The following is a 57,103-nucleotide window of genomic DNA, read 5'->3' on the forward strand; positions in this document are numbered from 1 at the left end:
TAACCGTAGATTTATTATTCCAGCCATTTCTAAAAGTATAAAAACCTCCATTTGATAAGGCGTTCGATAAATAGCTTGATCTGCCTTCAGCACCATCGGTCGCAAAATATTTAATAAGTTCGTTGTCAGGGAATATTTTTGACCAACTTGCAAAAAGCTTTATTCTTGCATTTTTATCGCTTGTCCATGAATCTCCAAACATTGGATTGCTGTAATCCGGAAATGAAATATTGGCTGTAGCAATTATCATTTTCTCGATTGTATTGATGTAAGTATCCGGAAACTCTTTTTCCAGACCCGCCATTTTTGCGGAGTTATATGCTTTTAGAAAAATCTCGATACACGCTATGTGATACGTAGGAGAAAGTTCCCATTGTACACCATCGGCCAGGACTTGAAGTTTTATTTCGCGGTTTAAAATTTCGATACCGCTTTTGCGCCATCCTTCGGCAAGTTTAAGCTCAGGAAAAGATGCACCGGCACCTAAAACGCGTTGTGCTTCAAACAATAAATGATTTCCTTCTTTACTGTAATGTTCAGGAATGTAAGCGGTTTGTTTGCTAAAGCTGTTTAAGAATTCTAACAAAAATGCTGGGGTAAAATTTGGAGAAGCTACAAATAAATTAAATGTTCCAGGAAGACTTTGTATGCGCTCTGATACTTCGAGCGGACGCCATGCAATTTGATCATTTTCTTTAGAACGTCCTAAATAATTCTTTTTTTCCCAATCGCGAAACTGAAAAATCCATTCTTTAGCATATTTTTCATCACCAGAACTGCGATACGCCATTCCCATTGGTTGCCACCACGTAACGCGGTGAAGTTGCCAACGAACTTCATTGTCTTTTACAGGCCAATAATCCCAGTTTATGTCTTTTCCGTAATCAAAAAAACCGTATCCTTTTTGTGGTTTAAATTGATGCAATAATGCGTTATCTGCTTTTTCCTGATTTGCCTTTCCAATATCTTTTCCTCTAAAACGAGCTTCGTCACCAATATTAAAATCAGGATTTTTGATGTTCTTACGATTGCGATAATAGGTTAAAAGTTCACGCGCTGCCTCGTCGAATTTACCTGAATTATAAAGAGATTTTACGTTCTCCAAACCTGAGTAATTGAGGTTGATTGTATTAAAACTTTCTTTGTTAATAGCAATTTCTTGTGCATTGCCAAAACAAATCGTCAGTAGCATAAAAAGTAATGCTGTTGTTTTTTTTAAATGTATCATCGGATTCTAGTTAAAATAACTTTAAATGTCTGTATCTATTTAGACAGTCAAAGTTCATTATTGTTTTATTAATTTGACTGTTTTTTTATTGTTTCCTTGACTAATTTCTGCAAGGTATATTCCGGAACTCCAATTACTGCCTATTGCAATAGTTTGTCCGTAGTTTGATTTTACTGTATTTAGGCGTCTTCCTAAAGTATCAAAAACATTTATAAAAATAGGTTCTTGTGAGTTGCTGTTTACATTAATTTTAAATTCTGTTTGCGTTGGGTTTGGAGCAACGACTACTTTTAATTCGTTTGTATCCAAATCAAAATCGTTTACGCCCAAAGTGGTTTTTACTAATTCAGTCTGGATGGTTAATCCGTTTATGGTGCTAAACGTAACATCTGTATTTGTGCCATTTGCCGTTGTGGTTACATTGTTGGCTGGCGTTGATAATACCCAACTTCCGGAAAGAGTTAGTGTTACCATATCTGTTTGTGCTGCTCTGTTCAAAATAGAATTTTGACTACTAATCTGACTCCAGGTATAGGTTTCGTTTGAAGTCAATAAACCTAAATTTGGATTGGTAAGACTTACTTTTAATTTATTGCCATTATCTGTTTTTTGAGTCATTACAACAGCTGGTTTGTTTACACTTACCACAACATCGTAGGTAAAAACTGTTGCGGGAGTAAAAATAACATAACCAAATATCGCATCAGGAATATACTGTACAATATGCGCCTGACTATTTTGATGATAAATTTTAAAGTATGATGCAAAATTATCTGCAACTTGTTTTGTTGTGGTCTGACCGCCTTGCATGACAACTGCATATTGAAATTTAGCCGAGAGTGGTGCAATACCATGATTCATATAAGCCGTAGTAAAATTACCAGTTGTATTACCTGTATTGCTATTGTTAATAGAGTTTTGCTCGATGCGATTAATCGTAATTGGGTCTGTATTAGTTGCAGGAACAACATATCCGTTTCCAATAGCATCTGTTGCCCATAAAGCTCCTGTTTGAGTTTGAGTAAAATTATTTCCCGTGGCAACGGTTCCGTTTACATAAGTTGCAGTAATGGTATTTGCTAATGCAGTTTGAAATAAAGTGGTATGAACAGGATATGTTCCGTTGGTGTCCCTGATGTTAGAACCTAGACAAAGTATGATATTTTTAAAAAAGAAGTTAGATTTTAAAGCCGTCATAACCGTTGCAGAATTAACGTCTTTGTAATCCATACCAAAAGCGCCATTATTATCTAAGGCAGCATGAGCAAGGAAACTCTTTCCGTTCATTTCTCGCATAATGCCAGTTCCAAGAACGTTTAATGGGAGATAGGCAACAGTTGTTCCGGGAATATGCGACCAATCCCAACCATTTTCTGAAAAACCATTTGAAACGCGTGTTACAGGATTTCCTATAGCTAATAGTTCCAAAGCACCCGCCGAAGTATATCTGCCAAAAACATTTTCGGTACTCGAATTTTCAAAATGCCAAACGTGTTTGCTTGTTCCTTTTACGCTTGCCTGAAATCCGTTGTATTTATGTACACTTAAACCCGCAAAAGGGAAACTAAATTGTCCTTCGGCTATTTCAGGAAGTGGAGAAAGTCCGGAATTTAGAGTTTGCAAAATATCCATTACGCCACTTGGCGTATAAACCAAAGTAATTGATAGTGCATTTTGACGAAGTAAAGCGGTATTGGCAGTCGTAGAAAGCGCCCAAAGTCTTACAAACTCTCTTCCTGCGTCGAGATTTGCAACAGGATCTGTCACGTATAAAAAAGCCAAAGCAGGTCGTAAATCGTTAAGAGCATCTGTATTGGTTGGAAATCTTCCGGCGAGTCCCAGAGGAATTTCAAAACCTTTACTGAATTTGCTGTAACTTAAAATGGCATTTTTTAAATTACTTTGGGCTTCCGGATTTAATTCGTAAGCGGTGTTTTTTAGCATCATATTCATGATCGAAGATTGCTGTAAAGCATCTACGCCGTAAGAATTAGAATATGCTCCTCGATGATGATAAGTAATAAAATCGGGTTTGATACAATCGTTCCAGCCATTGCTTATTTTTAGAGCATTGTCGATAAATCTTTTTAAGAAATCCATATCCGAAACTTTTGTGCTCGAGGTATCGTCTTGAGCCAAAACATAACAAAGTCGCTGCTGAATTGATGAGCGAATGATATCGGTATTAAAACCGGGATTGGTAAAATTAAAATTGGGATAGTCTGGCGAAATAAAAGCGGTTAACGTTTTAAGTGCTCCCAAATGGTGGGTAAATTCACCCGCCGCAATTAGTTCATCTTTCATTAAAAAAATGGCCGTTGCATATCCTGATGAGCGCAAGCATACGCCATGCCCGCTACTAATAACTTCTTCGGTTGCGGGAATTGCCAGATAAGCAAAATCTGTTGTACTGTTTATACCTTTTGCTTTCATATAATTAAAAAGCTTTAAAATAAGATCTTTAACTGCTGAACTGTGATAATCCGGATTTGGACTTGTGACTGATCCTTTTAATTGATATAAAAACACCAACCGAATTAGTTTTTGTTCCACCAATACCTGATACGCATTTTGATCTGTACTTACGTTAAAATTCCAAACTGCGCCGGGATTTGCAAAATCGTAAGCCGTGAGGTTTTTTGCTGCTATTCCGTTACTCAAAAAACGACTGTATCTTTCGTTGACTTGTGCTTTCGAATAATCGAGATTTTCGCCTGTAAGCCAGTTGCTGTATTTTGTTTTTATAGCATTTATATCACTCAATTGAGCATGCGAAAAGTTAAATACTAAGGCAATTAGCCATGCTGATAAAAGTAATTTTTTGCGCATAAGATTATTTTTAGAATGACTAATTGTTAAGGTAATTCGTTAGTTTAAACACATAGAATCATAGACTTTGTAAGTTTATAAAAGGCGTTTAACTTGTATTAAAAAACATAGCTATGTGTGGGAAACTAGTTTCTTATTTTATTCTTTTACGTGTCTAAAATCTATGATTCTATGTGTTGAATTGTTTTTTATCAATAAGTTAAAGCTATAAAGTCTGTTTTATATAAGTTATTTTTCCGTTGATAGATACGGTAATATCAATGATCCCATTTGATAGATTATGTCCAGAGTTTTCTGTGATTTTAACTTCTGGAGCCGTATTTCCGTTAAACGGATATATTATTGAAATAAAACCTTCTGTTGTATCGCTATTTTTTAGTTTTTCGAAAGCAAAAGCCGGACGAGGTGATTCCTTTTGATATTGGTACGATACAAAACTACTTTCCTCTTTTAGCGTTACTTTATCTTTGTTTAATAACTGTATTAAAAGATTATTACCATCTGTATAATTGGTTACAATACTATTGTTTCCGGCATTCATCGTTGCTTTACTGTCTTCTTTTAAATTGTATCGAATGGCTAAGTTGCCTTTGGCATTTCCTATGGCTCTGTCGATTATTATAAAATAAGTTTGATCTACAAAAAGAAATGTTCTTTGATGATTTAGATCTTTATAACTAGGATTAGTGCTCGAAAGTACCTGAAGATCTCCATCTGGTTGCCACTGGGTTACTTTTGCATTATTCTCGATATTCTGATTGTCCAGCGTTAAGGTTTGATGCGCTTTGGTCGAACGATACCAATCTCTTTTTGAGTTTTCCTGATTGCCTACATTAGCATAAATAAAACTACCCGAGTCAGGCGTAAAATCGCGTCCTTTTACCCATAAAACAAAATTACCGTTGTCTGGGTGTGAATGAAACTCTGCCGGAGGTCCTACTTTTATTTGCATCACAGTCGATTTGATATCCCAGCCATTTCTAAAAGCATAAAATCCTGCATTTGGCAAACTGCTAGACAAATAATCAGGTTGTTTGCCAGATGCTCCATCTGTGGCATAATATTCAATTACTTTCTCTTTAGGGAAAACACTTGCCCATAATTGATAATTTTTGAGCATTAGAGTTTTATTGGTCATAAATGAATTTCCATAAAGCGGAAATGTATAATCCGGAAACGAGTATTTGCCTACTGCCAAAATCATTTTTTTGACCAAATCACGGTAACTTTCCGGAAACTCATTTTCGGCACCGTTTAATTGCGCAATTTGCAGTGCATCCAAAAATATTTTAATGGTTCCAATATGATAAGAGGGAGACAACTCAAACTGAATTCCATCTGGTAATACTTGCTTTTTAATTTCTTCGTTTAAAATCACAATTCCACTTTTACGCCAAGTTTCGGCCTGTTTCATTTCGGGAAACGAACTTCCGGCACACATCATATGTACAGCTTCGTACAATCTATGGTTGCCAATATCAGTATAATTGTTCTTTACATAATTTGCCTGCTCATTATAGGAGTTTAAATATTCGATTAAGAAAGCGGGAGTAAAGTTGGGCGAATTCACAAACAAGTTAAAATAACCAGACCAATGGTTCAATCTAAAAGAAACCACAAAAGCTTTCCAAGCATATTCTTTATCATCAGAATAAGCGCCTTGTTTGTTTTTCTTTATCCAATCGCGCACCTCAAAAATCCATTCTTTTGCGTATTGTTCGTCACCCGTACTGCGGTATACAATACCCAAAGATTCCCAAAAAGCAGTTCTGTGCAAAAAGGTAGTAAGCAATTGATCTTGTACAGGACGATATTGCCAATTAATGTCTTTGCCATAATCAAATGTTGGATAACCTTTGTGAGGTTTAAATTTATGAACCAAAATATCATTGGCAAGTTGCAGTGTATTTTCGTTTACTTTTTTGCCTTCAAATTTTACGTTATCTTCAAGATTAAAATCTAAAAGTTTAACATTGGTACGATTGCGGTAATATTTTAAAAGTTCTTTTGCTGCATCATCATATTTACGCGAATTGACCAAGTTTTTTACTTTTTCAAGTCCTTTGTATTCGAGGTTTATATTGTCGAAACTTGATGCACTGATTTTAGCTTCCTGCGCAAGAATACTTTGCGCAAAAAGCCAAAAAAAACAAGAAACAAATATTTTTTTTAAGTTCATCATCGTTAGTTGATTGAAGTGCGATTTTTCGACAAATCAATTTTTTTAATTGCCGCGTATCTTTTTAGAGCCTCAAGATAATAGTAATCTGCGTAATCTAGCGGTGTATCAATTTCTGAATTGTATAAAAATGCTCCAACACTATGTTTCAATAAAAAATAACTATTTTCTCCCGGTTTTGCTAAATAAGCATCAGACGATAAAGATTTTAAAATATCCTCGGCATAATCGGCATACTTTTTTCCGTCTTTAACCTGAGTGCTTAAATCTAATAATGCCGATGCAATTACTGCTGCTGCCGATGCATCTCTTGGTGCAAGCTCGGCTGTATCTAAGGCGTTGTGAACATCAAAATCCCAAACCGGAACTTTGTCTTTTGGCATTTTAGGGTGATTCATAATAAAAGAAGCAATACGTTCTGCCTGATCTAAAAACTTCGGATTTTTAGTATTCTCATAACACATCGTATATCCGTACAATCCCCAAGCTTGTCCACGTGCCCAAGCCGAATCATCTGTAACACCTTGATGGGTTCCTTTTTTTAATACTTTACCCGTTTTTGGATCATAATCTACTAAATGATACGAACTGTAATCTTTTCTAAAATGGTTTTTAATTGTGGTTAAAGCATGTGTACTTGCTGCTTTTGCATATTCAGGTTTGTTAAATTGGTTGGCGCTCCAATATAAATATTCCAAATTCATCATATTATCGATAATTACCGGATAATGCAACCAAGCAAAATCCCATGAACGAATTGTTCCAACAGTTGGGCTGAAACGAGCGTAAAGATTCGCAGCTCCATCTGCAAGAACAGGAAGATACGTTTTGTCGCCAGTAATTCGGTATGCATTTCCGTAAGAACAGAATAGCATAAAACCAACATCGTGTGTGTTTTTTATGTTTCGAATAGAATCTAAAGCGATTGTAAATTTTTTTGCTTGTTCTGCCAATGCTTTATCTCCTGTAAGTTCGTAGCCGTACCAAAGACTTCCCGGAAAAAAACCAGTTGTCCAATCTGTCAATCCGGCAATTCTAACTGTTCCATTAGGATTAATAGAACGCGGATTTTTGCCCGGTTTATAAGTTTGTGCTGCTTTGTTTAACTGAAAATTGATTACTTCGGATGTTTTTTTAAACCATTCCAACGACGGATCTTCTTGTTTAAGTTGGGCAAACGTATTTATTGAAAAGGCAGTGATAGCTAAAAATAAGGCTAAGGTTTTTTTCATTGGTTAATCTTTTAGATTTATGATCTGTTTGTTCTAATGCTTCGATTAAGCGAAGTTAGACCTGAGTTCTAAAAAGGTCTTTCAGTTTTTATCATAAAACTTTCAAATTTGTGTAAACTTCCTGTTTTTACCGTTTCAGCATGGTTTTTTTAGCATTTTAAAACAGGTTTTGTAATTGCTTTAGAGTATTTGGCGCAAAAAATAAGCTATGATTTACAAGTGATTTGGTTTTTGTAAATTGAAATTTTTGTACCGATTTGTTCCAATTTAAAAAAAGATGACTTGTTTCAAAATGAACCGTCGTGTTTCAATTTATAAAATGAAACCTGTTTCTAAAAAACGATTTCCTTTTTATTTGTAATTTAATTCTCAATTAAAAAAGTAAAAATGTCTGTCCCAAAAGAATTGTACAATGTCAAATTTGTTGAGTACAACGAATCACTCAAGATTTTGTATTTAGTAGATGACAATTTTAAGTCAATTTGCGATGAATACTGCAAGAGTAAATTAAAAGCGGAGAAGTTTAAGCGGAAATTTGAAAAGAATTTCAAGCATAAATTAGAGTACGAAAATTTGTCAAAAGAACTAGAAGAGGAAATTCTAATTTATTTGATTCGAAAAGGATGAAGATGCTGCGAAAGAATGGGAGAGAACTTTTTCCAAAACTTTCTGCATTATTAAAATAGGGTAACAATAAAATTTATAAAGCCTGATTTTAAGAATTGCTCTCTATAATTTTTTGTACGCTGTCGATAAAAAGCTCTGTGTTTTTAACTTCTTGGTTAATGTAGATATCATAATTTGCTAGTTTAAACTGATCGATGATGTCTTTTTTTAAATACTTTATAATAGATTCGATACTTCGGTTTTGACTTTCAGAATTTCTTTTTAATTCTCTTTGTTTGCTTTCCAGATATTGTAAACTACTTTTTAATCTTTGAATGTTTAATTTTTCCAATCCTTTATTCTAATTTAAAATTTATCAAAAAACACTAATTATTAGTAGTATAGTATTTTAAGATATTCTAAAAAAACATTAAAGACTACTGTGCTTGCCTACTTACGTACAATTAGAGAATTTAGATTTAGAAATGTTTATTTAATTTTTAGAATAGTTTTTAAAATTCCCATGTACTTGATAGTTTGTTTGTTATCCAAAACTTAGCAGGTAAGCTTGAATTGATTTTTTTCTAATATTGTTCTTTTTTTTAATAATCGAAAAATCTATAAACAAGAAAAGAGACGATCGCTCGTCTCTTTCTATAATCTAAAAAATCTAATTTGTATTGTTTTTCTAACTTAAACAAAAACAACTCAATATCATTATACCTTAAATATTAATTTCTTTTTATAGAAAACCCATAATATAAGGGACCAAAAAATGGCATACAAAATTGCATAAGCTAATGAGGAATTTAACGGGTTTTCGAACCAAGTTTCAATTCCAAATTTATAAATCAAAGTTTGAAGATTGATTTGTTCTGTCGCGATTTCCGGACTTTGAACTTTGATTGAACTTAATACTCTAGGAATTACACCCGAAAAGAAAAACACAATCATAGGATTTACGCCCCAAATCAAGAACAGTTTTGTCCATTTTTTATAATTGGCAATGTCAATAATATAATACAATAGAGTAAGGCATATTGTTGCGATACCGGCAGTGTATAATACATAAGAACTTGTCCAAAGAGATTTATTGATTGGGAATATAATATTCCAGAGTAAACCTGAGATTATAAGAACAATTCCTGCAAGGGCCAATTTTTTAGCGATTTCAGTTTTAGCAATTTGCAAGTTTAATAATTGGCCAATAAACATTCCAATAATACCAGTTCCAATAGCAGGTAAAGTACTCAAAATACCTTCTGGATCCCAAGTTTTAGAAGATGCCCATAAATGTCCTTCTAAAAGTAAATTGTCTAACCATGCCGCAAGATTGGTTCCTTTATCAAAATTAGCTTCGCCAAATCCGGGAACGGGAACAAAAGCCATTAAAAGCCAATACCCTATTAATAGTGAAGCCGCGACTATAAGTTGTGTTTTTAAGTTTGTTTTTAAATATAAAATAGAAGCAAAGAAGTACACAATTCCTATTCGTTGTAAAACTCCGGGAATTCTAGTGTCTTGAAAAGATTCTAAATTACTGTATGTTAAACCCAATAATATGGCAAAGATTCCAACGGCGAGATAGGTTTTAACTTTTAAACTAAAGTTTCCTAAAAGGGCATATGCGACGGCAAAAGTTATAAGTAATCTGATTGCTAACAATGGAATTCCTTCCAAATCGAATAAATGAATTCGACTAAAACAACTTAGGAAAAAACCTAAACAAAATATTCTAAGTGAACGAACTAAAATTTTATTAAAGACTGCCCAGTCAAAATGTTTTGTTGGCATTGCAAATGGTATTGCAGTTCCCATTATAAAAACAAAGAATGGAAAAACCAAGTCAGTAGGCGTACAGCCATGCCACTCTGCATGTTCTAACGGCGGATATATTGATGACCAACTGCCCGGGTTGTTGACTATGGTCATTAATAAAATAGTAAATCCTCTAAATACGTCGAGAGATGTTAAACGTTCTTTTGTCATAGGTTTGGTTGTTTAGGGTTCAATTAAAATATAAGTGCCAGGCTGAGTCCATTCGGCTTTGCTCAGGATAAACTTAGTCGAAGCCCTTTTAAGGTCATAAGCCTTCGACTCCGCTCAGGATGACATTGAATTTATAAGTTCTTATTTTATAATGGCTTCCTGAATTATTTTCTGGATGTCTTCTCGAATTTTTCCTTTAGCAAGTTTATTTCCATCATCGCCAACATTAGGAAAAGTTCTGTTGGATAAAAACACATAAACAATTTCAGTTTCCGGATCTACCCAAGCTATATCTCCTGTAAATCCTGTATGTCCAAAACTAGATTCAGAAACGCAGGCACAAGTTGGGCCATCTTTGCCAATTCTTTTATCAAAACCTAAACCTCTCTGAACGCCTTGATCTTTGTAATAGCAAGTATTAAAAGCATCAAATGTTTGCTCAGAAAAATATTGTTTATTACCGTAATTTCCTTTTTGTAAATACAATTGCATCATTTTGGCAACATCCATTGCATTCGAAAAAATTCCTGCATGACCTGCAACTCCGCCTTCCATAGCGGCCGCCATATCGTGCACATAACCCTGAATAAGCTGATGTCTAAAATAAGTATCAATCTCTGTAGGAGCAATGTTGTTTTTGTCGAATTTGTTTAGCGGATTGTACAAGGTATTATTCATACCAAGTGTGCTGAAAAAATTCTGCTGACTCAAATCTTCTAGTTTTGTATGCGTTTTTCTTTCCAAATATTCTTTTAAGATGATAAAAGTAAAATCACTGTATTTGTATTCTTTTTTTAGTGATAACGGACTATCTGCAATGATTTTCATGATCGTATCGTGATAATCATCTCTAATAAATAAACTATCTGCGACTTTCGTCGAAAACTTAGATTCGGCTATTTTACGATAATATTTAGCCGAAGGTTTTCCGTCACTGTCCAAAGTTGCTTTGTAAAACGGAATCCAAGCCTGAAGCCCTGCATAATGTGTTAGTAAATCTTTAAAGCTGATGTTTTCTTTGTTTGTTTTGGCAAAAAAAGGCACCATATCTTTTAGTTTAGTATCTAGTGTCACTTTATTTTTATCGTACAATTGCATTACATTTGGCAATGTCGAGATCATTTTTGAAATCGAAGCGACATCATATAAATCTGAATTTGTAACTTTTCTAACATTATCATAGGTTTGATAACCGTATGATTTCTGAAAAATAACGCTTCCTTTTCTAGCTACAAGAACTTGCATTCCGGGAGTCATTTTGCCATCAATTGCTTTTTGTGCAACAGCATCAATTTTAGATAAAATAGCCGGATTCATATCTACATTTTCAGGCATTGTAAAAGCCAAGCGGTTTAATTTTTCGGTAGATAAACCATCGTTTACACTAAAACTGGTATTAATTGATACCGGTAATTTTCCTTTTGCTCCAATTGCTCCAAATAACAATTCTGCCGAAACTACCTGACTGATACTTGAATTTTGGTAAGAAACGACTAAACCTTCGATATCATCAAAATTTGTGATTGGCAATAACGAATAAGGTTTTGTAAAAATATCTAAAATCACTTTGTTGTGCTTTGCAATTTCTTGCAGCCAAAGCAATTCTGTATCTGTAAAGTTTTGTTTCTCCCACGTTTTATTCAGTTTATGAAAACCAATAATTACGGTGTCATAATTTTTTAATTCGTTGTTGAGACTTTCAAGATTGGTGTTCGATACTTCTGTAACTTCAGTATACTTTTTTAAAGCGGTTACAAAAGTGCTGTTTACATCGTCACCCAATTTTACATAGGCAATTTTTTGATCTAAGTTTTTGATAGGAAGTATTTCCTTTTCATTTTTTAAAACTGTAATCGCGTTTTCATACAACTTATAATGCAATGCATCATTTTTTGACGGATTAAGATCGTTGTAAATATTTACCATATTAATAGGCTTGTACTTGTTTAATCCCGCTTTGAATTTGTAATGCAATATTTTTTTTACGGAGTGCGCCAAACGTTCTTCGGTAATGGTACCATCGGTATAGGCTGCTTCGAGTTTTTCGACTGCTACAGGAACATTTTCCGGACAAAGTAAAATATCGTTTCCGGCAAGAATTACAGCTATTTCCAGTTCTCCCGGCGGTTTAAAATTGCTTGCGCCTTTCATAGCTAAACCATCGGTAAAAATTAAACCTTCAAAGCCTAATTCTTTTTGAAGTAAGTTGGTTACGATTTCATAAGATGCTGAAGAAGGATAATTGGGTCTTGGATCTAAACTTGGAATACTAAGATGTGCCACCATTACAGAAACCAATCCTTCATCAAACATTCGTTTGTATGGATATAGCTCAACCAACTCTAAACGCTCTTTAGAAAAATCGACAAGAGGCAATGCTTTATGCGAATCTGTCGAAGTGTCTCCGTGTCCGGGAAAGTGTTTTCCGGTACTAAAAACGCCTTGACTTTCTACACCTTTCATCAAGGCAATGGCTTTGTTGCTTACATTAACTTTGTCTTCGCCAAAAGAACGATTACCAATAATAGGATTTTTAGGATTGGTATTAATATCTAAAACAGGAGCGAAGTTAAAGTGAAGTCCAATTCGCTTGTTTTCGCTAGCGATATTTTCTCCCACTTTCTCAATTAAACTCAAATCCTGAATGGCACCCAAAGTCATATTCCACGGATACGTGTAAGTTGAGTCTAATCGCATTCCTAATCCCCATTCGCCGTCAATTGCAACAAACAAAGGAACTTTTGCTTTTGATTGATACAGGTTTGTCAATTTTGCCTGACGAACCGGACCTCCTTGAAAAAAGATTACGCCTCCTACTTTGTAGTTTTGAACTAAATCATTGACTTGTTTGGTATGAAGTGAATCTTTGTTAGAATAGGCCGAAATCATGAACAATTGACCAATTTTTTCACGAATGGTCATTTTGTTGTAAATGCTGTCAACCCAAGCCGTTTCGCGATCTGTATCTTTGAAAAAAGTTTTTTTCTCTGCTTTATCTTTAGCGCTGTAAACAACGGTATCTTTTAAAGGAATGTCTTTTTTTGAATCTGTAACTGCATTGTTTTTTTTAACAGCACAATTGGTGATTAAAATTATAAGTGAGGCGTATAGGCTAATTTTTATGAAGTAATTTTTCATAGTATTTTTTTTTGGCGATAGAGATTTTATTTTGCTATAATCCATTAGGTATAATTATTTTTAACACATAGAATCATAGATTTTGTAAACTTATAAAAGGCGTTTCACTTGTATCAACAATCCCGAAGCCTCGGGACTCTATATGTAAGAAACTGGTTTCTTTTTGTTTTCTTCTACACATCTAAAAGCTATGATCCTATGTGTTTAATTATTTTTTTTGCTAATTATTCCCAATGGTTTTTATGCTTTTATTTCTAATGATTTAGGAATACTTTAAAAACTTATTTTATTGCTGCTTTTTGAACTTGTCAGGAATAATCCCAAATACGTTATTAATCCGTTTAAGAGTATTAATTCGTTGTCGAACACGTAACCTGAAAATAGTACTTTCGAATTTTCGTTGATTAAATAGGTGAAGAAAGGAGATAACAAACAAATTAGTGGAACTAATTTGTCGCTCACATTTCTTGATTTTTGGAACAATCCAAAAGCATACAATCCTAATAATGGACCATAAGTATAAGATGCAACTTTAAAGATCATTCCAACAACAGAACTGTCGTTGATGGTATTAAAAATAATAATCACGAAGAATATCAATGCCGAAAAACTAATGTGTACAATATGTCTTGTTCGAACAGTATTTTTCTTGCTGTTTTCGGCTTTATCCATGCCTAAAAAGTCTACACAAAAAGAAGTCGTTAAGGCTGTTAAAGCCGAATCTGTTGTGGCAAAAGTTGCGGCAATAATTCCCAGTAAAAATACAATTGCCGGAATTGTCGCTAAATGATTTAAGGCGATTTCAGGAAAAAGTAAATCGGTTCTTGGTTTGCCTGTAATTAAATCAGTTGGAATCGCGATTCCGTTTTTATTTGCATAAATGTACAATAGCGCACCAACACTTAAAAAGAAGATGTTAATAATTACAAAGATTCCTGTAAAGGTAAACATGTTCTTTTGTGCTTCACCAATGTTTTTGCAGCTTAGGTTTTTTTGCATTAAATCTTGATCTAAGCCTGTCATAGCAATAGTTACAAACATTCCGCCTAAAATCTGTTTTGCAAAGTGAAATTTACTTCCGAAAAAATCATCAAAGAAAAATATTTTAGAATAGTTGCTGTTTTTTACTTCTTCGAATGCGCCAATTGCACTTAAATCCATTCGGTCGCAAATAAAATAGATCGTAAGAAAAACCGATGTTACTAGAAAAAACGTTTGTAAAGTATCTGTAATAATAATGGTTTTTAATCCGCCTCTATAGGTATAAGAGAATATTAGAATTAAGGAAATCAACACGGTAAAAGCAAACGGAATATGATAAAAATCAAATACAAAACGCTGTAAAACTATTACAACCAAATAAAGCCTGAACGCAGAACTTACGGTTCTACTAATTAAGAAAATAGATGCCGCAGTTTTGTAACTGTAAAAACCCATTCTTTGCTCAATATATCCGTAAATAGAGGTCAAGTTCATTCTGTAATACAACGGCAAAAGCAATTTTGTAATTACTATAAATCCAAGTGCATTCCCCAATACAAATTGAAAATATTTGAATTGTTCACCGCTTGGAGCGCCTACTTCTCCGGGAACAGATATAAAAGTTACTCCGGAAAGAGCTGTTCCTATCATTCCAAAAGCAACTAAATACCATTTTGAGTTTTTGTTAGCCGTAAAAAAAGCGTCATTTCCGCTATCTTTTCGGCTCACTCGATGTGAGATATAGAATAAAGTCCCGAAATAAATGATGATTAGGATTAGAATTGTACTTGGTGTCATTTTATAGCTTTATTGGTTTGGTTAGTGAATTATACAAATCAGGTCGAAATAGTTTTTTTTCTTTATCAAATCGAACCGGTTTTTATCCCGAGGCTTCGGGACTGTTAGGTTTCTGTTGAAGTTTAAAGAGATAAAACTTGATTGGTATAAATCTATAAAAGATTTTAAAGAGTTTGTGGGTTAGACTTCCAGATTTTTATTTTCGGCAAGTAAAACTGCTCTTACACTTTTGTGTTTTTTGAGTAATTCAGAAGCTTTTTTCTCGTCGATTTTAAGTTCTTCAACAATCATTTCGACACCTCTTTGGACCAGTTTTTTATTAGACAATTGCATGTCGATCATTTTATTACCATATATTCTGCCAAGTTTAATCATAACTGAAGTTGAGATCATGTTTAAAGCCAATTTTTGAGATGTTCCGGCTTTCATTCTTGTACTTCCTGTAAGGAATTCTGGCCCTACAATTAATTCGATAGGATGATCTGCTTGTTTAGAAATAAGGCTTGCGCTGTTGCACGAAATACTACCTGTTGCAATATTGTTTTCTCGTGCTTTTTTTAATCCGCCAATAACATATGGAGTGTTTCCAGAAGCAGCAATACCAATTACTACATCTAAACTCGAAATGTCGTAAGCAGATAAATCTCTCCAGGCTTGATCAATATCGTCTTCGGCATTTTCTACCGCTTTTCTAATAGCTGAGTCGCCACCAGCAATAATCCCAATAATCCAGTTGTCGGGAACTCCAAAAGTAGGCGGACATTCTGAGGCATCAAGAATACCAATTCTTCCCGATGTACCTGCTCCAATATAAAATAATCTTCCGCCAAGTTTCATTTTAGAAACAATAACATCGACTAATTTTTCAATATTAGGAATTTGTTTTTCAATTATATCGGCTACTTTTTTATCTTCATTATTAATACTTGTAAGTAATTCATTTGTGCTCATTTTATCTAAATTAGAATAAAGAGATTCACGTTCTGTATCTGGATTTACTTTTGACATTTCTATTTGATTTTTTTTATTTTAATTTTTTTTTGGGGACAGATTAACTGTTATTTATAAAGTAGATATTTTATGCGCATTTTTTTGAATGCTTCTAAATCCTTCGTCCAGCTTTTTCTAATCATTTCTTCAGAAGTTCCGCTTTCAATTTGTTGTTGTAATTTTTTTGTTCCGGCCAATTTTGTAAAAAAGCCATTAAAGAATTTCGTTTTATCACTTGTATTTTGATAGGCTTTGAGAAGCCATTTTAGCTCCAATTGTTTCAGTTTTGGGTAAGCTGTTAAGTCTTCTCCAAAACATTCTTTGCCATTGTATAATGGATCTTTGGCACCAAAATTTGGTTTAGGAGTAAAAGTAAAATTAGTTTTTGCTAAAAAGGGAGAACCATAAATTTGAAATTGTTTTTCAGTTCCTCGTCCCATACTTACATTAGTTCCTTCAAATAAACATAAACTCGCGTAAAGATTTATAGATTGATCGTTTGGTAAATTTGGAGATGGTTTAACAGGTAAACTGTAATCCATTTTTCTATTATAATCAAGACAAGGAATAACGGTTAGTTTGCATTGAATGCCATCTTTAAGCCATTTTTCTCCATTGACCATTTGTGCATATTCGCCAATAGTCATTCCGTGAAGTAACGGAATAGGGTGCATGCCTACGAAACTTGTAAATTCTTTTTCTAAAAGAGGTCCGTCGACAATGCCACCATTTGGATTTGGTCTGTCAAGAACTATTAGCGGAACGCCATTTTCTGCACAAGCTTCCATTACATAATGCAAAGAAGAAATGTAAGTATAAAAACGTGCACCAACATCTTGCAGATCAAAAATCATGACATCGATTCCTGCTAATTGTGCAGCCTTTGGTTTTTTATTGTCTCCGTAAAGAGATATAATCGATAAACCGGTTTTTGGATCTTTTCCGTCAACAACATGTTCACCTGCATCGGCAGTTCCTCTAAATCCATGTTCCGGAGCAAAAATGGTTTGAATGGCAATTTTTTTCTCTAATAAAAAATCTACCAAATGTGTTTTGTTCGATAAAATTCCGGTTTGATTGGTAACAACTCCAACTTTTTTATCTTTTAGTAAAGGAATATATTTTTCGAAATTATCAGCTCCTGTTTTAATTTCATTACTGATACCAATGATTTTATTTTTAATAATTTCTGTTGATGAATTTGCATTCGATGCATTCGAAACAATTAAAAATAGAATAAAAGTGATTTTTTTAAAGGATTGAAACATAATACAAAAGTTTAAATTAAGCTTAATAAAGGAAAAAAATGAAATAGAATAATTAAATCGAACCACTTTAATCAAAAAGTGGTTCGATTTTTTAGCTTATTTATTTGTTATGAAAGTAACAGATGGGGCATTGGATGTTGCAGTTGGTATTCCGCCGATAATTCCTCTGCAATAGATTGTGTAAATTCTTCCTGCTCTAGGTACAAAAGCAGTATTTGCGGGTGAATTGGCAAGGTTTGCAATTGTTGTTCCTGTAGTTGTTCCTGGAACATTTGTTGGAGAACCTGCAACACGAACCTGCAATTGATATCCTCTTGTGTCTACTGGGTCTTGTGGCTCAATAGCAATGTATTTTTCGTTACCTCCCTTAAAAGTTACATTTCTGTAAGTGTAAACTTCTTTTGTTGTAACTGGTGTTGCGCCAATGGTTGATGTTTCTTTAAGTAATCCTAAATCATAACCTGCTGGTGCCGAATTGCTGATAACATTTATAAAACGAATATAGGCTTTAGTTTTGTCTAAATCAGCAACAGTTAAATCATCGTTTAGTTGATATAGAGAATATACCGGCGGTGTAACAGACGGCGGTGTTGATACTAAGAAACTAGTATAATATTTTCCTGTTTCTGTAGTAATATTTCCATTGAAAATAGTAACTGCAGGAGTTACAGGCGTCAAAACACTCAAAGGTTGTGTTCCTGGTTTCATCAAAACATAATTAATTGGCACTGGATATTGAGCTCCATAATTCATGCCAACTGGCACTCCAGTTGTAACACTTACAGCCGAAATTTTTTCAGTTCCTGTAAAGTAATTAATTTGAAAATTAGTTCCATTTGGACCAACAGCTGCGTGAACAAATTTTACGTTAGAAGCATTTGCAATTCCGTCTTTACTCTGATATGGAGTCTGGTCGTTTTCGTCGCCGCAGGATGTAAATGCAAGTACTCCAAGTATTGGAATAATTGACTTTTTTATGGTGTTAAATATATTTTTCATCTAATAGATTTTTAGTTTTTAAGAAATTAATTTTTAGAAAACCACATTTCTTGAGTATGGTAATCTACCTTATCTGCTCCAATCGCTTTTAAAGCATCAAAATTCCAAACATATTCTGAGTTAAATCTCGGACGAACTCTGTATGGTAAATTTCCATTATTGTCAACAAATAAACCTCCGTTTGGTAAAAAACTCATCGTCTTGTAAACATCTGTATTATAATGATATTTACGCAAATCTGTCCAAGTTTCTAACATTCCGTAACCAAATAAAGCTACATATTTTTGAAGCATAATCTGGCTGATAGTCAAGTTTGCAGCTGTTGGAACAATATTTACATTGGTTAAGAATGCTGTTTTTTCAGCAGCTGTAATTGTCGATGTAATAGGGAAAATTGTACTTACAACAGTATTCGTATTTACAAAATCGATATTGGCGTCAATTGCTTTTTTGTAAGCATCTAAAGCCATGGTTTTGTCTCCTTTTATAAAAGCAGCTTCAGCTTTAATAAATTGAATTTCTGAATACGTCATTAAAGGAAAATTCGCTTTATCTCTAAAAAGATATCTTCCTGGAGTTGCAACAGTTCCCGCAGCATACGTTCCATAAATATTTGGAATTCTGCTTACGTTTGTTGCAACTGTAGAAGCTGTAGTATTTAATGGGTTTCCATTAAAAGTATATTTACTCGGATCTGGATTTGCAGCAGATGCTGGAGCTAATTCAGATTGACCTACAGAAGGTGCCAAAACTCTAGAGATTCTAGGATCTTTTACACCAAAAATAGTTCCGTCCATTGTTCGCACAGCAAAATCAGTTTGACGGTAAGTATTGAAATTATTTCTTCCAGGGCCGTAAAAATTAATGTCTGTAGAAACAGTTCCGTTGTATCTAATTAAAGCATTGTCGGCATTAGAAGCCAATGATTTATCACAGTATTCAATTACTTTATCTGCGTTGTAAGAAGCTTTATTGATTTGATTGTTTAAGTTTCTAGCCAATACTCCATAAGCAAACTTAACCCATTTAGAACGGTCTCCGCCGTACATTTTATCTCCTGGAGCAGTATAAGTCTGAGAAACATTTCCGTCTGTACGATTTAAATCTGTTAGACCTTCATTCAATAAACGAATCACTTCAGCATATACTTTTTCCTGAGGAACATAATCAAAAGAAAGACGCGAAGTAAAAACTTGATCAAAATCGATTAATTCTGAATGATAATCTGTGGCAACCTGCCAAGTCCAAGCTCTAATAACTTTTGCGATTCCAGTAATATCATGACGCTGTTCCGAAACTGCTTTTTCTTGTAATTTGGTTAAGTTTAAACCAATAGCAAAATACGCCATTTTCCAGATTTCACCACCTGTATCACTATTTGATTGATATCCAAAACGATCCCATTCACTTCCTGCAGCACCAGCTGTAGCAGTACTAAAATTTTGAGTGTATCGTCCTAAACATCTGTTGTCAAATTGTAATCCTACAGCCATTTGCTGTTCAATTGGAGGCATTAATGCTGGTGCCGAAACATCAACAGGAAAACTTGGATTTACGTTTATATCTTCTAAGTCGTTGCAAGAAATCATTGTGGCTACAAGACCTAATGCGGCTATATATGTTTTAATATTTTTCATAGTCAATTAATTAAAGTCCGATTTTTAATCCTAAGTTCAAACCTCTAGGTGTAGAAACTACTCCAAAGTCAAAACCTGTTCCTCCAGCACCTCCAGTTGAAGCATTAGTTCCATTAACCGAAGGATCAGCTCCAGTATAATTTGTAATGATAAAAACATCGGTCATTGTTACATAAAGAGAAAGTGCGTTAATGAATGTTTTTTTCAATATTTCAGAAGGCATTTGATAGCTTAAAGTAATATCTCTCATTCTTAGCCAGTTGATATCTTTTTCGACAAAATCAGCATCGATAGCACCAGTTCTGTAATATTCGTTTTGAACACTTGGTCTTACCGGAATATTATTTTGTGTCGGAGTAGCTGAGTTTTCTAAACCATCTCTTAAAACACCTTTTACAATTCTTGTTTGTTCGCGATCTAAAGTTTTGGTAGATAAACCGTTTTGGTACAAATAGAATTCAGTTCCGTTATAAATATCACCGCCTTTTCTTATATCTAGCAAGAATGATAAACTAAGGTCTTTGTACGTAAACGTGTTTTGCAACCCAAGCATGTAATCTGGATTTCTGTCTCCAATAATTTTAAAGTTTGGATCTTTTAAAGCATAACCAGTGTTTGGATCAATTAAAGGCTCACCTGCATTATTTCTCAAATAATCATTTCCTGTTAAAGTGGTTAGCGGATTTCCAACAGTTACCCCACCGCGAACATTTCCGTAAAGCCAAGTATCTGAAACATAATATTCAGAAATAACAGAAGGAAGATTTAATAATTTAGAACGTGTTTTGCTGAAATTAGCACTTACATTCCAAGAAAAATTATCTTTTTTAATAGGTGTTGCATTTAAAGTAATCTCTAGACCTTGGTTTTGTAAATCTCCAAAGTTAGCAGAAGTTACCACGAATCCTGTTCCGTAGCTTAAACGCATATTTCTTAGAATCGGATCGATTGTTTTTGTACTGTAAACCGCAACATCTAATCCAACACGGTTGTTAAAGAATTTTAATTCTGTACCCAATTCAAATGATTTACGGAATTCAGGTTTTAAATTCGGATTTGCACCTGTGACGCCATACGCATAACCTCCGTCTGTAGTCAACTGTGGAGTGAAAACAGGTTGTGCAGAATATGGAGAAGGAATATTAGCTGCTTCTGCATAAGAAGCTCTCAATTTTCCATAAGAAAGTATTTCTTTGTTTTTCAATGCGTTCAAGTTTGTGAAAACGAAACTCGTTGAAACAGAAGGGTAGAAAAACGGATCTGGTAATACAGAAGTCCAGTCTTCACGTCCAGTTAATGTCAAATAAACAATTTTGTCATAATCTAAACTTACCTCAGAAAAGAAACCAATAACTTTGCTTTGAATAATTCTCTCTTGAGATCTTTGCGTTGTAGCATCAGTATTGTTGATAGAGTAGAAGTTAGGGTCAAAAAATCTGCTTCCTGTTGTAGATAAAATTCTATAATCATTATCATTAACCGAGTTACCGACCATAATTTTGGTGTTGAATTTTCCGAATGACTTTTTAGCAGTAACTAATAAAGTAGTGTTTAAATTACTGGTATTAGAATAGTACGATTCGATATAACCTCCAGGAGTAATTCCTGCGGCAGATTCTGGATGAATGGCTCTGTAACCTTGAGCAGAATTTACATCCCAGCCCACGCGGCCTGTAAAGTTAAGCCAAGAAGTTGGGTCGTAAATTAATCCAACATTGGTAACAAAACGATTGTTGAAATCTTCAGATAAGTTTTTGTTTACATCCCAGAACGGATTATCAGTTTCAGTATCTAAAACACCAGACGTAATTTTTCTTCTCGTTCCGTCTGGATTTAAATAATTGCTGGCATCGTCATTTGCCGGCCATGTTAAAAGCGAAAGTAAATATCCTGCATCTCTTACACCTGGAGTTTGCACAGCAGATCCAGCTCCTTTTGCTGCTTTTTGATTGTCTGATTTTGTAAAACTAAAACTAGCTTCAGATCTTAATTTTGAAGATAATTTAGCAGAAGCGTTCAAATTAGCAGTCAAACGGCTGTAACCTGTATTAGGAACAACACCTTCTTGCTCTAAGTTTGAAATAGATAATCGGTAAGAAGTAGTTTCTGTACCCGCTTCAAACGAAAGATTATGAGTTGTTGAAACGGCAGTCTTGAAGAAATTTTTAACATTATTATAAAATTGAGTTCCCGGTTCGTAAGCCGTTCCAAATTGTCTTCTATAATCTGGATTGTTTACACCATCAGAACCTCTTTGATATACTTTTTGAGTTTCAGGAAAACGGTATAAATTATCAAATCTTGTATTAGTAGAATAAGTAAGTCTTCCAACACCTTTTTTACCTTTTTTAGTAGTAATTACGATTGCACCATTTCCAGCCTGCATTCCGTAAAGCGCTGCAGCCTCAGGTCCTTTTAAGATAACCACAGATTCAATATCGTCTGGATTAATATCCGCACCTCTATTGGTGTAATCCTGTGTTCTGTTTGGAGCATTAGAGATAGTTAAACCTTGATCCATTGTTTCGTTGCTTACAGGTAAACCGTCTACAACATATAAAGGAGAGTTGCTTCCGCTAAGCGAATTTACCCCTCTTAACTGAATCGCTGCCGAGGCACCCGGAGCGCCAGAAGTACTTGTTACATTTAAACCTGCAACACGACCTTGTAATGCAGTAGCAAAGTTAGGACGCTGTGTGTCTGCAATTTCTTTACCTTTTACTTCCTGCACAGCATATCCTAAAGAAGATTTATTACGAACAATACCCATTGAACCAACGATTGTTACATTGTTTAATGTTTGTGCACTTTCAGAAATAACTATTTTTAAATCATTTCCGTTTACAATAACTTCTTTATTGTTAAAACCGATGTAAGACACTTGAATAACATCTCCTTGACGTGCTTTTATCGAAAAAGTTCCATCAGCTCCTGTTGAAGTTTGATCTTTAGATCCCTGCACTAAAATGTTTGCTCCCGGCAATGCGTTTCCACTACCATCGGTGACTTTACCTTTTACTGTTGAATTTTGGGAATAACCTGCGAGTATTCCGAAAAAGAAAAGTAAAAGAACTAAATACTTTTTTTTCATATTGGCTTAATTGTTTTGGTTAGAATGGCGAAATTTAGAAATTATTTTCGAATAAATGCGGGATTATGTATTTTTTTTCAAAAAATTATTCGAATATTGCAAAATAACGCATGTTTTGCGTATAAATTGGTTTTGTTTTTATTTGTGATGTCTCAAAATGCAGACTATTGCGGTTTTTCATAGAACATCTTCTTGCAATTGAAATATTTGATATATTTGTGTTGAATTCTTAATTTTTTTAAAATGCTGAAAGCTGAAAGACATAAATATATAATGACAAAACTCATTGAGGAGCAAAAGGTTGTTACGACAGATTTGGCTTTTGATCTGGATTTGTCGGAAGATACAATAAGGCGGGATCTAAACGAATTAGATAGCAAAAAGCTCTTGGAGAAGGTTTATGGGGGAGCAATACAAATTACAGAAAAAACGGTTGACGTTTTTAATATTGATATAAGTGGTGAGGAAGTAAAGAAACAAATCGCAACAAAAGCTTTGTCTTTATTACATGACGGACAAGTTATTATAATGAGCGGAGGAAGCACCAATTTGGTGTTTGCAAAATTAATTCCTTCCGATTTAAAAGCTACAATATATACCTATAGCTTACCAATCGCCATGCAATTATCACAACATCCAAATGTAGATTTAATATTTATTGGTGGGAAAATGCAGAAAAACGCAATGGTAACAATAGGTATGGATGTAATTCAGGTAGTATCGAAGATTAAAGCTGATATTTGTTTTATTGGAGCCAGTAGTATTAATATAAAACAAGGATTAACTGAAATAGGATATGAGATTTCTATTGTGAAAAAAGCAATGATAGAAGCTTCTGATAGAGTTGTTTCGATGTTTTCTTCAGATAAATTAAACACAAAAATGCCACACGTAGTTTGCGATCTTAGTCAATTAAGTACTATTGTTACAGATTTAGATCCAAACGATGAAATGTTAGAAGAATATCGAAAAGCAGGTGTTTCTGTTCTTTAGTTTGAGATTTATTTAATATTTCATGCGTTATTTTGCGTGTTTAAAATTTAATTTTGTTAAATGACGCAAAATAATGAATTCGCTTTATTTTTTGTATATATTTGTTAAACCAAAAAAATTAACAAATCGAATATACTATGAAAACCAGTACTTCTTTGGCTTACGATATACCCGGAAAATTTGAAGAAACCCGTTTTGAAAAAAATCATAATGTTATTTTTGAAAACTCAATTGAAGCTTCAAAAGTAGTTGCGCAAGAAATTGCCGAATTAATCCGTTCAAAACAAGTTAAAAATAAAACCTGCGTACTTGGTCTTGCTACAGGATCATCTCCAATAAAAGTATACGAAGAGTTGGTTCGCATGCATAAAGAAGAGGATTTAAGTTTTCATAATGTTGTCTCTTTTAATCTGGATGAATATTATCCGATGACAAAAGAAAATCGTCAGAGCTATCATTATTTTATGCATCAATATTTATTCAATCATATAGATATTAAGCCAGAAAATGTAAATATCCCAGACGGAACAGTTGCAATAGAAGATTTGAATCAATATTGTGTTGATTACGAATTAAAAATAAAAGAAGCCGGTGGACTTGATTTTCAATTATTAGGAATTGGTCGTACCGGACACGTAGGTTTCAATGAGCCAGGCTCGCATATCAATTCCGGAACCAGAATTATAACATTAGATCATATTACCAGAGTCGATGCTTCGTCAGACTTTAACGGTATCGACAACGTTCCTACAAGAGCCATTACAATGGGAGTTTCTACAATTCTAAGATCTAAAAGAATTGTTTTAATGGCTTGGGGACAAAACAAAGCTGCAATTATCAAAAGAACTATTCAAGGAGAAATTACCTCTGAAGTTCCTGCCACTTTTTTACAAAATCATTCTAATGCTACTTTTGTATTAGACCAATTTTCTGCATCAGAATTAACCCGATTCGAAACGCCGTGGTTGGTTGGTGGTTGTACTTGGACGCAAGAATTAAAAAGTAAAGCCATCGTTTGGCTTTGTAAAGAAACCAAACAATCCATCTTAAAATTAACAGACAGAGATTATAACAATAACGGAATGTCTGATCTGTTAGCCCAAGAAGGTTCTTCGTACGATTTGAATATTAATATGTTCAATGTTTTACAGCACACCATAACAGGCTGGCCGGGCGGAAAACCAAATACAGAGGATTCTCATAGACCAGAAAGAGCAAACCCAGCTGAGAAAAGAGTAATTCTTTTTAGTCCGCATCCTGATGATGATGTGATCTCTATGGGAGGAACATTTTCTAAATTAATAAAACAAGGTCATGATGTTCACGTAGTGTATCAAACCTCAGGAAATATTGCCGTTACAGATGATGAAGCATTAAAATTTGCCGAAGTATGTAATGATTTTATCGGAAAAGAAATTGAAGGCGTTAATTTCTCATCCGTAATTAATTTTCTAAACAATAAAACAGAAAATCAAATAGATTCATTGGAAGTTAGAAAGTTAAAAGGACTTATAAGACGTCGTGAATCTTATGCCGCTACAAGATATATTGGGCTAAAAGATGAGAATACACACTTTCTTGATCTTCCATTTTATGAAACAGGTCAGGTAAAGAAAAAGCCTTTAGGACTTGAAGATATAGCAATCGTAAAAGATATTATTGCCAAAATAAAGCCACATCAGGTATTTGCTGCGGGAGATCTTGCAGATCCTCACGGAACACACGAAGTTTGTTTAAATGCCATATTTGCTGCCATGAAGGAATTAAAACCTGAAAAATACATGGACGATTGTTGGCTTTGGTTATACCGAGGTGCTTGGCACGAATGGGATATTCATGAAATCGATATGGCAGTTCCGCTTTCGCCATCAGAAGTATTATTGAAACGTCATGCCATTTTATACCATCAATCTCAGAAAGACAGAGTAATGTTTCAAGGAAATGACTCAAGAGAATTTTGGGTGAGAGCCGAAGACCGTAATAAAAATACAGCCATTTTATATGATCAGTTAGGATTAGCAGAATACGAAGCAATCGAAGCCTTTAAACGTTTTGATTATTAGTAAACCTTTATGTTTTTTAGATGGTAAGCCTAACAGGTTTTTTAAACCTGTTAGGACTTTTATAAACCAGATTATTCCAAATTAACCAAGAACCACCAATTACCAAATAATGTCCAATTCTCTTCCATTACAGCAACTATCAGATTCATTAGAAGGAACTCTTTTTTATGACGATCTTCATAAAAAATTATATGCCACTGATGCATCAGCTTACAGGATTATACCTGAGGCAGTAGCAGTTCCAAAAACAGAAGAAGATATTGTTAAAATCATTCGCTTTGCCTCAAAAAATAAAATCTCAATAACACCAAGAACAGCAGGAACTTCGCTGGCTGGACAAACAGTTGGAAACGGAATTATTGTAGATGTTTCGAAGCACTTTACAAAAATTGTTTCTTTTGATCCTGTAAAGAAAACCATAACAGTACAACCGGGAGTTATTAGAGATGAATTGAATTTGTTTTTAAAACCATATGGTCTATTTTTTGGTCCAAATACCTCGACCACAAATCGTTGTATGATTGGCGGAATGGTTGGTAATAATTCATCTGGAACCACATCAATACGTTACGGAGTTACGCGCGACAAAATAGTCGAGATTAGAGCCGTATTAAGCGACGGAAGTATTGTGGTTTTTAAAGATCTGTCTTCAGAAGAATTTATGGAGAAGACAAAAGGAGATTCATTAGAAAATAAAATTTACAAAAGAATCTATGAGGAACTTTCGAATAAAGAAAATCAGGAAGAGATTGTAAAAGAATTTCCAAAGCCAGAAATTCATCGAAGAAATACAGGTTATGCGATTGATATACTCTTAAAATCAGAACTATTTTCAGGTTCAGAAAACACAATAAATTTAGGAAAACTACTTTGCGGAAGTGAAGGAACCTTAGCGTTTACCACTGAAATTACACTAAAAGTAGATGATTTACCGCCAACCAATAATGTAATGGTTGTGGCGCATTTTCATACTATTCAGGAAAGTTTAGAAGCCGTAGTTACCGCAATGAAACATCATTTGTACACTTGTGAAATGATGGATGATACAATTTTAAATTGTACTAAAACCAATAGAGAACAAGCCAAAAACAGATTTTTTATAGTAGGCGAACCAAAAGCAGTAATTATGCTCGAAGTAGGTTCGCACTTAAGTATGGAAGATGCAGAATTGCAGGCTGATGCTTTGATAAAAGATCTTGAGGAGAATAATTTTGGATATGCTTTGCCTAAAATTTATGGATCGGACATTGATAAAATAAACGATTTACGAAAAGCAGGTTTGGGACTTTTGGGTAGTATTGTTGGAGATGACAAGGCTGCAGATTCTATTGAAGATACTGCGGTTGAAGTAAGTGACTTACCAAATTATATTGCAGATTTTGCGGCCATGATGAAAAGTCACGGACAAGACGCCATTTATTATGCACACGCCGGAGCAGGAGAAATTCACTTGCGCCCGGTTTTAAATTTAAAAACAAAAGAAGGATTACACCAATTTAGAAACATCGCTACAGAAGTGGCTATTTTGGTAAAAAAATACAGAGGTTCACTTAGCGGTGAACACGGTGATGGAATAGTGCGTGGGGAATTTTTGCCGTTTATGATTGGCGATAAAAATTACGAATTATTAAAACGTATAAAAAACGCTTTTGATCCAAATACAATTTTGAATGTTGGAAAAATTGTAAACGCTTTTAAAATGGATGAAAATCTTCGTGTTGAGGCAGGAAGGATTGAACCAGATATAAAAACCATTCAGGATTTCTCAGACAGTATGGGAATTTTGCGTGCTACTGAAAAGTGTAATGGATCTGGCGATTGCAGAAAAATGCCATCGGCAGGAGGAACTTTATGTCCAAGTTATCGTGCCACGCGAAATGAAAAAGATACCACTCGTGCCAGAGCCAATGCGCTGAGAGAATATCTAACACATTCTGAAAAAGACAATAAGTTCGACCACGAAGAATTATATAAAGTATTTGAATTGTGTGTAAGTTGTAAAGCCTGCGCAAGCGAATGTCCAAGTAATGTAGATGTTGCCACTTTAAAAGCAGAGTTTTTGTACCAATATCAAAAAGCAAACGGATTCTCTTTTCGAAACAAAGTGTTTGCATTTAATTCCAAACTGAATCAGTTGGGAAGTGTTGCTCCCTCGATTACTAATTTTGTTTCCAATTTGTCATTGGTCAAAAAAAGTATGGGAATTGCACCAAAAAGACAAGTACCTTTATTAGCGCCTAAAACTTTTAGAAAATGGTACGAAAAAAATAAAAAATCAGGCGAAAATAATTCTTTTAAAAACGGAAAAGTCTATCTTTTTTGTGATGAGTTTACAAACTATTATGATGTTTCGGTAGGAATTGATGCTTACGAATTATTAACAGCATTGGGTTACGAAGTAATTGTTACTAATCACGAAGAAAGCGGAAGAGCTTTTATATCAAAAGGTTTTCTGGAAGAAGCTCAAGAAATCGCTAATAAAAATGTGAATCTTTTTGCAACTTTAATTTCGGAGAATATTCCGTTAATTGGTATTGAACCATCGGCCATCTTAACTTTTAGAGACGAATATATTCGATTGGCAAGAGATAAAGAAAGTGCAGAGAAATTAGCAAAAAATACCTTTACAGTCGAAGAGTTTTTTAAAAGAGAAATAACAAAAGGGAAAATTCATTCCGGTCAATTTTCTGAAATAGAAAAGACAATAAAAATTCACGGACACTGTCATCAAAAATCATTAAGTACAGTCGAAGCTTCTTTTGCAATGCTCAATTTGCCCAAAAATAGTTCAGTTACGATTTACAATTCAGGTTGTTGTGGTATGGCGGGTTCATTTGGGTATGAAAAAGAGCATTACGAAATTAGTATGAAAATGGGTGAAGACACTTTGTTTCCAAAAATTCGTGCAACTGAATCTACAACTGCAATTGCAGCAGCAGGAACAAGTTGTCGCCATCAAATTTTTGACGGAACAAATAGAAAAGCAATGCATCCGGTAACAATTTTAAGAGATTGCTTAAAGTAAATTTTAGAATTTTTAAATGAAACTTAATTTTCTTTTACCATTAAGATATTAAGCTTTATAAACTTAATATCTTAATGGTAAAAAATAAGGAACTTATTTTGAAAAAGTTACTAAAACAAGATTTTATGAAAAAAACAATCTACACATTATTTCTGGCATTTGTATTCTTTTCTGCTCAAGCAGCAAAAGTAGATACCATTCAGGTTTTTAGTGCTTCGATGAATAAGAACATAAAAACGTGTGTAATAGTTCCTGACAATTATAAAAAAAGCAAGAAAAAATTTCCCGTTGTTTATTTGCTTCACGGTTATAGTGGTAATTATGCTACTTGGGTAAAAAGTTTTAAACACGTTGGAGAACAGGTAGATAAATATGGTTTTATAGTAATAGGTGTCGATGGAAATTTTTCGAGTTGGTATTTTGATAGTCCAATAGATCCAAGTTTTAAATACGAAACCTATGTAATAAATGAATTAGTCCCTTTTGTAGATAAAAACTATAAAACAATTGCAAATCGAGAAAGTCGTGCAATATCTGGCCTTAGTATGGGCGGGCACGGCGCATTGTATTTGTCATTTAAACATCAGGACATTTTTGGAGCAGCAGGAAGTATGAGCGGAGGAGTAGATTTTCGTCCGTTTCCGGAAAAGTGGGATATCAAAAAACGATTAGGTTCAATAACAGAGTTTCCTGAAAATTGGGATAAAAACACAGTTACCAATATGCTGGATTTGGTAAAAGACAACAACTTAAAACTAATTATAGATTGTGGTGTTGATGACTTTTTTATAGATGTAAACAGACAACTTCATACAAAGATGTTGGCTTTAAAAATTAATCACGATTACATCGAACGTCCCGGACAACATAATATTGAATATTGGGAAAACTCCTTGAAGTTCCAATTGTTATTTTTTAGTAATTATTTTGAGGTACAAAGGTTTTGAGGTACAAAGGTGCAAAGGTTTTTTGCGTAGAGACGCACTGCTGTGCGTCTAAAGTTTAGATTAAAAGGTTTTTTACGCAGAGACGCACAGCAGGGCGTCTAACACAAAGTAACCACGATATAATTTATTTATAATAATAAGTTCAATAAGTAATTATGTGTTGCGATTCTATAAAAAATATGCGGTACATAAATTTTGTTTGGTTATCCTAACAGGTTTTTAAAATCTGTTAGGTTTTTTTACCACACATAAAAGAATTAAAGAGATTTTTTTCGCCACGAATTACACGAATTTCCAGGAATTAAATCTGAGAGAGAAAAGTTTCGCCACAGATTAAGGGATTAAAAAGATTTAGACAAGCTGTAAAGCTTAATTGTTGACCTTTTTTCCATTCAGTTTGTCATTTCGACGAAGGAGAAATCACACAAATTGAGAACGAACTATTGTCGAATATAGGATGTGATTTCTCCTTCGTCGAAATGGCAATATTGAGAAAATAGTCGCGAACCTTTATTTTCCTAGTCACAATAGGAATTGTCAGTTTTGCGGCTAAGTTTTCTGTTACAGCTTACACGAATCAAAAAAAACTAACTAACCAAAAAACAGTAATTATGAAAAGTTTAAAAATTCTTATTCTAGTACTACTGCTTCAGACAAAACTTTTTAGTCAGGAATCTCCAAAAAGAGAAATGCGGGCAGTTTGGATTTCGTCAGTAGATAATATCGACTGGCCATCAAAACCTGGGCTTTCAGACAAGCAAATGAAATCTGAAATGATTACCATTTTGGATAATTTGAGATCTTATAATATGAATACCGTCGTTTTTCAAATTCGTCCAACAGCCGATGCTTACTACAAATCGACAAAAGAACCGGCATCACATTGGATAACGGGAAGTCAAGGAGTCGCTCCAGCTTTTGATCCATTACAATTAATGATTGATGAAGCTGGAAAAAGAGGAATGAACGTACATGTTTGGCTAAATCCTTATCGTGTACAACAAGATACAGCCAAATCTGTACTTGCCAAAACACATTTATTTTTTAAGAAACCCGAGTTATTTGTTACCTACGGAAGATCGAGATATTTTAATCCGGGTTTAAAAGAAACCAGAGATTTTGTTTCGTCTGTAGTGGGTGAAATTGTTCGCAAATATGACATTCAGGCGATACATATGGACGATTATTTTTATCCGTATAGAATTGAAGGAAAAGAATTTCCAGATCAGAAAGCCTTTATAAAAGAGCCACGCCAGTTTAAAGACAAAGACGATTGGAGAAGAGATAATGTCGACTTAATCATCAAACAAATTAGAGACACCATAATTGCAAATAAACCAGAAGTCGAATTTGGGATTTCGCCCTTTGGAGTTTGGCGAAATATAGCCAAAGATTCAGAAGGTTCAAATACATTAGCCGGAGCATCCAACTACGATGACTTGTATTCTAATATTTTAAAATGGCAAAAAGAAAACTGGATCGATTATGTAACACCACAATTGTACTGGCATATTGGTTTTAAGAGAGCTGATTTTGAAGTTTTGGCAAAATGGTGGGCTGCCCACAAATACGGAACAAATGTTTATATCGGACATGGTGAGTATAAACTTTCGACTAAATCTCCTGACCCAGAATGGAGAACTCCTGATCAAATCGTAAAGCAAATAGATATGATTCGATCTATGCCATTAATTGATGGTTCTATGCATTTTACAGCAAATAATTTCTTGAAAAAAGGAGATACATTACGAAAACCACTTGTCGAGAAACTATACAAATATATCGCGCTTACTCCCGAAGCAAATAGAATTACAAGAATAAAACCGCAGTCGCCAACAAACGCTGTGATTGCCAAAAACGGAAGTAAATTGTTATTGACTTGGAAAGCAGGATTAAACGACAAGAAATACGTGATTTATAGATTTCCAAAAAAGAACATAACCGATTTTAATAATCCTGAGAATATTTATTACGTAACAACGGCAACACAATTAGAAATGCCAAGTACAAATTTTGAAAATTACGTTTATGCCATTTCCGCTTTGAGTCAAACTCAAACCGAAAGTGCTCCAGTAGAATTTGTAAAAAAATAAAAGAAATGAAAAAAAGTATACTGCTAATAGCCATATTTCTGAGTTCCCTTAGTACAATTCAGGCTCAGAAACTGGATATAATTCCAAAACCTGTAAAAGTAGAGCAGAAAGAAGGTGCATTTATAATTCCTTCAACAGTTCAAATTATTGTAGATAAAAAAATACAAAAAAGCAGCGATTATATCAAAGCTTCACTTTTAAAGAATGCAGGAATTAATTCGACAGTTACTGCTGGAGATACGCATAAGAAAAACACGATTTCATTTTTGGTAGATGAAAAAATGAGCCTTCCAAATGAAGGTTATAAGTTAAGTGTAACAAAAAAAGGAGTTCTTGTAAAAGGAAAATCGGTAAGCGGAGTTTTGAATGGCTTTCAGACTTTAGTGCAAATTTGCTCTGCAAAAGACGTTAAAAAAGGAACAATTCCGTTTGTGAAGATAGAAGATTATCCTCGCTTTGAATGGCGCGGAATGATGCTGGATGTTTCAAGACAGTTTTTTGATAAGCAAACTGTTGAAAATTATATTGATTGGCTGGCAGCGCATAAAATGAATGTTTTTCACTGGCATCTTACAGATGATAACGGTTGGAGAGCTGAGATAAAATCAATGCCGGATTTAACTAAAAAAGGAGCGTGGAGAGGACCTGGCGAAGTATTATTGCCCTCTTATGGCTCAGGAAATAAACGTTACGGCGGATTTTACACACAAGAAGAGATAAAAGAAGTTGTGGCTTATGCTCAGGATCGCGGTATCTCGATTATGCCCGAAATTGAAATTCCGGGACATTCGCGAGCTGTAACCGCAGCATATCCGGAAATTGGTTGTGTTACTACTCAGGAAACTAAAAGTGTACAAGGAGAAGTAAAAAATGTTTGGTGTGTTGGCCGAGAAGAAAACTACCAAATTTTAGATTCTATAATAAGAGAATTTTCAGAAATGTTTCCTTTTGAATATATTCATGTTGCGGGAGATGAAGTGAACAGAGCCAATTGGGAACATTGCCCAAAATGTAAAGCTTTGATGGAAAAAGAAGGGTATACAGATACTTTTCAATTGCAGAATTATTTCTTTAAGCGCGTTGAAAAAATTGTCGAAAAATACCATAGAAAAACCGCTGGCTGGAACGAAATTTTAAAAGGTGGAGAAGTAAACCCAAACACACTAATTTTTGCATGGCAAGGAATTAACTACGGAATCGAATCGGCTAAAAAAGGACATTCAACCATTATGATTCCTGGTCAATATTTATATTTCGATATGGCACAATCTGAGAATGAGCGCGGTCATCGTTGGGCAGCCATTACAGATACAAAAAGAGCCTATTCGTTTGAGCCAATTCCAACTGACGATTTAACATCAGATGAACAAAAACTGATAAAAGGAGTTCAAGGTGCTTTATGGAGCGAATATCTTGATCGTCCAACACGATTTGTAGAATACCAAAGTTACCCAAGAATAAGTGCTTTGTCTGAAATAGGTTGGTCTAAAAAAGAAGATAAAAATTGGGATGATTTTTACGGAAGATTAACACACAGTCATTTACAACGTTTGGCAAATTTAGGAATTGCTTTTAGAGATTTTCCGCCAACGGCAATTTACAAAAGCGGAACTATTACTGTAACGCCGCCTTACGAGGGAGCAATTGTACGTTATGACACACAAGGAAATGAACCTACAAAAGAATCGGCTTTATATACAAAACCAATCGAGACAAGAGATTATGAGAACTATATGTTCCGTACTTTTTTTAATGAAGATGTGGCAAGTCCGGCTGTAAAAGTAGAGAAATTGCCAGTGGCAACTTGGAGTACTTCTAAAATTGAAGTTCTAAATGTTTCGGAGAATATTTCAGAGCACATCGACAAAAACGGTATTTGGTATTTAACGTTTAATCCAAAAGATGAAGCAACTTCAAATGGAGTTATTAGAGCAGTTTCACTTTTTGAAAATGATACATTAATACAAACTTTTTCAGACGAAAAAACATTAAAATCAAAACTTCGTTTGAGATTTGTAATTGAAAATTATAACGAAAGAAACACCTATCGATTAGATTTTACGGTCGAAAATAAAGAAGCAAAAGAATCTTCGGCAAACGTAAATTTCAATTGTTCTCCATATTTAGAGCCAGAAGTAAAAGTAACATCTTCGATGGCGGAGAATCCTAAATTTCCAATTTCAAAACTGGAAGATTATAACATAGAAACCTATTTGCGTACAGATGTTCCGTGTGCAAATGGAGATTGGATTTTGTATACCTTCACAAATCCCGTAACTTCATCTAAAATTGATGTATTAACAGGGATTCCACATCATCCAAGATTTATAGTTAACGATGGTTATGTCGAATATTCGTATAACGGAATTGACTTTGAGAAAGGTGATATTTTTGATTATGGAAATGCTTCTATTTATCCGAAGAAGCCTGTAAAAGCAGTAAGAATTATGATTACAGGAACAAACAACGAACCTCTTATGGCAGGACAAGATTTGAGAATTAATCCATAAAAATGATGAAAAATATTGATGTTAGAATTGGACTTGTTTTCTTGATTTTTTTAGGAATAAACGGTTATGCTCAAAAAAAATCTAAAGAATCTTTTGATACCAAAAGAAATGAAGTTTATATCGATTCGATGATGAATAATGCGTTGGAAAAAGGTTTTTTTCCGGGAGCACAAATTATTGTAGGAAGTAAAGATGCTGTTTTTATCACTAAAAATTACGGCTATCATGATTATTCAAAAAAGCAAAAAGTAAAATCAGACGATGTTTTTGATCTTGCTTCAATGTCTAAAGTTTTAGGAGGAACAATTGTAACAATGCGTTTGGTTGGAGAGGATAAACTACATCTTAAGGATAAAGTTGGCGATTTAGTACCTATTTATAAAAATACTCCAATTTCAGATTTAACGCTTTTCGAATTGCTAACGCATACTTCGGGATTAAAAGCAAGTATCACATTTTATCAAAGTCTTCTTTCAACGCCAGACGGGTCGCCTTTGTTAAGCAATCAAAAATCTGATACATATCCTGATTTGTTCGATACGATGTACGTGAACAAAAACATAGTTTACGATTCTAAATATCTTTCTTTCACACCAAAAGAAAATTATATTCAGATTTATAAAAACATGTGGATAAATCCTGAGTTTTATAAAACAGTTTACCAGCAAATTTCGGTTGCAAATGTCAATCCACGCGGGAAGTATGTGTACAGCGACTTAAACTTAATTTTGGTACAGCAAATGATTGAAGCCAAAACGGGCAAAAAATTAGATGAATTGGCGCGTGGAATTTATACAGAATTAGGTATTTCTAAAATAGGATACAATCCGTTAAAATGGACTTCGATAGAAAATGTAATGCCAACCGAAGTTGATAATTTTTTTAGAAAAGATACCATTAAAGGCTATGTTCATGACGAAGCGGCCGCGATTTTTGGTGGAGTTTCCGGAAATGCAGGTTTGTTTGCCAATGCACAATCGATCTCGGTTATCTGTCAAATGTTACTGAACAACGGAAAGTATCAGGGAAAACAAATTCTAAAAGCAAATGTTGTTCAGGAGTTTACAAAATCTCCTTTGGTAAAAGATGGAATCTACCGCGGACTTGGTTTTGATAAACGAAAACCGGATGAATTTTTTAAAGAAAATGATTTTGGACATACTGGTTTTACCGGAACTTTTTTCTTTATGAATCCGGATAATAACAGATTTTTAATTATTCTAACCAATCGTGTTAATCCAACCAGAACGAATAGATTAATGTATAAAGATGATTTTAGTGCCAAAATTTGGAGGCAAATTAATAATTAGAAAAAGGTTGTCACTTTTTTTTCGCCACGAATTGCACGAATTTCTACGAATTAAATCTGTTAAATCTGTAGAATCTGCGAGATAAATTTTAGCCACAGATTAATTGGATTAAAAAGATTTTTTTCACCACGAATTCATGAATTTCCATAAATTAAATCTGCTAAATCTGCGAGAGAAAATTTAGCCACAGATTAAGGGATTAAAAAGATTTTTGTTTCACGCAGATTTTACAGATTCTGGCAGATTTAATTTAAATTTTATAATCTGTGATGATCTGCTTAAATCTGCAAAATCTGCGTGAAAAATTTAGCGTCAACAAAATAAAAATCTTTTTAATCCCTTAATCTGTGGCAAAAAAAAATAAAAATCATGAAAAAACTATTAGCGATTTGCGTACTAATTTCAACAGTATCTTTTGCGCAAAAAATAAAAACAGGAGCCGAGAATTACACAGCATATTTACCTTTATTAAAAGGGAAAAACATTGGAGTTGTAACCAATCAAACCGGGATTATTGACGATAAAACTCATTTGGTTGATTTTTTAGTTCAGAAAAATATAAAGATAAAAACCATTTTTGCTCCGGAACATGGATTTAGAGGAACTGCCGATGCCGGCGAAAAAGTATCTGATGAAATTGATGCAAAAACGGGTTTGTCGATTGCGTCTCTTTATGGAAAAAACAATAAACCAACTCCTGAGCAATTAAAAAATATTGATATCATGGTTTTCGATCTGCAAGATGTAGGTACGAGATTGTATACTTATGTTTCGACTATGCATAGAATAATGGAAGCTTGCGCTGAGAATAATATTCCACTGATTGTGTTGGATCGTCCAAATCCGAATATTGCGATTGTCGACGGTCCGGTTTTGGACATGGCTTTTCAAAGCGGAATTGGGATGCATCCAACGCCACTACTTCACGGAATGACTCTTGGCGAAGAAGCTAAAATGATTAATGGAGAAAAGTGGCTGAAAAATGGCATTCAATGCAAATTGACCGTTATTCCGTGTTTGAATTATGATCGAAAAATGACGTATAGTTTACCTGTTCGACCTTCTCCAAATTTACCTAACGATCAATCAGTTAACTTATATGTTAGTTTATGTCTTTTTGAAGGAACAAATGTAAGTATGGGACGCGGAACTGAAAAGCAGTTTCAAATTTATGGTTCGCCATTTTTACCAGAAAGTGATTTTGCTTTTACGCCTAAACCTAATTTTGGAGACAAAGATCCGTTGTATAATGGAGTGGAGTGTAATGGTGAGGATTTATCAGCAATTCCAAAAATTAACAAATTGGAAATAAAATGGCTTATAAAAGCATATCAAACCACATCAGATAAATCAAAATTTTTCGACAAAAGAAAGTTTTCTATCAGAGCCGGAAACGAAAAATTGCAACAGCAAATCGAAGCAGGAATTTCTGAACAAGAAATACGAAACAGTTGGCAAGATGGACTAAAAAAGTTTAAAGAAATGAGAGCGAAATATTTAATTTATCGCTAGAATTTAGGCATTGTAGAATAAAGATTCATTTAGCCTGTAGGTTGTAATTTTTCAAAAAAATATTAAACACATAGAAGCATAGTTTTTTTGCGCAGTAAAGAATGCAAAGGAGAAATATATTTCTCGCACATAGTTAACACTATAACTATGTGTTTTAAAATAAGTGAAACGCCTTTTTGCGAATACAATTTCTATGTTTCTATGTGTTAAAATTAATTTTGCCTCACTGGGTTCATTTGGTTAAATTGTAAGTATCGATAGACAAGAATGTTTTTTGTACCTTTATTTTTGAGATATAATATAAGTTTATAAATCAGATTTTTTCTGAAAGAATAAGGAATAAAAATATTTCGAGCCTAAAAATAAAAGTGATGACAGTACCTACAGAGCAAAATAATGAAGCAATAAAAAAAGTATTACCAATTATTTTAGCGACTTCTATTTTTATGCAAATGCTTGATTCAACGATCTTAAACACTTCGTTGCCTTCTATTGCTAAAGATTTGAATGAATCCCCCTTAGACATGCAAAATGCGATTATTAGTTATGTTTTAACTTTAGCGTTATTTATGCCCGTTAGTGGTTTTTTGTCTGATAAATTTGGAACTAAAAAAGTCTTCATTTTTGCTTTATTCTTGTTTAGTCTGGGGTCTTTGTTTTGTTCACTTTCTCAAAATCTGACTCATTTAGTTTTAGCCCGAATTGTTCAGGGCGTTGGGGGAAGTTTGATGACACCCGTAGGGAAATTGGCACTCATTAGAACATTTCCCAAAAATGAATTACTCAAAGCAATGAATTTTGCAATTGTTCCCGCCTTAATTGGGCCAGTTTTAGGGCCATTAGTTGGAGGTTACATGGTTGACTATTTGTCTTGGCATTGGATTTTTTTAATAAATATTCCGTTTGGACTTATCGGAATCCTTTTAAGTTTGAAATACATGCCTAATTATACATCCAAAATAATAGATTTTGATTTAAAAGGCTTTTTCATCTTTGCGGCAGCCTCACTATTATTGTCTATTTCGCTGGAATTATTCGGAAATACAGTTCGAGTATCACCCGTTTTACTGATCTTAATGGGAGGATTTTTAATGTTGTATTGGTATTATCGCCATGCCGAAAGAGACAATAATCCTATTTTTCCACTAAACCTATTTCAGGTACGAACATTTAGAGTTGGTATTGTGGGCAATTTGGCTACACGTTTAGGAATTAGTTCCATTCCGTTGTTGTTGCCTATGATGATTCAGATTGCTTATGGTCAATCGGCAGTGGTATCAGGTTGGATTGTTGCGCCTATGGCTCTAACTGCAATGTTTGGAAAATCTGTTGTAATTCGTATTTTAAATACCTTTGGCTATCGCAAAACTTTAATGGTCAATACTTTTATTATTGGAGTTTTAATTTGCTGTTTAGCAATTCCATCAATTCATACTTCTATTTATTGGTATGTTCCTATAATTGCTATATTAGGTTTCTTTAACTCGATACAATTTACCTCTATGAATTCGATTTCTATTGCCGATTTGAGACAGTATCATACCAGTAGTGGAAACTCTTTGATTTCAGTAAATCAGCAGTTGGCAATTGGTTTTGGTATCGCTTTTGGCTTATTGGTTCTTAAGGTTTTTCAAGGAGATGTAAAGCTTATTCATAACGAAATTCACAATGCTTTTAGATATACTTTTCTGATTGTTGGTTTTTTAACCATTCTGTCAGGATTGATTTTTAGAAGACTACATTTTAAAGACGGTGATAATTTAAAACCAGCCAATTAAAACTTAAAAACTATAAATAAATTTTAAACTAATTAAACCACATTTACATTATAATGACTACTAACCATGCCTCAGTTTCAATTTTACAAACCAAACAACATTTCGAAATTCTTGACGGATTAAGGGGCATTGCCGCTCTCGCCGTAGTAATATTCCATTTTATGGAATGGGTTTTTGCAGATCCTACTAAAAATTTTATTGGACATGGTTTTTTGGCCGTCGATTTCTTTTTCTGTCTTTCAGGATTTGTAATCGGATATGCTTATGATGATCGTATTGCAAAAATGGGACTTCGTAATTTTTTTGTATCCAGAATTATAAGGTTGCATCCGTTAGTTATTGCGGGATCAATATTAGGTCTTCTTGCCTTTTTATTTGACCCGTTTGGAGGACATTTAGAATTGTACAGCACAGGAAAAATTATCCTGACTTTTATTTGCTCAATATTTCTTATTCCGTTACCAATAATTGCTGATCGCGGTTTTAATCTTTTTAGTTTTAATGCTCCCGCTTGGTCTTTGTTTTGGGAATATATGGCGAATATCGTTTACGCATTTGTACTTTATCGAATTGGTCGTAGCTACTTATTAATCTTAACCATACTTTCGGCAGCGGCTATATGTTATGTAGGTTATAGTTCCGGCAATTTATTAGGAGGCTGGAGCGGTCCAACTTTTTGGGATGGATGCGCCAGAATATCGTATTCTTTTTTAGCAGGATTACTTATTTATCGTTCGAATTGGATTATCAAAAATAAACTCGGATTTGGAGGACTTTCTATATTATTGTTGTTAGCTTTTGTAATGCCTTTTTCAGAGTGGAATTGGGTTTCTGAGCCTTTGGTAATAATATTTTACTTTCCTTTATTGGTAGCCTTGGGCGCAGGATCAGTCATAAAACCTGGTTTAAAAAAGGCATGTGTATTTTCAGGACAAATTTCTTACCCATTATACATGACACATTATGCTGTATTGTGGATGTTTGGAAATTATTATACGAGCCAAAAACCAGATACAACGCAGTTAACGCTTATTGTAATAATTGCAACGATTTTGCTTGTTGTATTTGCCTACTTGGTAATGGTGTTTTACGATATTCCTTTAAGAAAATTTTTAAGTGATAAATGGAAAGAAAAAGTTGTAAAACAGAAAGCAGGAGATATCTAAAATGTGTTTTTGCATTAATTGAGTTTTTGTATTTCAGATTTGCTGTTATTTTTTAATAAGTTCGACATCAACTTGAATTCCTTTTAAATTAAAAAGAATTCCATATTAAACAGAAGAGCTGTAATTGAATATTTATGATATTTAATTACAGCTCTTCTGTTTTAAGACATATACCTATAAAAGTTGTGTTCTTGGGTTTTGTTTATTTTTAATGTTAATATCGTAGTATAAATCTTATTATTTTGTTTAAATTTGAAATTCTTCTTTAGGATTTTTATTTATGGCGACACGTTTATTTTCCCTGTTTTTCTTTTTTATTTCTATAGGTATTCATGCACAGTCTTCGACAAAAGAACTGATTGACAGTTTGAATAGTATTAATGATCATCAGAAAAAAGTTGAATTATGTCTTCGAATTGCTTTAAGCTTGCAAAAAACGGAATGGAGTAGAGCTATAAAATATATTGAATTAGCCGAAGTTGAAGCCACAAAGACAAAAAACTCAGAACTTACTTTGGCTCATGTTTATGTTACTACGGCTAAAATGTATGCATCTAAAGAAGTCTTCGATGTTGCCTTAAAGTACTATTTAAAGGCGCATGATATTTATAAAAAGAATAATAACATTGAGGAAGTAAATAAATTAGAAAACAATCTTGCGATTATTTATTCGTTCGGAAAAAATAAAGACAAAGCATTGCAATATTTCTTAAACGTGTATCGCTATCAAAAGTATAAAAATGATGCCGTTAAGCTGGTAAAGATTTTAAACAATATTGGCACAATATACTTAGATAAAAATGCTGACTCCTCATTGTATTATTACCAGAAGGCTCATTTAATAAACAAAACGATAAAGGATACTGCTTTAAAAATTTATGTCAGCACTAATTTAGGAAGCGCTTATGTCATAAAAAAAGATTACAAAAAGGCAGATTATTATTATAATGAAGCTTTTTCTTTATTAGATAAATCTGTAGATAAACCAGTAAAAGCTTTTGTTTATCAATCTTTTTCAGAATACAAATTAAAAGTAAAAAGATATGATGACGTAATTGTAAATGCAAAAAGAGCATTAGAATTACATGAAGATGATGTCTATCGTTATTCTGGTTTAAACCTGAATAAAATGCTTTATCAAGTTTATATAAATAAAGAAGATTTTAAAAATGCAGTATATTATTTTAAGCAATATAATGCCATCAACGACAGTATTAATTTTGAAGAAAAGGCAGTAAATCTTGAAAGAATAAAGTTGGAAGAAGAGTATAAAGTAAACGCTCAAATAAAAACGCTTCTTGAAGAAAAAAAACGTTTTAAGTATTTCGTGATTGGGTTGATACTAGTTGTTGGTATACTCATTTTAATTATTTTGCTTATAAAATACCGAAACAGAAATATTAAAAATCAACTCGAACGGGAGAAATTAAAAACAAAGATGCGGGATTTAAAGGAAAATCTAAAAGCAAAAAATATGGTTCTTATCGGAAAGGCAATGTCAGAAATACATCGTACAGATAGTATTAATGAAGTCTTGAAAGATCTTAAACAAATTAAACTCAAAACTATTAGCAAAGAGATACAGCAAGCTATTGATATAGTTTTAAAGCGTCTTGAAAAGAGTTTGAATACTGATAACTGGAAAGAATTTGAATTAAGTTTTGAACAAGTTCACCAATCATTTTTTGAAAAACTAAAAAACGATTATCCTTCACTTACTCCCCGTGATCGCAGATTATGTGCTCTTTTATATTTGGATCTCACGACAAAAGAAATTTCTCAAATAACAGGCCAATCCTTTAAAACTATCGAAAACGCCAGAACAAGACTTCGCAAAAAGTTTGACTTAACCAATGAAAAGATAAATCTTTCTACTTATCTCAATACATTTAAGTCGCTCTAAAATAATTTCTTTAATTCGTTGATTTAGTTTTGTTTATGTTTTAGTGAGTGGTTTTTTAGTGGCGTCTTTAAGCCTTAGAGTGTTTTTTACATAGTCCTTTTCCTTCAAAAAAAAGTTCTTCATTCTATATTTACTATTCGATGTAAATAAACTTAAGTATGAAAGAAACAGACAAAATGGAGCCTCCTAAAGGGCTTAAAAAAAGAAAAAAGAACACTTTCTTAAAATTTTATGGGAGAGTAAAAAAAGCAGTTTCTAAAGATCAAACTCTAATTGATTTTTAGAAACTGCTTTTATGGTTTTGCTATAAACCTTAAAAACGTAATAATTACTAATTAAAGCTACGCTACACTATTAATTTAAAATTTAAAACGAATGAATCAGATTTACTTTAAATCCAAGTATTTGTTTCTTTTGTTAGGTTTCCTTGTCAGTTCTGCAGGAATGGCACAGTCACCTTTTCAAAGTACAAATAAAGGAAGTGCAAATCCGGCGATACAAACATCAGTTGGAAATCTAACAAAAGAGCAAGTCTCTAAGAAAACGAGTGATTCAAATTTGAGTCAAAACAAGGATGCCAATAATCTTTTCAATCAAAAAGAAGAAAAAATAAATGGTACAGAACTTTCTGCAGAAGAAAGCGAGTCAGTACTAAAACAAGTGCAACAAAGTCAAAATTTATTTGGACAAAATGTAATTAATATTACTGAAAAAGGAAATCCGCAAGATTCGGTTAGTACAAAAGTTAAGTCTTTTGCTAAATCCTCAAATTTAACCGCGAAAAATATATTTGAAGTTAAAAAAGGAGAGTTTGATTTAGCTCCATCAGATAAAATGAAGTTGAAATCAATTTCGGATAATCATGGCAGAACTCTCGCTACTTATCAGCAATTGCACAATTCTGTCCCTGTTGAAGGAGCAGTTTATAAAGTAAGAGAAAATAAAACAAAGATTGATGCATTTGGCTATTCGGCTAAGAATTTGCCTGCGAGCAACAATTTTAAAATAAATGCGGTTACAGGTTTGCAAAATGCACTTAAAACCGTAAACGCTAAACAATACATTTGGGAAAGTAAAAAATTAGGTGCTATAGTTGGTAAAAACATTAGTACAAAACCGCAAGGTGAATTAGTGTATGTTGGACCAGATTTTTCATCGGAATTAAAGGAATATCATTTGGCATGGAAATATGATATTTATGCGACAAATCCGCAATCCAGCCAGACCATTTATGTTGATGCAAATTCTGGAAAAATAATTCTGACTATTAATTTGAGCAGTGATTCTAATCTTTCCGGGCAAAGTTTAGGTACAGGTAAATCACGATATGCGGGAGATGTAACTTTTAATACCAAACAATATTTTGATGGTTACAGATTAGAGGCTGCACAAGGAAAATTCAACGTGCCAATATATACTTGGAATATGAATCATGCAGAGAACGCTTCTGACGAGGTAATTACTGAATATATTGATGATGATAATATTTGGAGCGAATTGCATAATAAGGATCATGATGAGGTTGCGATAGACATTCATTGGGGTATGCAAAAGACGATTGACTATTATGCCGAAAAATTTAATCGAAATAGTATCGATGATAAAGGAATGACAGTTATTGGTCTTGCACATTTAGGTACAAATGTAGATAATGCGTCGTGGACTGGTGGTTGGGCACAATTTGGAGACGGAATAAACAATTCGCCTTTTGTTGGTTTAGGAATTACAGCACATGAACTTACTCATGGAGTTACAAGGTTTACAGCAGGTTTAATCTACCGCGGAGAATCAGGTGCGATAAATGAGTCTTTTAGTGATATTTTTGGAGTATCTGTCGAATTTTATGTTGGAAAAGATACCAAAGAAAATATTTGGATGCTGGGTAATGAAATGTATCAGCATGGCAGTATGAGAAGTATGTCAAACCCGAAGAGTCAAGGACAGCCAGATACTTATGGAGGAAAAAACTGGGCAAATCCTGCAAATATTGGTTATGACAATGGTGGTGTACATATTAATAGCGGAATTACCAATTACTGGTTTTACCTTTTAAGTGAAGGCGGTCAAGGTATAAATGATTTTAATGTTAGTTATAATGTTAAAGCTATTGGTCTGGCCAAGGCTGAGAAAATTGCCTATTTAACACTTACGGAGTATTTATCGCCTTCTTCGAATTTTAACGATATGCGCCAGGCAACATTAATGGCTGTCGAAGATTTGTATGGATTAGGCTCTGAAGAATATAAACAAGTTACAAATGCTTGGAATGCTATTGGTGTTGGTGCCGCTTTTACAGAAAAACAAATAACACTTCTTTCTGTCGAAAAGCCTTCTCCTGTTTGTGGTCCCTTAAAAGGTGATGAACCTTTTTATGTAAAGATAAAAAACACAGGATTAGCTGCAATTAGAGCAAATGAAAATTTAAATTACAAATTGAGGCTAATGGTACCAGGTTTTGGTGGTAGATTGATGACTGTTTACACTAATAATGATGTTATTAGTTTAACTAAAGATCTGGCAGTAGGCGAAGAAACAACTATAAAAATTCAGGATAAAATTCCTTATGAAATAAGTGCAACTAAAATTAATTATGTAGAAATAAAGCTTGACTTTAAACCTATAGACGAGTTTGGCGCAAGAGACGGAGTTTCATTTATATCAGATTTATTGATTCCCCCGGGTCAAAAGGATTTTGATCTTAAATTGATGAGCGTAAATCTTCCTGAGTATACAGGAGCGGCATTGTCAGCAAATTCTCCATTATCGATTACAATATACAATTTGGGTTGTCAGGATATACCAGCAGGAGCTCAGCTAAAAGTAGGCTATTTAAATACGTTTTCTGGAAATCAAACGGTATGGAAAGACATTACTCTAAGTACCGCCTTTAAAAAGAACTCAGAAATGACAATTCCTTTTGATGGTAGTATTGATTTATCTGCAATAGGTTTACATACATATGAAGCTTTTGTATCTTACAGTAAAGATCCCGTAGCTGCTAATAATAGTGCTGTAAATACGGTATACAGCGGTATTGTAACTCAGTTTCCATATTTTGAGGATTTTGAAAAAACAGCTGGAGGTTGGTACTCAAGATCAATAGCTACAAATCAAAAATTTGTATGGCAAAAAGCCATGAATGCATTTAGAGATACCAAATCTAAATATTGGTGGGGTACCGTAAATACGGCTAATTCTACTGAAAAAATGGCTCTGAATTCTGATTTTACATTACAGTCGCCAATATTTGACTTTACGAATTTCTCCTCTCCATATGTTGAGTTTGATATGGTTTATTTCTTTGATAATGGATATGACGGGTTAATTGTTGAGTATTCTGAAGATAAAGGTCAAAATTGGAAAAAAGTTACAGATATTGATTATCCTGAAACGGTACATTCCAATGATTTATTTTCCGGACCGTGGTTTACCGGAATTGATGGCAATTATAATAAAGAACCATTAAAAATGCGTTTAAATGAACTTGCAGGGAAAAAAGTAGCTATTCGTTTCCGAGTAAAGACTGATAACCGCAATAAAGGCCTTATAGGAGCTTTTATTGATAATATTCTGGTAAGTGATGCACCATATGATTTAGAACTTAATTCTTTAAAACTAGATGCAGGTACATGTAATATTGACAATAATAATGTTACAATAACAGCTAAGATCATAAATAATTTTGCAACAACTACTGAGCAGGTTAATGTTACAGTTAAAATTCTGGACAGTACACAAAGCGAAGTTTTCTTACGAACAGAAAAAGCAACATTAGTATTTAGCAAATTTAGAGATACAATAACATATACTATTTCAAATATTAATCTAAAAAGTATTGGCGATAATACCATTACGGTTTCGGTTTTTCCAGAAGATATCACTAAGGAAATAAAACCACAAAATAACTCCATAACTTTTAATTACGATAATTGGAAAAATGAAGAAATGAAAGTATCTGTCCTTCCATATGTAATGGATTTTGAAGATGCAGACAAATATAAAGGTTGGAGAACTTCTGAAAACACGAGTGGCGGTGGCTGGAAACACGGAACAAGTGCTGATTTAGAAACTTCGAGATGGCCTATCAAAGAGCATACAAAATTTATGGCGAGTAACGATGGAAAATGTAATTGTGACTCATCCAACGATATGCTAATCTCTCCTGTATTTGATTTGAGTAATTATAAAGAAGCACATTTAACATTTGATGGTTTTACAGATGGACAGGGACTTTCTGATGGCTATGTAAAAGCAAGTATAGATGGAGGTAAAACCTGGGAAACGGTATATAAAATGCCTTATGTTAGTATTTGGATAGGATATCATGTAGATTTAACTCCTTATGCAGGAAAACCGTGTGTTCAGGTAGCATTTCAACACGATGATAATGGCTTGTTAGCCAATGGTTTTGCAGTAGATAATATTGAAATTAAAGATAAAGCCGAATATTTGGAACTGTCTGATTTAAGTGTGGCCGAAAATGTATATGAAGACTCATCCTCGCATCAATTTTTTATAAGTGCAAAAAATGTATTTTATAATAAAGTTAATAAAGCTACTATAGAATATCAAATTACCCAAAATGGTAAAGTGGTGGGTGAACCAGTTGTTTTAGAACGAAACGATGAGATTTTGCAATATCAAACTATTGTTTATACAATAGACGGTATGCCAAAATTACCCGCTGGAAAATATGAAATTAGCGTAAAAATACTTTCAAACGGACAGCCAAGAGCTGAAGCAGAAAGCCTTACTGGAACTTTTGAGGTTGTTGCAAAGGCGCCGAATTTAGAAATGGAGACGTTTTCGAATGTACCTCTATGTTTATTATTTGGATCAAAAGGATTTGTATCGAATATTAGTGACTATAATTATCCATGGGAAGCAGTTACTAAGCCAGATAACGAATATTTATCTGTTCCCAAAAAAGATCATACAGGAGATGCTGCTGCAACAATGCTTTACAGCAAACTCTCAAATGGCTCTACCTATGGAGAATTAATTTCTCCGGTATATCAGCTTCCTGAAGATGCAAAAGCTTTTGAGTTTTATTACGCATTAGATTGTAATGTCAATAATATCTTTATTGTAGATATTAAAACTACAGGAGGCAAATGGACTGAAATATGGAGAGTTTCTAAGCAAGGATTTTATGAAGATTTTGAATGGCAAAAAGGAACAGCAAACTTAAGTAAATATGCAGGTAAAGCAGTAATGTTTCGATTTAGACATGCTCAACAAAGAGGTTATTCTTTTATGATTTTAGATGATTTAAAAGTTATAAATGAACCTGTTTTAGATGTATCTGTAGAGATGTCAAGTCCAAAAGATGTATGTGGTAACTCTATGGTTAAAGTTAAATTGACCAATGAAGGGCAGGTTTCAATTAAAGAAAAGTCAATTCAATTAGATTTGGGATATGTGAATACCGGCGAAACTATTTCAGAAATAGTTGAAACTGAAATCCCTGTTGGAAAAAGCATAGAATATACTTTCAAAAAACAGCCTACACTTGAAAAAGGGGAAGATTCTCATGTATTTAATGTAAAAGCAAAACTAGAAAATGATATTATCCCTCAAAATAATGAAATAAAAAACTATATCTATCAGGGAGTATCATCAGGCATTAAAATATTTGACAATTCAAAAATTCATGGATATACAGGTAAAAGCCTATATATTGATGCCCAAACCAATTTCAATATTAATAAGCTAAGAGTTGCTTCATACAAATGGAATACAGGCGAAGTTTCTAATGCTATTGAGATAGATAAAGCTGGAGATTATACTGTAACAGTAGTGATGAATAATGGATGTATACTTACAGAAACCATTACAGCGACATTTGATACTTTTGAGTCTGATTTAGTTAGTGGAGACGTTTGTGGTCCGGAGGTTGTTTTGTCTCCAGGAAAATACAAATCTTATGAATGGTTCGATGGCTCGACAGCACCAACTTATCCTGCAACAGAAAGTGGAGATTATTTTGTAACCGTTTATAATGAAAATGGTATTGGTAAAACTTTTAGTACAGCCATTTCAATTTTAGAAAACAATATGGTTCCGGAAATCAAGGTTGTGGGTGATAAAAAGTTAACCGCCTCTAAAGATGCAACTTCGTACCAATGGTTTTTAAATGATCAGCCTATACCAAATGCGACCGAAAAATTCATAATCACAATTTGGGAAGGAAACTACAGCCTTCAGGTAACAAATAATAATGGATGTAGTAGTATTTCAGAACCATTTGATTCAAAAGGTATGCTTGTTGGAAAAATAACCAACCCGTTTAGAGTATTCCCTAATCCGGCTATTGATAATGTCAACCTCTTTTTTGCAGATAAAGTTGAAGGAGAAGCAAAGATCAGTATTTATGCTATGGATGGCAAAGTAATTTCAAGTAAGACATATGCAAGTATTCCGTCGAACATAAATGTAAGTACATTAAATCCTGGAGTTTATGTAGTAGAATGCATTGTAAAAGGCAAGAAATATACCGCTAAAGTGGTTAAAAAATAATAAAATGACAGATAGAAAAGGTAGCTCTCCATGATGAGAGCTACCATTCTTAAAAACAAATAAATGCTATGAAAAAAACGATGCTAATTTTATACACACTATTTATAGGTGTAACTGTTATGGCTCAAAATGATAAGGTTAAGTTGGGCGTAAAAGCGGGTTTAAACATTTCGAGTCTTACTTTTGATGAAAGCGAATTGAGTTCATCAAGCAAAACGGGATTTACAGCGGGGGTAATGGTAGAAATTCCTCTGGCGAAAAATTTTTCGCTTCAACCGGAATTGTTATACAGTCAACAAGGTACAAAAACATCCTTTTTTGATCAGGACGTTACAAATTCAAACTTTAAAGGTAGAATTGAGCTAAACTATTTAAATATTCCTTTAATGCTAAAATATTATGTCATAAAAGGATTAAGCATACAAGCCGGGCCTCAGATTGGATTACTTCTAAAAGCAAATAGTAAATATCAGGATAACTTTTTAGGATATGAAAATCAAGAGAGTTTTAATTTGAAGAAGTATTCAAACGGTATTGATACTTCTATAAATTTTGGATTGGGATATCAATTTAAAGATAAGTTTTATACAGACTTTAGATATAATATTTCTTATTCAAATGTTTTTAAAGATGGTGATGCAAACTATTTCATTAATCATGATATGAAGAATAGAGTTTTTCAAATAACGATTGGTTATTTTTTTAAATAGTTAGTTTATTATATTTCTAAAGCTTGCAGGATATAATTAATGAAGTGAATTTATTGCAAGCTTTTACTGGTAGAGGTTATAGAAATATATTTTGTAAAAAGCCTGTAAACATTATGTTTACCGGCTTTTTTTGTGTTAAATATTTTTTTTCAAATTAAGGTATTGCAGGGTCTTAATTAATGAAATGTTAAGAATTGGAAACGCTTAATTCAGAATTAATTCAGGATTCGTATTGAACTTTGTACTGAAATTAAATTGCTTGTTGAGAGGTTTTTATTAGCGTTTTTAAATGCTCCTTTAAAATTTTGGCAAAAGTAATTTCATATAATTTTTGAAATGAAAAAGATGAAATGGTGTTTTTTTTTCATAGTTATTTTAATGGGGTGTAAAACTTTTTCTCAAGAGAAAGATTTGTTGTATTTCATTGATAAAGCAAGGACAAATTCTCCCTTACTGGCAGATTATCAGAATCAGATTAAAATCTCGACTCTGGACAGTCTTTTGAATAGAGCAACTTATAAAACTCAGATAGGAGCAAATTTAAATGCAAATTATGCGCCTGTTATAAACGGATATGGTTATGATACCGCATTAAGCAACGGTCAGGCTGTGTCGGCACTTGTTGGTTTTAACCAAAGAATATTAGGCAAAGGTCAAATTAATTCGCAAGCAGAATCCTTTAAGCTTATCAAAGATGCTCTTATAATTAATAAAAAAGTAGCAGTTAAAGATTTGGATAAAAGTATAATCGCTCAATATATAACAGCTTTTGGTACCGAAAAACAAATGGTCTTTAATGACAAAGTTACCTCACTATTAAAAGAAGAGGAGTCTATATTAAAAAAACTGACCAAAAGTTCTATTTACAAACAAACTGATTATCTGATTTTTAATGCCACCATAAAGCAGCAGGAACTTAAAGCTTTACAGTTAAAACAGCAATATCAAAACGACCTGGCGCTCTTAAATTATTTAACAGGAGAAAGAGATACCACACTGGTCAAACTTAAAACACCAGATTTAACGATTAAGTCTGATACGGAACAAGGCAATATATTTTTGAAACAGTATGAGACTGACAGCTTAAAAATAAAGAATGCAGATAAGCTTATCGATAACAATTACAAGCCTTCTATTTCGCTGTTGGGAGATGCCGGGTACAATTCGAGTTTTATTTATCAGGGTTATAAAAATTTTGGCTTTAGTGTAGGAGTAGGAGTTAATGTTCCTATTTATGATGGAAATCAACGAAGTCTTCAGCATCAAAAAAACAGTATGGCATTAGCAACGAATGAAAGTTATACTCAAAATTTTAAAAGACAATATCAGCAACAATTGTTACTACTGAATCAAAAATTCAATCAAAGTACAGAAACCAATAAAATGTTGCAGTCACAGCTTGTCGTAGCAGAAGCGTTAATTGAAGCTAATAAAAAGTTACTCCTAAGCGGAGACGCTCAAATCACCGAATATATTATTGCATTAAACAATCTTATTTCTATTCAGGATGCAATTGCACAAAACAGTGTAAATAATCTTCAAACAATTAATGAAATCAATTACTGGAAATCCAATGAATAAGTGCACCTATAAAACCGCGGGATTTTTATTTTTAATGGTACTTTTTTTTAGTTCCTGTAATAAAACTGCCCCTGTAGAAGCGCCTGTTGCCGTGAGTGTTCCGGTAACGGTTACGCATATTGATACAACAGCAATTGAAAGTTATGTTGATCTAAATGCTACAACGGCTTATTTAATCAAAAACACAATTAAAGCCAATACAACCGGATATTTAGAAGTCGTAAAAGTCGCTTCAAATGATTTTGTTTCCAACCGTCAATTGTTGTTTTCGCTAAAAACACGCGAAGCAAAAGTTTTGGGAAATACAATTAATAAAATTGATCCGAGCCTGAATTTTGGCAATGCAATACAACTTAGAGCTACTTGCGACGGGTTTGTAAATGCAGTTAATGTACAGAAAGGAGATTATGTACAAGATGGCGATGTACTGGCTATTATTAACGATGCCAAAAGTTTTTCTATTGTTTTGAGCCTTCCGTATGAGCTTAGAAAATATGTAACCCTTAATGAAATTTTAAATGTCTATTTACCGGACGGGACTACTATTCAAACAAAAGTAGACAAATATATGCCAACCGTGGATCCTGCATCTCAAACTCAAAATGTGATTTTAAAAAGCATTAAAGCTGTAAATATTCCGGAGAATTTAATTGTAAAAGTTAGAATCAATAAAACGACAGACAAAGCCACAATAAGTTTGCCTAAGCAAGCTGTGCTTAGCGATGAAACTCAAACCGATTTTTGGATTATGAAAGTCATGAACAAAGATTTGGCAATAAAAGTTCCCATTAAAAAAGGAATTGAATCAACGGATAAAATTGAGATACTTTCTCCAAAGTTAAAAACCAGCGATCAAATTTTGCTTACAGGAAATTATGGAGTTGGAGATACAATCAAAATAAAAATCATTAATAAGTAAGCTTATGAAACCTTTTTTTGCACGACATAAAAACGGGCTAAGCACTATTATCTTTCTGATTTTATTGGGAGGAATATTCTCGTATTCTAAAATTCAGACCGGATTATTTCCTGAGATTACATTTCCAAAGATAAAAATTATCGCAGATGCAGGTCAACAACCCGTAGACAAGATGATGATTACTGTAACCAAACCTCTTGAAAGTGCCATTAAAAAAGTACAAAGATTGCAAACGGTAAGAAGTACAACAAGTAGAGGAAGCTGTGAAATCTCGGCTTTTATGAACTGGAATTCCGATATCGATTTGAGTAAAACCAGAATCGAAGCTCAGATTAATCAAATCAAAAATGATCTTCCGCCTGATTTACAAGTAACTGTCGAGAAAATGAATCCGTCGATTCTGCCCGTTATTGGATATGCCATTGAAAGTAAAGATCGGTCGGCAGTAGATTTAAAGAAAATAGCAAACTATACCATTAAACCTTTTCTATCGCAGATTCAGGGAACTAGCGAAATTAGAATTGTTGGCGGAAAAGAAAAAGAATACTGGCTTTCATTAGACTATCAAAAAATGAGCGCTTATGGTATTACGCCAGCAATGGTAACTCAGGTTTTTAGTGAAACTAATTTTATAAAATCAAACGGTTATCTGGCAGATTATCATCATTTATATTTAACGATTACAGATGCTCAATTAGACAAAAAAAATGAACTTGAAAATCTGGTAATCCGCAATAACAGTAAAGGTATTGTAAGGCTTAGTGATATTTGTTTGGTCGAAATTAGAGAAGCCAAAGAATACATTAAGGTCAATGCCAATGGTAAAGAAAGTATTCTTATAGCGGTGATAAAACAGCCAGACGCCAATCTTATTGTGATGTCTGATGCGATGAATCAGAAGATGAAAGATCTTAAAGCAATATTACCAAAAGACATTAGGATAAAACCCTTTTATGAACAAGCCAATTTTGTAAATGATGCCGTAAAAAGTGTGTCAGATAGCCTGTTTATAGGATTGTTTTTGGCTATTATCATTGCAGTATTATTTTTAAAATCGGCGAAAGCCAGCACTACAATTTTAATCACAATTCCCGTTACGCTTTCGTTAACGTTGATTGTATTGTATTTTACAGGACAGACTTTTAATATCATGACATTGGGAGCCATTGCGGCTGCTTTGGGATTAATTATTGACGATGCAATTGTAGTTGTAGAGCAAATTCATCGCACTCACGAAGAGCATCCGGATGAACCAACAATTACATTACTTGAAAAAGCAATGCAGTATTTGTTTCCCGCTATGGTAGGTTCGTCGATAAGTACAATTGTTATTTTTTTTCCATTTGTATTAATGAGTGGAGTGGCAGGTTCCTATTTTAAAGTCCTGACAGATACAATGATTATCACGCTAATATGTTCCTTTTTGGTAACCTGGTTATTGTTGCCCGTAATTTATTTGTGGCTGTCTCCCAAAAAATCTTCGTCGCATAAAAAAGAAAATAATATTCATGAGGTTAAAAAGCAAAAATGGGTTTCTTACTTTATAGAAAAACCCGTTCTAAGCATAGGTTTCTGTTTGCTGTTATTGCTATCTATATTTCTAATTCTTCCTAATCTTGAAACAGGATTTTTGCCGGAAATGGATGAGGGAAGTATTGTTTTAGATTACGAATCTCCACCTGGAACTTCTCTGGAAGAAACGGACAGAATGCTTCAGGAAGTCGAAAAAATAATCATAAAAAATCCAGATGTTGAGGCTTACAGTCGAAGAACTGGAACACAAATGGGATTTTTTATTACTGAACCTAATACGGGAGATTATCTAATTCAATTAAAGAAAGACAGATCTAAAACGACCAATGATGTAATTGATGATATAAGATTAAAAATTGAAAACAGTCAGCCGGCACTTCGTATAGATTTTGGGCAGGTAATAGGAGATATGTTGGGCGATCTGATGAGTTCGGTTTCGCCTATCGAAGTTAAAATTTATGGAAACGATCAAAACAAACTGCATCAGATAGCCAAAAAAGTAGCCGCTTTAATCGAAAAAACAAAAGGAACAGCCGATGTTTTTGATGGTATAGTATTGGCAGGTCCTAGTATTAATATTGAACCGGATTATTCGTTATTGGCGCAATACGGAATTACGCCTGCTGACTTGCAATTTCAGATGCAAAGCCAATTGGAAGGAAACATTATAGGTACTTTATTAGAACAGGAACAATCGACCCCAATTCGGTTAATTTATAAAAACGCTGAAAAAAGAAGTCTAGAACAAATAAAAGAATTACAGGTTTTTCTTCCATCAGGACAGTCAATTCCGCTATCTAATCTTGTAAAAATTACACCCGAAAAAGGAAGTGCCGAAATACAGCGAGAGAATCTACAAATGATGAGCGTAGTAACTGGCAGACTTGATAATAGTGGACTTGGTTCTGTTATGACCGAAATTCAGAAAAATGTGGCTCAAAATATTGTATTGCCTCAAGGATATTATATCGAATACGGTGGTGCTTACAAAGACCAACAACAGGCGTTTAAAGAATTGCTTTTGATTTTGATTACTTCGTCAATTCTGGTTTTTGGTGTAATTCTGTTTTTATTTAGAGATTTCAGGGCTGCATTAGTTATTCTATTTATTTCTGTTCTTGGAATTTCGGGAAGTTACTTATTCCTTTTCTTAACCAATGTTCCGCTAAATGTTGGTAGCTATACGGGAATAATTATGATTGTAGGAATCATTAGCGAAAATGCCATTTTTACTTTTCTTCAGTTTCGCGAAACCTATAAACTGACTTTAGATATTAACCAATCTTTGATTTATTCGATATCAACACGATTAAGACCCAAATTAATGACTGCTGTAGGTGCAATTATAGCACTTATGCCGTTGGCTATTGGAATAGGAACAGGATCTGAACTTCATCAGCCTTTGGCCATTGCAGTAATTGGCGGTTTTATTGTGGCTATGCCTTTGTTGCTAATTGTGCTGCCAAGTCTATTGGCTATTATTTATAAAAACCCAAAACATCATACCTATTTATTATGAAGCAAAACTACCCTAATTGGTTTTTCGACGTAATATTAATTTCTAAATTCTCTTAAAATGTTTAAATCTATTTTATTGTTTCTCGTAAGTATAACAGCTGTTAGTGCGCAAAACAGCGTGTCAGATTCTATTGTAGTGAGAGATACGGTTCAAAATCTCAAGTTCAATTATAAACAATTAATCATCCCCGGAGTATTAATTGGTTATGGTTTTATAGGTCTTGAAAGTGATCAGCTCAAAAGTTTTAATACTCAGATTAGAGATGAGGTTAAGGAAGATATTGACAATAAAATTACCATTGATGACTTTTCGCAATATGCGCCAGCAGCTTCTGTTTATGCGTTGAATGCGATGGGAATTGAAGGAAAAAACAATCTAAAAGACAGGTCTATAATTCTGGCTACTTCTTATCTTATTATGAGTACCACAGTCTTTTCATTAAAGCACATTACAAAAGTAGAACGACCAGATGGAACGTCTAATAATTCATTTCCGTCAGGACATACTGCCAACGCTTTTGCGGGTGCTGAATTTCTTTGGCAAGAATACAAAGACAAGTCGATATGGTACGGAATCAGCGGATATATTGTAGCAACTGGTACAGGATTGTTTAGAATGTATAATAACAGACACTGGCTTACTGATGTGGCTGCTGGTGCCGGAATTGGTATTTTGAGCACGAAAGCTGCATACTGGCTATTTCCGTATGTAAAAAACACCATTTTCCCCTCCAAAGAAAACAAAGTTACATCGATGATTATGCCTTTCTATAATGGAAAACAAATGGGAGCGGGCATGGTCGTACAGTTTTAGCTTTTTAGAAGTTTTACCAGAATTTATAAGTCACAATTTTTAAATACCACAAGACGAAAACAAGTCTTAAAATTTGCTGTAAATGAAAATATCAACCGAAATAAACGATGTTCGCAGAACCGGTATGCGATTTTTGACCAAAAATATTGGTTCATCTCAAAAAGTTCAAATTAATACAATAGAAGATCCAGCTCTAATAAAACAAATTTTAATTTGTAGACCAAATGCAAGATTAGGAAATCTACTGCTTATTACTCCTTTGATCAAAGAGGTCACTGCTGCTTTCCCCGAGGCTCGAATTGACCTTTTTGTTAAAGGAAGTCTGATGCCGGTAATTCTAAAAAATTACAGTCAGATTGGTGATATTATCGTACTTCCTAAAAAACCTTTTAGTAGTCTTTTGGCCTACTTAAAAGTGTGGTTAAAGATAAAAGGGAAAAAATACGATATGGCCATAAATGTAGACAAAGAATCTTCGTCGGGCCGATTGGCCGTAGAACTCTCCAAAGCCAATTTTAAATTTTATGGAGATGATCTCAATGAAAACAATCTTAAAGCCGATGATTATTTGCATATTGCCAAATATCCGGTATATAATTTTAGAGAATTTTTGAAAAGCCTTTCTTTAAAAAACACCAATGAATCTATTTCAAATACTGATCTAAAATTAAGTGATGACGAATTGGCTCACGGAAGAGATATACTTTCGGATAAGTTTGATAATGAAAAGCCAACAATTGCAATTTTTACTTATGCAACAGGAGAAAAATGTTTTTCTGAATTGTGGTGGAGTGACTTTTATGAACTTTTAATTCAGAAGTACGAACGCGATTATAATATTCTTGAAATTTTACCAGTTGAAAATGTCTCTCAAATACGATTTAAAGCAACGAGTTTTTATAGCAAAAACATACGCGAAATAGGTGCTGTTCTAGCCAATACGGTTTTATTTATTGGCGCCGACAGCGGTATTATGCATCTTGCCAGCGCTGCCCAAACTACAACTTTAGGATTGTTCTCTGTTTCGAATATTCAAAAGTATGAACCTTACGGAAACGACTCGCAGGGAATTGATACTAATGTTATTGAAAGTCAAAAACAATACATACAAAATATTGATGCTATTTTACAAAAGAAACCTTTTATTAAAGTTTAAGTGTCTTGTTATAAAAATTAAATTTGTAAACACGCATCTTAACCATAATATTGTCATTTCGACGAAGGAGAAATCACACTAGAAACTC

32 protein-coding genes (1 of these 32 running past the window's edge) are annotated in these 57,103 nt (G+C 33.7%); 19 read left to right on the forward strand and 13 right to left on the reverse strand.

Annotated elements, in window-relative coordinates:
* The 13 genes from hepC (IW18_RS09010) to IW18_RS09075 form a co-directional block, all read right to left on the reverse strand.
* Positions 1-1,228, reverse strand: the 5' portion of a protein-coding gene (gene hepC, locus IW18_RS09010) for a heparin-sulfate lyase HepC (RefSeq protein ID WP_041517253.1). It extends 752 nt beyond the left edge of the window; only the first 1,228 of its 1,980 coding nucleotides appear in the window; the start codon lies at positions 1,226-1,228; its stop codon lies beyond the left edge, outside the window.
* A 57-nt stretch (positions 1,229-1,285) separates the two neighbouring features.
* A complete protein-coding gene (locus IW18_RS09015) occupies positions 1,286-4,057 on the reverse strand; it encodes a chondroitinase family polysaccharide lyase (RefSeq protein WP_041517254.1) in 2,772 nt (923 codons plus the stop codon).
* A gap of 205 nt (positions 4,058-4,262) precedes the next feature.
* Positions 4,263-6,239 (reverse strand): heparin-sulfate lyase HepC, encoded by a 1,977-nt coding sequence (gene hepC, locus IW18_RS09020; RefSeq protein WP_041517255.1) that lies wholly within the window; start codon positions 6,237-6,239, stop codon positions 4,263-4,265.
* A 2-nt stretch (positions 6,240-6,241) separates the two neighbouring features.
* Positions 6,242-7,468, reverse strand: a complete 1,227-nt coding sequence (locus tag IW18_RS09025; RefSeq protein ID WP_041517256.1) for a glycoside hydrolase family 88 protein — start codon at positions 7,466-7,468, stop codon at positions 6,242-6,244.
* A 715-nt stretch (positions 7,469-8,183) separates the two neighbouring features.
* Positions 8,184-8,426 (reverse strand): hypothetical protein, encoded by a 243-nt coding sequence (locus IW18_RS09035; RefSeq protein WP_052480121.1) that lies wholly within the window; start codon positions 8,424-8,426, stop codon positions 8,184-8,186.
* 365 nt (positions 8,427-8,791) lie between these two features.
* Positions 8,792-10,063, reverse strand: a complete 1,272-nt coding sequence (locus tag IW18_RS09040; RefSeq protein WP_041517258.1) for an acyltransferase family protein — start codon at positions 10,061-10,063, stop codon at positions 8,792-8,794.
* 141 nt (positions 10,064-10,204) lie between these two features.
* A complete protein-coding gene (locus IW18_RS09045) occupies positions 10,205-13,201 on the reverse strand; it encodes a glycoside hydrolase family 3 N-terminal domain-containing protein (RefSeq protein WP_041517302.1) in 2,997 nt (998 codons plus the stop codon).
* A gap of 273 nt (positions 13,202-13,474) precedes the next feature.
* On the reverse strand, positions 13,475-14,980 hold the full coding sequence (locus tag IW18_RS09050) for a sodium:solute symporter (RefSeq protein WP_041517259.1): 1,506 nt from the start codon (positions 14,978-14,980) through the stop codon (positions 13,475-13,477).
* A 180-nt stretch (positions 14,981-15,160) separates the two neighbouring features.
* Complete coding sequence (gene murQ / locus IW18_RS09055) at positions 15,161-15,988, reverse strand: N-acetylmuramic acid 6-phosphate etherase (protein WP_041517260.1); 828 nt, start codon at positions 15,986-15,988, stop codon at positions 15,161-15,163.
* Positions 15,989-16,038: 50 nt separating this feature from the next.
* Positions 16,039-17,238, reverse strand: a complete 1,200-nt coding sequence (locus IW18_RS09060) for an exo-beta-N-acetylmuramidase NamZ family protein (RefSeq protein ID WP_041517261.1) — start codon at positions 17,236-17,238, stop codon at positions 16,039-16,041.
* A 96-nt stretch (positions 17,239-17,334) separates the two neighbouring features.
* Positions 17,335-18,237, reverse strand: a complete 903-nt coding sequence (locus tag IW18_RS09065) for a DUF4397 domain-containing protein (RefSeq protein ID WP_041517262.1) — start codon at positions 18,235-18,237, stop codon at positions 17,335-17,337.
* 26 nt (positions 18,238-18,263) lie between these two features.
* Positions 18,264-19,874 carry a SusD/RagB family nutrient-binding outer membrane lipoprotein gene (locus tag IW18_RS09070; protein ID WP_041517263.1) on the reverse strand — a complete coding sequence of 537 codons (1,611 nt, stop codon included), beginning with the start codon at positions 19,872-19,874 and terminating at the stop codon, positions 18,264-18,266.
* Positions 19,875-19,884: 10 nt separating this feature from the next.
* On the reverse strand, positions 19,885-22,965 hold the full coding sequence (locus IW18_RS09075) for a SusC/RagA family TonB-linked outer membrane protein (RefSeq protein ID WP_041517264.1): 3,081 nt from the start codon (positions 22,963-22,965) through the stop codon (positions 19,885-19,887).
* 243 nt (positions 22,966-23,208) lie between these two features.
* Between IW18_RS09075 and IW18_RS09080 the strand changes: the two genes are divergently transcribed.
* The 19 genes from IW18_RS09080 to IW18_RS09165 all read left to right on the forward strand — a co-directional run bounded on the left by IW18_RS09080 (position 23,209) and on the right by IW18_RS09165 (position 57,015).
* Positions 23,209-23,958 (forward strand): DeoR/GlpR family DNA-binding transcription regulator, encoded by a 750-nt coding sequence (locus IW18_RS09080; protein ID WP_041517265.1) that lies wholly within the window; start codon positions 23,209-23,211, stop codon positions 23,956-23,958.
* A 137-nt stretch (positions 23,959-24,095) separates the two neighbouring features.
* On the forward strand, positions 24,096-26,021 hold the full coding sequence (gene nagB, locus IW18_RS09085) for a glucosamine-6-phosphate deaminase (RefSeq protein WP_041517266.1): 1,926 nt from the start codon (positions 24,096-24,098) through the stop codon (positions 26,019-26,021).
* Positions 26,022-26,130: 109 nt separating this feature from the next.
* Positions 26,131-29,046, forward strand: coding sequence for an FAD-binding and (Fe-S)-binding domain-containing protein (locus tag IW18_RS09090; protein WP_041517267.1), 2,916 nt, complete (start codon positions 26,131-26,133; stop codon positions 29,044-29,046).
* Between the two features lie 125 nt (positions 29,047-29,171).
* Positions 29,172-29,993 (forward strand): alpha/beta hydrolase, encoded by an 822-nt coding sequence (locus IW18_RS09095; RefSeq protein ID WP_041517303.1) that lies wholly within the window; start codon positions 29,172-29,174, stop codon positions 29,991-29,993.
* 611 nt (positions 29,994-30,604) lie between these two features.
* The gene (locus IW18_RS09100; protein ID WP_041517268.1) at positions 30,605-32,086 is read left to right on the forward strand and encodes a glycoside hydrolase family 10 protein; all 1,482 of its coding nucleotides are present in this window, start codon (positions 30,605-30,607) and stop codon (positions 32,084-32,086) included.
* 5 nt (positions 32,087-32,091) lie between these two features.
* Positions 32,092-34,596: a beta-N-acetylhexosaminidase gene (locus IW18_RS09105; RefSeq protein WP_041517269.1), complete on the forward strand. Its 2,505-nt coding sequence runs from the start codon at positions 32,092-32,094 to the stop codon at positions 34,594-34,596.
* 2 nt (positions 34,597-34,598) lie between these two features.
* Positions 34,599-35,906: a serine hydrolase domain-containing protein gene (locus IW18_RS09110; RefSeq protein WP_240475545.1), complete on the forward strand. Its 1,308-nt coding sequence runs from the start codon at positions 34,599-34,601 to the stop codon at positions 35,904-35,906.
* A gap of 369 nt (positions 35,907-36,275) precedes the next feature.
* Entirely contained in the window at positions 36,276-37,418 is a 1,143-nt protein-coding gene (locus tag IW18_RS09115) for an exo-beta-N-acetylmuramidase NamZ family protein (protein ID WP_041517270.1), read from the forward strand.
* Between the two features lie 371 nt (positions 37,419-37,789).
* Entirely contained in the window at positions 37,790-39,196 is a 1,407-nt protein-coding gene (locus tag IW18_RS09120; protein WP_041517271.1) for an MFS transporter, read from the forward strand.
* Positions 39,197-39,249: 53 nt separating this feature from the next.
* A complete protein-coding gene (locus IW18_RS09125; RefSeq protein ID WP_041517272.1) occupies positions 39,250-40,362 on the forward strand; it encodes an acyltransferase family protein in 1,113 nt (370 codons plus the stop codon).
* Between the two features lie 280 nt (positions 40,363-40,642).
* The gene (locus IW18_RS09130; RefSeq protein ID WP_041517273.1) at positions 40,643-42,265 is read left to right on the forward strand and encodes a tetratricopeptide repeat protein; all 1,623 of its coding nucleotides are present in this window, start codon (positions 40,643-40,645) and stop codon (positions 42,263-42,265) included.
* Positions 42,266-42,423: 158 nt separating this feature from the next.
* Complete coding sequence (locus tag IW18_RS23410) at positions 42,424-42,549, forward strand: hypothetical protein (RefSeq protein WP_255313460.1); 126 nt, start codon at positions 42,424-42,426, stop codon at positions 42,547-42,549.
* Positions 42,550-42,640: 91 nt separating this feature from the next.
* The gene (locus IW18_RS09135) at positions 42,641-48,784 is read left to right on the forward strand and encodes a M4 family metallopeptidase (RefSeq protein WP_041517274.1); all 6,144 of its coding nucleotides are present in this window, start codon (positions 42,641-42,643) and stop codon (positions 48,782-48,784) included.
* 68 nt (positions 48,785-48,852) lie between these two features.
* The gene (locus tag IW18_RS09140; RefSeq protein ID WP_041517275.1) at positions 48,853-49,494 is read left to right on the forward strand and encodes a porin family protein; all 642 of its coding nucleotides are present in this window, start codon (positions 48,853-48,855) and stop codon (positions 49,492-49,494) included.
* A 336-nt stretch (positions 49,495-49,830) separates the two neighbouring features.
* Entirely contained in the window at positions 49,831-51,075 is a 1,245-nt protein-coding gene (locus tag IW18_RS09145; RefSeq protein WP_084607935.1) for a TolC family protein, read from the forward strand.
* On the forward strand, positions 51,044-51,994 hold the full coding sequence (locus IW18_RS09150) for an efflux RND transporter periplasmic adaptor subunit (RefSeq protein ID WP_052480124.1): 951 nt from the start codon (positions 51,044-51,046) through the stop codon (positions 51,992-51,994). The genes IW18_RS09145 and IW18_RS09150 overlap by 32 nt, the downstream gene beginning before the upstream one ends.
* Before the next feature lie 4 nt (positions 51,995-51,998).
* Positions 51,999-55,046, forward strand: a complete 3,048-nt coding sequence (locus IW18_RS09155) for an efflux RND transporter permease subunit (protein ID WP_041517277.1) — start codon at positions 51,999-52,001, stop codon at positions 55,044-55,046.
* 57 nt (positions 55,047-55,103) lie between these two features.
* Positions 55,104-55,859 carry a phosphatase PAP2 family protein gene (locus IW18_RS09160; protein ID WP_041517278.1) on the forward strand — a complete coding sequence of 252 codons (756 nt, stop codon included), beginning with the start codon at positions 55,104-55,106 and terminating at the stop codon, positions 55,857-55,859.
* Between the two features lie 82 nt (positions 55,860-55,941).
* Positions 55,942-57,015, forward strand: a complete 1,074-nt coding sequence (locus tag IW18_RS09165) for a glycosyltransferase family 9 protein (protein ID WP_041517279.1) — start codon at positions 55,942-55,944, stop codon at positions 57,013-57,015.
* Positions 57,016-57,103 lie beyond the last annotated feature (88 nt).

Origin of the sequence: Flavobacterium hibernum, from assembly GCF_000832125.1 — a bacterium.
GTDB classification, from domain to species: domain Bacteria; phylum Bacteroidota; class Bacteroidia; order Flavobacteriales; family Flavobacteriaceae; genus Flavobacterium; species Flavobacterium hibernum.

Excerpts from the sequence above, each read along its gene's own strand:
- IW18_RS09015 (WP_041517254.1), bottom strand. The coding sequence starts at position 4,057 with ATGCGCAAAAAATTACTTTTATCAGCATGGCTAATTGCCTTAGTATTT.
- hepC (WP_041517255.1), bottom strand. The coding sequence starts at position 6,239 with ATGATGAACTTAAAAAAAATATTTGTTTCTTGTTTTTTTTGGCTTTTT.
- IW18_RS09025 (WP_041517256.1), bottom strand. The coding sequence starts at position 7,468 with ATGAAAAAAACCTTAGCCTTATTTTTAGCTATCACTGCCTTTTCAATA.
- IW18_RS09040 (WP_041517258.1), bottom strand. The coding sequence starts at position 10,063 with ATGACAAAAGAACGTTTAACATCTCTCGACGTATTTAGAGGATTTACT.
- IW18_RS09045 (WP_041517302.1), bottom strand. The coding sequence starts at position 13,201 with ATGAAAAATTACTTCATAAAAATTAGCCTATACGCCTCACTTATAATT.
- IW18_RS09050 (WP_041517259.1), bottom strand. The coding sequence starts at position 14,980 with ATGACACCAAGTACAATTCTAATCCTAATCATCATTTATTTCGGGACT.
- murQ (WP_041517260.1), bottom strand. The coding sequence starts at position 15,988 with ATGTCAAAAGTAAATCCAGATACAGAACGTGAATCTCTTTATTCTAAT.
- IW18_RS09060 (WP_041517261.1), bottom strand. The coding sequence starts at position 17,238 with ATGTTTCAATCCTTTAAAAAAATCACTTTTATTCTATTTTTAATTGTT.
- IW18_RS09065 (WP_041517262.1), bottom strand. The coding sequence starts at position 18,237 with ATGAAAAATATATTTAACACCATAAAAAAGTCAATTATTCCAATACTT.
- IW18_RS09070 (WP_041517263.1), bottom strand. The coding sequence starts at position 19,874 with ATGAAAAATATTAAAACATATATAGCCGCATTAGGTCTTGTAGCCACA.
- IW18_RS09075 (WP_041517264.1), bottom strand. The coding sequence starts at position 22,965 with ATGAAAAAAAAGTATTTAGTTCTTTTACTTTTCTTTTTCGGAATACTC.
- IW18_RS09080 (WP_041517265.1), top strand. The coding sequence starts at position 23,209 with ATGCTGAAAGCTGAAAGACATAAATATATAATGACAAAACTCATTGAG.
- nagB (WP_041517266.1), top strand. The coding sequence starts at position 24,096 with ATGAAAACCAGTACTTCTTTGGCTTACGATATACCCGGAAAATTTGAA.
- IW18_RS09090 (WP_041517267.1), top strand. The coding sequence starts at position 26,131 with ATGTCCAATTCTCTTCCATTACAGCAACTATCAGATTCATTAGAAGGA.
- IW18_RS09095 (WP_041517303.1), top strand. The coding sequence starts at position 29,172 with ATGAAAAAAACAATCTACACATTATTTCTGGCATTTGTATTCTTTTCT.
- IW18_RS09100 (WP_041517268.1), top strand. The coding sequence starts at position 30,605 with ATGAAAAGTTTAAAAATTCTTATTCTAGTACTACTGCTTCAGACAAAA.
- IW18_RS09105 (WP_041517269.1), top strand. The coding sequence starts at position 32,092 with ATGAAAAAAAGTATACTGCTAATAGCCATATTTCTGAGTTCCCTTAGT.
- IW18_RS09110 (WP_240475545.1), top strand. The coding sequence starts at position 34,599 with ATGATGAAAAATATTGATGTTAGAATTGGACTTGTTTTCTTGATTTTT.
- IW18_RS09115 (WP_041517270.1), top strand. The coding sequence starts at position 36,276 with ATGAAAAAACTATTAGCGATTTGCGTACTAATTTCAACAGTATCTTTT.
- IW18_RS09120 (WP_041517271.1), top strand. The coding sequence starts at position 37,790 with ATGACAGTACCTACAGAGCAAAATAATGAAGCAATAAAAAAAGTATTA.
- IW18_RS09125 (WP_041517272.1), top strand. The coding sequence starts at position 39,250 with ATGACTACTAACCATGCCTCAGTTTCAATTTTACAAACCAAACAACAT.
- IW18_RS09130 (WP_041517273.1), top strand. The coding sequence starts at position 40,643 with ATGGCGACACGTTTATTTTCCCTGTTTTTCTTTTTTATTTCTATAGGT.
- IW18_RS23410 (WP_255313460.1), top strand. The coding sequence starts at position 42,424 with ATGAAAGAAACAGACAAAATGGAGCCTCCTAAAGGGCTTAAAAAAAGA.
- IW18_RS09135 (WP_041517274.1), top strand. The coding sequence starts at position 42,641 with ATGAATCAGATTTACTTTAAATCCAAGTATTTGTTTCTTTTGTTAGGT.
- IW18_RS09140 (WP_041517275.1), top strand. The coding sequence starts at position 48,853 with ATGAAAAAAACGATGCTAATTTTATACACACTATTTATAGGTGTAACT.
- IW18_RS09145 (WP_084607935.1), top strand. The coding sequence starts at position 49,831 with ATGAAAAAGATGAAATGGTGTTTTTTTTTCATAGTTATTTTAATGGGG.
- IW18_RS09150 (WP_052480124.1), top strand. The coding sequence starts at position 51,044 with ATGAAATCAATTACTGGAAATCCAATGAATAAGTGCACCTATAAAACC.
- IW18_RS09155 (WP_041517277.1), top strand. The coding sequence starts at position 51,999 with ATGAAACCTTTTTTTGCACGACATAAAAACGGGCTAAGCACTATTATC.
- IW18_RS09160 (WP_041517278.1), top strand. The coding sequence starts at position 55,104 with ATGTTTAAATCTATTTTATTGTTTCTCGTAAGTATAACAGCTGTTAGT.
- IW18_RS09165 (WP_041517279.1), top strand. The coding sequence starts at position 55,942 with ATGAAAATATCAACCGAAATAAACGATGTTCGCAGAACCGGTATGCGA.